This is a genomic window from Agathobacter sp., assembly GCF_977054825.1.
The window spans coordinates 1-57,671 of sequence record NZ_CDRTEH010000016.1 but is presented as its reverse complement, the minus strand read 5'-3'; the positions used below and the strand labels follow the sequence as shown (position 1 = coordinate 57,671).

Annotated in this window: 33 protein-coding genes and 1 pseudogene (1 of these 34 running past the window's edge); 3 read left to right on the top strand and 31 right to left on the bottom strand. The window is 39.3% G+C overall.

From position 1 onward, the window contains the following. The 7 genes from ACW6PM_RS11145 to ACW6PM_RS11115 all read right to left on the bottom strand — a co-directional run. Positions 1-562, bottom strand: partial view of a GyrI-like domain-containing protein gene (locus ACW6PM_RS11145; RefSeq protein WP_456057207.1) — the 5' portion only. It extends 71 nt beyond the left edge of the window; 562 of the gene's 633 nt are visible here — the first part of the coding sequence; it begins with the start codon at positions 560-562; its stop codon lies beyond the left edge, outside the window. A gap of 5 nt (positions 563-567) precedes the next feature. Beyond that, positions 568-1,494 carry a helix-turn-helix transcriptional regulator gene (locus tag ACW6PM_RS11140; protein WP_456057206.1) on the bottom strand — a complete coding sequence of 309 codons (927 nt, stop codon included), beginning with the start codon at positions 1,492-1,494 and terminating at the stop codon, positions 568-570. A 211-nt stretch (positions 1,495-1,705) separates the two neighbouring features. After that, complete coding sequence (locus ACW6PM_RS11135; RefSeq protein WP_456057205.1) at positions 1,706-1,984, bottom strand: helix-turn-helix domain-containing protein; 279 nt, start codon at positions 1,982-1,984, stop codon at positions 1,706-1,708. A 153-nt stretch (positions 1,985-2,137) separates the two neighbouring features. Then, positions 2,138-3,184, bottom strand: a complete 1,047-nt coding sequence (locus tag ACW6PM_RS11130) for an ORF6N domain-containing protein (protein WP_456057204.1) — start codon at positions 3,182-3,184, stop codon at positions 2,138-2,140. Between the two features lie 256 nt (positions 3,185-3,440). Further along, positions 3,441-4,922 carry a 23S rRNA (uracil(1939)-C(5))-methyltransferase RlmD gene (gene rlmD / locus ACW6PM_RS11125; RefSeq protein ID WP_456057203.1) on the bottom strand — a complete coding sequence of 494 codons (1,482 nt, stop codon included), beginning with the start codon at positions 4,920-4,922 and terminating at the stop codon, positions 3,441-3,443. 114 nt (positions 4,923-5,036) lie between these two features. Continuing rightward, positions 5,037-5,981 carry a 3'-5' exoribonuclease YhaM family protein gene (locus tag ACW6PM_RS11120; protein WP_012743669.1) on the bottom strand — a complete coding sequence of 315 codons (945 nt, stop codon included), beginning with the start codon at positions 5,979-5,981 and terminating at the stop codon, positions 5,037-5,039. An 18-nt stretch (positions 5,982-5,999) separates the two neighbouring features. Further along, a complete protein-coding gene (locus ACW6PM_RS11115; RefSeq protein ID WP_456057202.1) occupies positions 6,000-7,268 on the bottom strand; it encodes a S1C family serine protease in 1,269 nt (422 codons plus the stop codon). Between the two features lie 191 nt (positions 7,269-7,459). On the opposite strand from ACW6PM_RS11115, the gene ACW6PM_RS11110 reads away from it, so the two are divergent. The 3 genes from ACW6PM_RS11110 to ACW6PM_RS11100 are packed head-to-tail and all read left to right on the top strand — an operon-like array spanning position 7,460 to position 12,029. Next, positions 7,460-9,838, top strand: a complete 2,379-nt coding sequence (locus ACW6PM_RS11110) for an endonuclease MutS2 (protein ID WP_456057201.1) — start codon at positions 7,460-7,462, stop codon at positions 9,836-9,838. Positions 9,839-9,888: 50 nt separating this feature from the next. After that, entirely contained in the window at positions 9,889-10,590 is a 702-nt protein-coding gene (locus ACW6PM_RS11105) for a response regulator transcription factor (RefSeq protein WP_012743672.1), read from the top strand. Continuing rightward, positions 10,590-12,029: a HAMP domain-containing sensor histidine kinase gene (locus ACW6PM_RS11100; RefSeq protein WP_308651181.1), complete on the top strand. Its 1,440-nt coding sequence runs from the start codon at positions 10,590-10,592 to the stop codon at positions 12,027-12,029. The genes ACW6PM_RS11105 and ACW6PM_RS11100 overlap by 1 nt, the downstream gene beginning before the upstream one ends. Before the next feature lie 101 nt (positions 12,030-12,130). Here the strand turns inward: ACW6PM_RS11100 and ACW6PM_RS11095 are convergent, their stop codons facing one another. From ACW6PM_RS11095 to ACW6PM_RS10980, 24 genes and pseudogenes are all read right to left on the bottom strand, one after another. Continuing rightward, positions 12,131-13,153, bottom strand: coding sequence for a hypothetical protein (locus ACW6PM_RS11095; protein WP_456057200.1), 1,023 nt, complete (start codon positions 13,151-13,153; stop codon positions 12,131-12,133). Between the two features lie 9 nt (positions 13,154-13,162). Beyond that, a complete protein-coding gene (gene aspS, locus ACW6PM_RS11090) occupies positions 13,163-14,959 on the bottom strand; it encodes an aspartate--tRNA ligase (RefSeq protein WP_456057199.1) in 1,797 nt (598 codons plus the stop codon). Between the two features lie 181 nt (positions 14,960-15,140). Then, entirely contained in the window at positions 15,141-16,400 is a 1,260-nt protein-coding gene (hisS, locus tag ACW6PM_RS11085; protein WP_055223236.1) for a histidine--tRNA ligase, read from the bottom strand. Between the two features lie 230 nt (positions 16,401-16,630). Further along, the gene (locus ACW6PM_RS11080) at positions 16,631-17,746 is read right to left on the bottom strand and encodes a DNA/RNA non-specific endonuclease (protein WP_456057198.1); all 1,116 of its coding nucleotides are present in this window, start codon (positions 17,744-17,746) and stop codon (positions 16,631-16,633) included. A gap of 379 nt (positions 17,747-18,125) precedes the next feature. Continuing rightward, complete coding sequence (locus ACW6PM_RS11075; RefSeq protein ID WP_456057197.1) at positions 18,126-19,595, bottom strand: PTS transporter subunit EIIC; 1,470 nt, start codon at positions 19,593-19,595, stop codon at positions 18,126-18,128. 73 nt (positions 19,596-19,668) lie between these two features. After that, positions 19,669-20,148 carry a PTS sugar transporter subunit IIA gene (locus ACW6PM_RS11070; protein ID WP_448755219.1) on the bottom strand — a complete coding sequence of 160 codons (480 nt, stop codon included), beginning with the start codon at positions 20,146-20,148 and terminating at the stop codon, positions 19,669-19,671. Then, positions 20,142-21,296 (bottom strand): N-acetylglucosamine-6-phosphate deacetylase, encoded by a 1,155-nt coding sequence (gene nagA / locus ACW6PM_RS11065; protein WP_456057196.1) that lies wholly within the window; start codon positions 21,294-21,296, stop codon positions 20,142-20,144. The genes ACW6PM_RS11070 and nagA overlap by 7 nt, the downstream gene beginning before the upstream one ends. A gap of 29 nt (positions 21,297-21,325) precedes the next feature. Next, a complete protein-coding gene (gene nagB / locus ACW6PM_RS11060; protein ID WP_456057195.1) occupies positions 21,326-22,051 on the bottom strand; it encodes a glucosamine-6-phosphate deaminase in 726 nt (241 codons plus the stop codon). A 203-nt stretch (positions 22,052-22,254) separates the two neighbouring features. Beyond that, a complete protein-coding gene (locus ACW6PM_RS11055) occupies positions 22,255-23,976 on the bottom strand; it encodes an AAA family ATPase (protein ID WP_456057194.1) in 1,722 nt (573 codons plus the stop codon). A gap of 142 nt (positions 23,977-24,118) precedes the next feature. Beyond that, positions 24,119-24,457, bottom strand: a pseudogene (locus ACW6PM_RS11050) (dCTP deaminase domain-containing protein); the annotation flags it as partial. A gap of 280 nt (positions 24,458-24,737) precedes the next feature. Then, positions 24,738-26,813 carry a hypothetical protein gene (locus tag ACW6PM_RS11045; protein WP_456057193.1) on the bottom strand — a complete coding sequence of 692 codons (2,076 nt, stop codon included), beginning with the start codon at positions 26,811-26,813 and terminating at the stop codon, positions 24,738-24,740. A gap of 28 nt (positions 26,814-26,841) precedes the next feature. Further along, entirely contained in the window at positions 26,842-29,607 is a 2,766-nt protein-coding gene (locus ACW6PM_RS11040) for a leucine-rich repeat protein (protein ID WP_456057192.1), read from the bottom strand. Between the two features lie 15 nt (positions 29,608-29,622). Continuing rightward, positions 29,623-31,014 carry a penicillin-binding transpeptidase domain-containing protein gene (locus tag ACW6PM_RS11035; RefSeq protein ID WP_456057191.1) on the bottom strand — a complete coding sequence of 464 codons (1,392 nt, stop codon included), beginning with the start codon at positions 31,012-31,014 and terminating at the stop codon, positions 29,623-29,625. After that, complete coding sequence (locus tag ACW6PM_RS11030) at positions 31,004-32,698, bottom strand: O-antigen ligase family protein (RefSeq protein WP_456057190.1); 1,695 nt, start codon at positions 32,696-32,698, stop codon at positions 31,004-31,006. Before ACW6PM_RS11030 ends, ACW6PM_RS11035 begins: the two co-directional genes overlap by 11 nt. Before the next feature lie 800 nt (positions 32,699-33,498). Next, positions 33,499-33,801 (bottom strand): helix-turn-helix domain-containing protein, encoded by a 303-nt coding sequence (locus ACW6PM_RS11025; RefSeq protein WP_044952070.1) that lies wholly within the window; start codon positions 33,799-33,801, stop codon positions 33,499-33,501. Next, on the bottom strand, positions 33,788-34,138 hold the full coding sequence (locus ACW6PM_RS11020) for a type II toxin-antitoxin system RelE/ParE family toxin (protein WP_456057189.1): 351 nt from the start codon (positions 34,136-34,138) through the stop codon (positions 33,788-33,790). Before ACW6PM_RS11020 ends, ACW6PM_RS11025 begins: the two co-directional genes overlap by 14 nt. Positions 34,139-34,319: 181 nt before the next feature. Then, complete coding sequence (locus ACW6PM_RS11015; RefSeq protein WP_456057188.1) at positions 34,320-37,580, bottom strand: hypothetical protein; 3,261 nt, start codon at positions 37,578-37,580, stop codon at positions 34,320-34,322. Positions 37,581-37,924: 344 nt separating this feature from the next. Further along, positions 37,925-40,219 (bottom strand): RCC1 domain-containing protein, encoded by a 2,295-nt coding sequence (locus tag ACW6PM_RS11010; protein ID WP_456057187.1) that lies wholly within the window; start codon positions 40,217-40,219, stop codon positions 37,925-37,927. Positions 40,220-40,250: 31 nt separating this feature from the next. Beyond that, positions 40,251-44,741, bottom strand: coding sequence for an RCC1 domain-containing protein (locus tag ACW6PM_RS11005; RefSeq protein ID WP_456057186.1), 4,491 nt, complete (start codon positions 44,739-44,741; stop codon positions 40,251-40,253). 236 nt (positions 44,742-44,977) lie between these two features. Then, positions 44,978-47,587 carry a leucine-rich repeat domain-containing protein gene (locus ACW6PM_RS11000; RefSeq protein ID WP_456057185.1) on the bottom strand — a complete coding sequence of 870 codons (2,610 nt, stop codon included), beginning with the start codon at positions 47,585-47,587 and terminating at the stop codon, positions 44,978-44,980. Positions 47,588-47,971: 384 nt separating this feature from the next. Continuing rightward, the gene (locus ACW6PM_RS10995) at positions 47,972-51,685 is read right to left on the bottom strand and encodes an alpha-amylase family glycosyl hydrolase (RefSeq protein WP_456057184.1); all 3,714 of its coding nucleotides are present in this window, start codon (positions 51,683-51,685) and stop codon (positions 47,972-47,974) included. A gap of 43 nt (positions 51,686-51,728) precedes the next feature. Beyond that, positions 51,729-54,968 (bottom strand): starch-binding protein, encoded by a 3,240-nt coding sequence (locus ACW6PM_RS10990; RefSeq protein ID WP_456057183.1) that lies wholly within the window; start codon positions 54,966-54,968, stop codon positions 51,729-51,731. 259 nt (positions 54,969-55,227) lie between these two features. After that, a complete protein-coding gene (locus ACW6PM_RS10985; RefSeq protein WP_456057182.1) occupies positions 55,228-55,686 on the bottom strand; it encodes an acyltransferase in 459 nt (152 codons plus the stop codon). Between the two features lie 254 nt (positions 55,687-55,940). Beyond that, the gene (locus ACW6PM_RS10980) at positions 55,941-57,371 is read right to left on the bottom strand and encodes a hypothetical protein (protein ID WP_456057181.1); all 1,431 of its coding nucleotides are present in this window, start codon (positions 57,369-57,371) and stop codon (positions 55,941-55,943) included. Positions 57,372-57,671 lie beyond the last annotated feature (300 nt).

Genomic DNA, 57,671 nt, shown 5'->3' with positions numbered 1-57,671 from the left:
GATAAATCTCGTGGTGCATTCTCCGATCCGTTATATCAAGTGTATATCCCTGTTCTTCCATAAACCTGTGCATTGCATCTACCGTAACAGGCTCATCGTCATACGCTCCGATATGCATACATTGTACACATAAGCCTTCCTCATAGGAAAAAAACTCAGCCTTAGAAAAATCCTGCTTTTTCTTTGCCGTAGCTTTCCTGACAGCCCAGTCGAAATCTTCCATGGTAACAAAATCCGGCAATCGAATGACAGAGATCCACTTAAAATCTTCCTTACGAGCATAATCAATTCCGGATACTCCATCTTGCCACCAGAATCCCTCTAATGGCGGCACGACATAATCGAAATATCCGTCAATCTGACGATCTTCCTTTTTGCTCATTTTAATCGTAAATGCAATTCCATACAGAAGTCCGATAGCCTGCTTGTATTCTCCGTCTGCATCATTTGGATTGCCGCTTCCTCTTATCGCTATATAGTTCATTTTCGGAACAGTTACGATAGACGGTGTGCCTTTCGGCATATAAAATTCTTTATATTCCTTCTTGTAGTCAAAAGCCATATCCTTTACACTCCCTCCAAGTCCTTCACTTCATAAGTTTTTAATATTTCCTCTGCATTCCTGCAAATAATGTCCCTCACTTCTTCCGGCTCAAGCACCTCTACTTTTGCTCCAAATGTCATAAGCCATGTCACAAGGTTTTCCATATCCGTATAGTCTGCTGAAAAGAGCAGCCTTTCATCATCCGTTTCTGTAAAGCAGTTCGGTCCAAATTCTTCAACCAGCCGCCACTTCATATTCGGTGTAAAAAGAGCTTTAACCTTTATCCCATCCGTAAAAATCTTCTCCTTTGATAAATCCGGTATTGGTACATCTCTGCGCAGAAATCCTCGGTCTGTTTCAACAACACAATCCATGCGGTTCAATTTGAAAAGTCTGTAATCTTCACGTTCTAAACACCACCCCCATACATACCAGCTCGACCATTTAAAAACCAGATAATATGGTTCTACCCTTCGGTTGCTCTCTCCTGACGGAGCGTAATACTTAAATTGTATGATACGCCTATTTTCTATTGCGCTCTGGATTACCTCAATCTTTGGAGCCAGAGAATCCTTATACCATGAAGATAAGTCAATCAGCATAGAGTCTCTTCCACTGATGAACTCTGATGATCCGGTCTGGATTTTCTCCATTAGCTGACTATAGTACCTGCTCCCGCTCACACTGTCAAGACTACGCAAACCTGCAAGAATCATCTGCATATCTTTGGAACTCAAAATAGTCCTGTCCATACGATATCCATCCATAATACTAATACCACCGCCGGTCCCCTGTGAAGTCCTTATGGGAATCCCTGCTTTGCAAAGGTCTTCAATATCTCGATTTATTGTCCTTCGAGATACCTCAAATCTTTCTGCCAGTTCAGGAGCCGTTGTCTTTTCTTCCTGCAGTAAGATTGACAATATACCGATAAGTCTATCTATTTTCATAGTTTATTACACTCCATACATATCATACCTAATTCAACATGACAGCTATATGTCATGTTTATTATATATATGAAAATTTTTTCTGTAAACAAAAAGCCTACGAACATTAGGTTTTATTCCCAATGTCCGAAGGCTTAATAACATTAACTTCTAAATTTATTCATTTGTTAATTCCCGCATTGAACAATTTTATCGACGTCAGTAAAATGGTCTATTCCTCTTTTTTCTTCATTTTTTCATAATATGCTTTATATCTATAAATCGTCCGCTCACTGACATTGTTTCGCTTCGCAATTTCTACCATCGTCATACCGCTCTCATATCCAATGACAAAATCATTATAAATTGCCATCCACTTGGCGTTATGTTTCTGACGACCGCTTAATTTACGATTTCTGTAATATTCCAATTCCTCCCGAAGGGCTGCATTCTCTTTTTCCAACTCCTCAATTCTTTTTAATGCCTCTTCAAATGTTACAGATTTCTCCATTACCCTGTCCTCCATTCATGTCATTCTCGTTTTGTCTATATTATAAGCATATGTATTTCTTTTGTCAATTCGATTATGTCATATTTCATTTAATATTTTTTCCGCAGCAAAAGTCTGGTTCCACTACATGAGTTTCATTGCGTTCACTTCCGTCTAGTGTGGTAAAATCAAAGTTGAATTTTTCAACAGCGTTGCAATCACCGGAGTATATTTAGATACTCCATAGTCTTCAACAATACTGGTTATTCTAGCTCCTGCATCCTTTGATGAAGCCCCACATAAGAAAACCCTTTCATCAGCAGTTCCATAATCCAACACTATAAATCGATCATGAAATATACCACCGGTCTTTTTCATTGATATTTTTACGGATGGATATTCTTTACAAAAATCTGTAAATTCTATGTTGTGAAGTTTATTGTTTCCAACATTATCACTGAATAAAATAATAGCTACTCCGGCCGGAGAATTCTTAAGGTGTACCAGCGTCCTTAAGCCAATATAATTGTCAACAACATATATTGACGACTTTGCCTGTTTATAAATGGACTCATATACCTCATCTGCACTACTGAATTTTGCATTAAACATGAGCCACTTTTCATCATCATCTGAAACAAAGCTGTTCATCATATCAGCCAGCTCAGATTTTGTCACAACATCCTTCAATCCTTCTGCAACATCTGAAATCTGTTTTTCAAGAGAAATCATATCTGAGTTGATTTTGTTAATTTCTATTCTATTGTTAGCAGTTTCCATACTTAACTGAAGTATTTCACGTTGACCTATTAAATCACGATTTTCTAATATGTAATCTTTCATTCTTTTGAAGGTTCTCACCAATGCAATGCTTTGTCTTACCGCAAGTTCCCCTTTTAGTACAGTCATTAACATGTATACACCTTGTTCCGTAAAAACGTAAGGATTGCTGCGGGATTTGCTGCTTATATTTGCGGTCACAAATTGTGACCGCAAATATTCAACTTCATTATCAGATAATTGAAACATCATATCATTCTGAAATCTTTCTATATTTCTTTTTACCTGCTGATTAAAAGCCTTAAGTTCATATCCATATACTTCAGCCAGATCTGCATCTAATAATACTTTACATCCCCGAAATTCATATAATTTTTGTTTCATAAATTCTTCATTGATCTCAATTACTGCAATTTCATCTTTCTTTTTATCTTCTGCCATAGAACTCCTCCATTCATGCCATTCTCACTTTGTCTATATTATAAACATAGGTGTCTCTTTTGTCAATTCGATTATGTCATATTGTATTATTACAATATGACATAACAATTGAAATACCGCTTATACCGTTTACAGGCTATACTTCTCCCAAAGCAGGCTGCCTTTATCTAGTTTTTATCAAAACTAAAAAAAGCCCATTTTTCGTCCTTGGGAACATATCCTAAAAACGAAATTGGGCTGTTTCTTTTAAACCGGTTCAGTTGCTCACCCGCTCGAGGAGGCAAATACTTTCTACATGCGTCGTATGAGAAAACTGATCAAATGCCTGCCACTTTATGAGCTCATACTTTTCCTCACAGAGTATCTTCAAATCCCTTGCCAATGTTGCCGAATCGCAGCTCACATATACAATCCTCTCCGGTGACATCGCAAGCATTGTGTCAAGGCACTTCTCATCGCAACCCTTTCTTGGCGGGTCAACGACTATCACATCCGGGCGAAGCATATCTGTATGTCCGGTGGATGCTGTATCATCAGTGATTTTCTCAGTTTTCTTTGCATTCTCATAAAACTGTGGCAGCACCTCCTCAGCCTTTCCTACGAAAAACTGTGCATTTGTGATGCCATTGAGCTTCGCATTGTTTTTGGCATCCTCGATTGCCTGAGGCACTATTTCCACTCCGTACACCTGCTTTGCCTTCTGTGATAAAAAGAGCGATATGGTACCGATACCACAGTAGAGATCCCAGACATTTTCATTTCCTGTGAGCCCTGCAAATGCGAGTGCTGTGCTATAGAGCTTTTCGGTCTGCTTCGGGTTTACCTGATAGAACGACTGTGGCGAAATCTGATATGTGATGCCAGTCCCCTGTGGTGTGAAATCTGGGTAAGAAAGCAAATGTATGGTGTCCTCAATATATGGTCTGCCCCATATGCAGACCGTCTTTTTGCCGAGGATGACATTTGTGTTTTCCTTGTTGATATTGTAGGAAATTGATGTCATTCCATCGATTTTTGAGAGACTTTCGCACAGTGCACCTTTAATATCCGCTGCTCTATGTTCAGGATCCAGCTCATCTGCATTTATCACAAGACACACCATAATCTGCTTAGATGTAAATCCATAACGGATAAGCACATGGCGCACGAGCCCCTTGTGGGTATTCTCGTCATACGGCGTAATGCCGCACTCATTCATCCATTCCTTTATGATATCGAGTATCTCTTTGTTTTGCGGCACCCCAAGCCTGCAGTCCTCAACCGGGATGATATTGTGGCTGCGCGATGCATAAAAGCCCGTCACTATATTGCCATCCCTGTCATATCCCACCGGGAACTGCGCCTTGTTGCGATAGCGGTATGCATTATCTGCGCCAACAGGCGGCTGCATTTTACTGTCCAGCTCCGCCTCGGAAAATCCACCTATACGCATGAGATTGTTGCGCACCTTATCATTTTTAAATTCAAGCTGCTTTTCATAGGAGAGCGCCTGTATCTGGCAGCCGCCACACCTCTTGTGCAGCTCACATTCCGGCTCAACGCGAAAAGTGGAAGGGGTCTTAATCTCTTCCACTCTTGCGTAGCCATAGTTCTTCTTTAATTTTGTTGCGCGGGCTGTTATGACGTCACCAATCAGTGCATCCTTTACGAAAAAGGTCATGCCATCGTAGTGTCCTATGCCCTCGCCGTCTGTTCCCATATCTGTTATTTCAAGTTCAAATATGTCATTTTTTTTCATGCTTTTCTCTTCTTTATTATTTATGTATATAATTACTCTTTATAGTGTTTGTATCCGGCGCAAACTTTCACACCCCAAAATCACACCATAGCTATATTTAATATTGTCCGCCTTTTACACGCTTGTTCTGCGGAAATTTGTCTCCATAAATCTGTTGTAGCCCTGCCACTTTGTATCATTTTCAGGCACATTTACAAGCAGCTCCCTGAAGGTCTCCATCTTGGCATCTATGTTGTCTGCAAAGCTAAGTGCAAGCGCCTCTACAAGTGCAGGCTTTTTAGGAGAGCCAAACTCAAGCTCGCCGTGGTGGGCGAGTATACAGTGCTTCAGTTCATTTGCGAGCACTACCGGGAAGCCGTCGATGCTCTTAATCGCATCTCCTACCCACTCTGCACCAATCATGATATGTCCGAGAAGCTGACCTGCATCTGTATAGTCATTCTCCGGGAAGGTAGAGAGCTCCTTTAATTTTCCGATATCATGGAAAATAGCTGCTGTAAGAAGCAGGTCACGATTTAAAACCGGATACATTTTTGCAAAATAATCACAGTTCTTCGTCACACCGAGTGTATGCTCCAAAAGACCCCCTACAAAGCCGTGATGCACACTCTTTGCGGCTGAATGGAACTTGAAACGACGCTCAAACTCCTTGTTGTCAAAAAAGCTGTGTAAAAGCTGTGACAAATACTGATTCTTTACAGAACCGATAAAGCCCATGAGCTCCTTATACATGACCTCGACATCCTTATCACTGACCGGCAGATAATCGGCAGGGTCATATTCTCCCTCGTTTACCTTTCTCGCACGCTTTATGGAGCACTGCAAATTGCCCTGAAAGCTTGTGATATCACCGGTTATGGCTATGTAATCCATTGCGTCAAATTCCTCAATGCCTACTGAGCCGACATCCCATATCTTGGCATCCAGCGTGCCTGTCTTGTCCTGCAGGATGACATTGTCATAAGGCTTTCCGCTTTTTGTCATGGCTGTCTGCTTGCTCTTGCATAAAAAAATCTCATTGATTCTCTCTCCCTCGCGGAGAGTTGAAATATACTTCATATATCCTCCTAATTTCGGCTAATTCATCACTCCGATTTTCACCTGACAGGTAATCTCCGTGTAGCCGTTGCTTCCTTTTCTCTTTACTTTCAGATTGCAGGTATCCTCCGGTTTTTGCAGCATAAGCTGTGTGTTGTACGCGGACACATTCGACACCTCTGTGTTGTTTACCGCCACTATCACATCACCGCTTTGAAGCCCTGAGACAAATGCCGGTGAATCCATGGTAACCTGCTTTATATAAACACCCTTTGGGATGTTATATCTGTTTGCTATTTTTTCCGTAACTGTAGTACATGTGATACCTATGTACGGCACATCTGCGCCGCCTTCGAGCTTTTCAATGACCGATGACAGATTGCTTATGCTGACGGCCGTGAGCGTATTGTTTTCCTCCGCCGGATTGAAATCCTGCAGTGAAAGTCCTATGACCTGACCATCCGTATTGATGAGTATACCACTCTGTGACCTGTTGCTTGCGATATCTGTGGTGAGCACCGAGTAGTTGTTGTCCTGCGCTGACAGCTCGTTGGTTGTTGATGTTACAAGACCTGTGAGAATGGCATAGTTTGCTTCAAGTGCAATGACTGTTGCTCCCCTTGAAACAATATTTGAATTGCCAAGCTCCGCAACCGCTATAGCCGCTGTTGTGGCATCGTCCAAAAGTGATTTATCCACGGAAATAATCGCTATGCCTGTATTGCTGTCGTACTTGACCATCGCAGCGTCAGCCATCATGTCATTCACAAAGGTCACACTAAGCTTATCTGCCTTATCCACTACATTTTTCTCTGTCAGAATGATTAGCTGCTTTCCATTGTCCTTCAGTATCACTCCCACTCCCTGACCCTCGGTCTCATAGGAATTGTTGAAAATGTCAGTGGCATCTGTCACACCCGTGACTCCTACTACAAATTTCGTAGCTGCGGCACCCACTCTGTAGAGCTGGTTCTGCACTGCCTGATAATCTGCGAGTGTAGGCTGATAGGTCTGCGAAGACGGCTCAGAAGAAGTGCCGGACTCTGTGCTTTGTGTACCATTTTCACTATATGCATCGCTGCTGTCATCTATGCCTGACTGCTGTGTGGCGGTCTGCACATCATTATTATTTTTCCCATCTGAAGCTTTTTTTGATTGTCTGTTGATAACCGGCAGAAATATAGCAAAAACAATGCTTGCAGCCACTGCAAATGCTACTCCGCAGAGTGCTGCTGTGCCTGCTTTTTTTGCAAGTCTTTTTTTATTCAGCGGTTTATCCTTTATCTTTTCTCTGATAAATTGCTCCATATCGTCACCCTGATTAGATGTCTTTAGTTACTATCTTACATTATATTCTGAATTATATTGCGTTGCAACCATATTTTTGGTGGTTTTTTAAGGATTTTTCGGCTATAATATGTTAATATGAGTTTAAGCTTCAACTACCTATTAAAGATATTTTCAATAAATATCTGATACAGAAATATAAGGATATAGAAATGAATAAAAAAGTTTACAAAACATTGGAATATAACAAAATCCTCACCATGCTAAGCAGCTACGCAGCATGCGATGAGACGAAAAAGCGGTGTCTTTCGCTCGAGCCAATCACCGATTTATACGAAATCAGACATCTGCAGACCACCACTGCCGATGCACTAAGCCGCCTGTACAAGGACAGCGGAGTGTCCTTCGTGGGCATACACAATGTGCACGCTTCTCTAAAGAGACTCGATATCGGCGGTGCGCTGAATACGACTGAGCTTCTTCGCATCTGCAGTCTGTTGGAGGTTGCAAAGCGCGTGAAGGCTTATGGCAGAAGCGGCATGGACAATGAGAAGCAGGATTCACTCTCTAGTCTGTTTGCAGGGATTGAACCAGTTTCTGCGCTCTGCGATGAGATTAAGAGATGCATTTTATCTGAGGAAGAGATTGCCGATGATGCAAGTCCTGAGCTTTTTAAGATAAGAAAGGGCATACGCGGCATGAACGACAGAATCCATGCGCAGCTCACCAAGCTCATGAACAACAGCACTACGAGGACATATCTGCAGGATGCGGTTGTGACCATGCGTGACGGCAGATATTGTCTGCCTGTAAAGGCTGAAGCAAAGGGCAATGTACCAGGCATGATGCACGACCAGTCCTCTACCGGCTCCACTCTTTTTATCGAGCCTATGGCTGTCGTCAATTTGAATAACGAGCTCAAGGAGCTTTTCATAAAGGAGCAGGAGGAAATTGAGAAAATTCTTGCGGCACTCAGCGACAAGGTTGCCATGAATGCGGCTGCTTTGGAGCAGGACTACGAGGTTCTTTCAGAGCTTGACTTCATTTTTGCAAAGGCAAATCTGGCTAAATCATATAACGGTGTGGCACCGGAGTTCAACACCGAGGGGCATATCAATATCAGAAAGGGACGTCATCCGCTTTTGGATGCTAAAAAGGTGGTTCCTATAGATGTGCGGCTCGGCGAGGACTATAAGCAGCTCATCATCACCGGTCCAAACACAGGCGGTAAGACGGTTTCACTAAAGACTGTCGGACTTTTGACGCTCATGGGGCAGGCAGGCCTTCACATTCCTGCGGCTGACAGGTCAAAGCTCGCCATCTTTGAGGATGTCTTTGCGGACATAGGCGATGAGCAGAGTATTGAGCAAAGTCTCAGTACCTTCTCGTCTCATATGACCAATATCGTAAGGATTCTTGAAAAAGCTGATGACAGAAGCCTCTGCCTGTTCGATGAGCTCTGCTCGGGAACCGACCCGACAGAGGGTGCGGCGCTTGCCATCTCAATACTTAACAGGCTGCACCGGTATGGCGCCATCACAATGGCCACCACACACTACAGTGAGCTGAAGGTATATGCTCTTTCCACAGACGGTGTGGAAAATGCCTGCTGCGAGTTCAACGTGGAAACCCTAAGCCCTACCTACCGCCTGTTAATCGGTATTCCGGGAAAGAGTAATGCTTTTGCAATCTCATCAAAGCTTGGTCTGGATGAAAACATCATCGAGGATGCAAAAAGCAGGATTAATGACAACGACCTCGATTTTGAGGATCTGATTGCAAGTCTCGAGTCACAGCGACAGACTATCGAAAAGGAGCAGCTTGAAATCAACAGCTACAAGGCCGAGATTGAAAAGCTCAAGAAACAGCTCGAGGAGAAAAACGAGCGCATAGATAAGAGCAAGGACAAGATTCTGCGCGAGGCAAATGAGGAAGCCTACAAGATACTGCAGGATGCCAAGGAGCTCGCCGACAAAACCATCCGCAATTTCAACAAATACGGACAGGGACAGGCTCCTATGAGCCAGATGGAAAAGGAGCGCTCTGCCCTTCGTGACAAGATGAATGACAAGGAAAAGAAGCTGTCAGACATCAAGAAAAATACTGCCAAGGCTAATCACAAGGCGCCTAAGAAGCTGCGCATCGGTGATTCTGTGCTTGTGCTCTCCCTCAATCTGAAGGGAACCGTCCACACTCTGCCAAACGCCAAGGGCGATTTGTACGTGCAGATGGGTATACTGCGCTCGCTGGTTAATATTAATGACCTCGTGCTCTTAAACGACGATGTCTCACCTGCCAAGAAGTACGGTGGCAGCGGAAGCAAGATAAAGATGAGCAAATCGCTGTCAGTTTCATCAGAAATCAACCTGATTGGAAAAACTACGGACGAGGCACTTGCTCTCTTGGATAAATACCTAGACGATGCATATATCGCCCATCTTTCATCTGTGCGCATTGTTCACGGAAAAGGCACCGGCGCACTGAGAAAGGCTGTGCACGGACTTCTGAAGAGGACAAAAACTATTGCAGAATACCATCTCGGTGAGTTTGGTGAGGGCGATGCCGGAGTGACCATCGCAACCTTTAAATAACGACAATGTAATTTTACGGAATATAAATATTTTTAAGAAGGAGATTAGAAATGGCTGTTAAACAGAAAATACTGATAGTAGACGACGACAACAATATAGCAGAGCTTATATCTCTATATCTGACAAAGGAATGCTATGACACCAAAATCGTAAATGACGGTGAGCAGGCGCTTATCGCGTTTGAGCATTACAAGCCAAACATGCTTCTTTTGGACCTCATGCTTCCGGGCATAGACGGCTATCAGGTGTGCCGTGAGATACGTGCAAAGTCCGATGTGCCGATTATCATGCTCTCCGCAAAGGGTGAGGTATTTGACAAGGTTTTAGGCCTGGAGCTTGGCGCCGACGACTATATACTAAAGCCCTTTGACTCAAAGGAGCTTGTGGCAAGGGTCAAGGCCGTGCTCAGACGCTTCCAGCCTGCAAAGCCTGAGGCCTATGCTTCCGTAGATATCAAGTGTGTGGAGTATCCGGGGCTTATTGTAAATCTGTCCAACTACTCTGTCACCTATGACGGACAGCAGATTGATATGCCGCCAAAGGAGCTTGAGCTTTTATATTTCCTTGCATCATCTCCAAATCAGGTGTTTACAAGAGAGCAGCTTCTTGACAATATATGGGGCTATGAATATGTCGGTGACACCCGCACTGTCGATGTACACGTGAAGCGTCTCCGCGAGAAAATCAAGGACAAGCCAACCTGGCGCATCGCAACTGTCTGGGGCATCGGATACAAGTTTGAGGTAAAATAATGAAGCACACCATCTACACTAAGCTGTTAATCAGCTATCTGATTTACGGTGTCATCGCTTTTTTAATCATATGCACCTTTACACAGCATCTCACCACAGACCATATCAAAAGGCAGGAGGCTTCCAATCTCTATAGGGAGGCCTCCATCATAGCAGGTGACTATGCCAGTGAATACTTTGGCTCATCCATGTCGCTTAGCGATTTCCAGAATCACATGAAAATCGTAGCCGACTATATGGATGCCGAGGTTTGGGTGGTCAGCCCTGCCGGCGAGCTGCTCATGGACTCAGATGATCCGTCAATTGGCATCGATATTCAAAATGACAGCTCAGATCCTGTCGTGATAAACGGCTTTGATGTCGCCGACTTTGGCAGCAGCAATTACATGATTGGTAATTTTTACGGTTTCTTCAAGCATCAGATGCTGTCCGTATTTTCACCGGTAAATGTCTCCTACCAGAATATCGGCTATATAGTCATTCACAAGAGGATGAGCCATATCACGGCAGGTGTAAACGGATTTATGAATATCTCCTTTTACACTGTCGCTCTAATTATTGCGGTGGCATTTGTTCTGCTTGTCATGCTGAGCCGCTCCATTTACCGGCCTATCTCCAAAATCACAAAGACCGCAAAGAAGTACGCAAAGGGTGATTTCACTGCCCAGATTGATGTACATTCCAATGACGAAATCGGATATCTGGCAAATACACTCAACTACATGGCGACAGAGCTCGATACTCTTGAGGAGGATCAACGCAAGTTTGTTTCCAACGTATCACACGACTTCCGCTCTCCTCTTACCTCGATAAAGGGCTATGTGGAGGCCATGCTGGACGGAACCATACCTGTTGAGATGCAGGATAAATATTTAAATATCATACTTTTCGAGACCGAGAGACTTAATAAGCTCACCAAGAGTCTTATCGATTTGAACCAGTTCGGTCATCATGGCATCCATCTGGATATTGCAGATTTTGACATCAATACAATGATCCGCACGACAATCCTCACCTTCGAGGGTAAATGCAGCGAAAAGGGCTTAAGCTTTGACCTGGTGCTCACCGGAAAAGAGCTTTTCGTGCGCGGTGATATGGTCAAAATCCAGCAGATTCTTTACAACCTGATTGACAACGCTGTGAAGTTTTCAAATAATGATTCGAGTATCAAGATTGAGACGAGTATCAGAAATGAAAAGGTGTTTATATCCGTAAAGGACCACGGTATCGGTATACCGAAGGACAGCCTTTCAAAGATCTGGGAGCGCTTCTACAAGAGTGATTTGTCCCGTGGAAAGGATAAGCGCGGTACAGGACTTGGCCTGTCTATCGTTAAAGAAATCGTGCAGGCGCACGGTGAGAATATAAATGTGATAAGTACTGAGGGTGTGGGAACGGAGTTTATATTTACTCTGCCGCTCAGCAAAAAAGAAGGGTGAGGCGCAGTATATTCCTCAGAAAAAAAGAAGGGTGAGGCGCAGTATATTCCTCAGAAAAAAGCTCATTTCACTGATGCGAAATGAGCTTTTTTATCATATTCTTATGGTTCGTATTTACTGCCTGCCGGGTCGGTTACTGTGTAGTCGCCGCCGGATATATCGGCTGTGGTTTCAAAGTCTGTGATGTCCTGATTTACAGTACCCTCAAACAGGTCATATGTGAAGGTGTAGCCCTGTGCCGATACCGCTTTGACATATATTTTGATATTGCTTGCGGCTGTTACCGGGATTAAGTCTTCGATTTTTACTGTGCCTTCGAGACTATGGAGCTTGCCGTCATCCTCTGCCAAGGTATCACTTTCCGTATCCTTCTTTGAGCCATCTTTTTTGGTGTCATCCTTACGGCTTAAGGCGGATGTGACAGAGTCTGTGTCTGCACCTTCTGTGCCGTTTTCTGCCAACAGCTGTCTGATATCGTATGTCTTTAGCTCTGTATCCGAGCTTGCGACCACGAGCTGCACACTGCTAAAGTCAAAGTAATCATTTCCCATGACTGCTACATCTACATCTGTGCCAAGCTTTATGCTGCCATTGTCAAAGGTTGGTTTATCGGCAAGTATACCGGATGCTACATTTTTGAACACTGATGTCACACCCTCAAACTCATCGAGCACCTCTGTGCTTCTTTTATTTCCGTCAACAAACAGAAATGTCACATTGCCTGCATAGTCCTCAGACAGAGGAAGTGTAGCCTCTCCTGTATACTTTATACCGTTTAGCTCGAGTGGTATCTCGTTTGTACCGAAAAATACACTGGTTTTTGTGTCCTCTGTGTACTCCTTTGGCACTACAGAGACAGAGACTGTATAGGTCATATCGGTAAAGTCTGCACTTTTTAAGGAAATGTCCCAGTCTGTTATGAGGCTGGCCTCCTCCTCAAGAGTGGACTTGATATCATCCTGCATGGTCTGCACATCTGAAAGTATCACTGATGTGTTGTCTGATGTGTATGCCATCTGTGTCTCGAGCTTTTTTATTCTGTTATTAAGCAATACTGCCCCCGCAATAAGTGCGGCGAGCAGTATTATGGTAATCGCATTGAAAATATTCTTTTTCAAATTCATATTATAATGTTATTCCTCATCTTCCTCTGCAGCTATAGCTATTCCAAGCTCCTCAAGCTGCTTTGGATCTACAGTTCCGGGTGCCTCTGACATGAGGTCCGAAGCGTCCTTTACCTTAGGGAATGCAATAACCTCCTTGATATTGTCTGTATGTAACATATGCATGCAGATACGGTCAACACCAAAGGCAAGTCCTGCGTGTGGCGGTACACCATATGAGAATGCGTCAAGCAGGAATCCAAACTGCTCATGCGCACGCTCCTTTGTGAAGCCAAGCACCTCAAACATCTTCTCCTGGATGTCATCCTGATGGATACGCACTGAGCCTCCACCGAGCTCTGTACCATTGAGTACGATATCATATGCCTTTGCACGAACTGCGCCAGGATCTGAATCTATCTTGTCCCAATCCTCCTCCATAGGCATGGTGAATGGATGATGCATTGCCATAAATCTGTTTTCCTCATCAGACCACTCAAGGAGTGGGAACTCTGTTACCCAGAGGAAATTGTACTTGTTCTCATCAATCAGACCAAGCTCAGCTCCGAGCATGAGACGAAGCGCTCCGAGTACATTCCATACGATTTTATTCTTGTCAGCTGCGAAAAGGAGTAAATCTCCCGGCTTTCCGTTCATCCTTGCAACAAGTGCATCAAGCTCCGCCTCTGTCATAAACTTGGCAAATGATGACTTGTATGTGCCATCCTCATTGATGCACAGATAAGCAAGTCCCTTTGCTCCACAGCCCTTTGCATGCTCTACAAGCTTGTCAATCTTCTTACGAGGCATCTTTGCCTGTCCCTCTACATTGATACCTCGGACAGAGCCACCGTTTTCAAGAGCTCCTGTGAATACTCCAAAGCCACAGTCCTTTACCACATCCGAAACGTCGCAAAGCTCCATACCAAAACGAGTATCAGGCTTATCAGAACCAAATCTGTCCATAGCCTCCTGCCAAGGCATACGCTTAAACGGAATCTCAACATCCACATTGATAACCTCTTTGAAAAGGTGCTTTAACAGTCTCTCATTTACCTCGATTACATCATCGATATCTACGAATGAAAGCTCCATATCGGCCTGTGTAAACTCAGGCTGTCTGTCTGCACGCAGATCCTCATCACGGAAGCATCGTGCAATCTGGAAATATCTGTCATAGCCTGAAGCCATCAGAAGCTGCTTAAAGAGCTGTGGTGACTGAGGAAGCGCATAAAAATGTCCGTGGTGTATACGGCTTGGCACGAGATAATCCCTGGCTCCCTCCGGTGTAGACTTGCAAAGGATTGGTGTCTCTATCTCCAAAAAGCCCTCGTTTGCCATAAAGTCACGCATCACGCGAAGCACATTGCTTCTGAGCATAAGGTTTCTCTGGATATCAGGACGGCGAAGATCCAGATAACGGTATTTAAGTCTGATGTCCTCGCTTGTCTTTGAATTCTCCTCGATCTGGAATGGAGGTGTCTGTGCCTCTGAAAGCACTCTGATTGATGTAGCGATAACCTCGATATCACCTGTCTTTAAGTTCTCATTGACAGCGGCTGTTCTCTTCTGGACAGTTCCCTCAACTGCGATGACGAACTCACTTCTTAAGGTGCCTGCCTTTTCAAAGCCCTCTGCACCTACATTCTCCTCACCGAACACTATCTGAAGTATTCCGCTTCTGTCTCTTAAATCTACGAAAATGAGACTTCCTAAATTTCTTCTCTTCTGTACCCAGCCCATCACAGTGACCTTCTCACCGATATTGGCATTTGATACCTCTGTACATCTATGGCTTCTATGTAAGCCCTGCATTGATTCTGCCATTTTATGCTCCTTATATTTCTACTTTTATATATTTATTCGTAACTATTAAAAATTACCCCATGCACATTCGCAAAACCGCACGATACTCGTGCTTTGTCTACACTCCGTTCCGGTCCACGCAACAAAGCTAATCTGCTCACATGTGCAGGGAAGCTCAATTCAAACGACCTTGAAAACAAGACTACCTGTTGAAGAACTCCACAAACTCCTCATAGCCCTCTTTCATGAGCTGCTCCTTCTGGAATTTCTTGTTCTTGTTCATGCGCACAACAAGCACCTGCTGTCCGTTTGCTCTTGCATCTTTTGCCTGATTCATGACATCAACAAGCTTGTCTGCCGGATATTTTTTCTCAACCAGATAAGCTACCTTCTTCGGACTCTCAGGAATCTTGAAGCCGCTCTCCATGAGAAGCAGGATAATTCTCTCAAAACCGATTGAAAAACCACAGGCCGGTACATCATTTCCGGTGAACTTTCCAATCATCTTGTCATATCGTCCACCGCCACCGCAGGCTGCGCCAAGCTCCGGCATTGATATCTCAAAAATAGTTCCTGTATAGTAGCTCATTCCACGAACGAGTGTAGGGTCAAATACGAGCTCAAACTTTGCTCCCTTTGTGGCATTGACAGCCGTAGCTATCTCTGTCATATTTGTAACCACTTCTTCGTCTAAATATTCACCGAGCTTTTCTGAAAGTATTTTTACGCCCTCAGTGACATCCCTTGTCTGCTCCAAAAGCTTGAACAAATCAAGATACTTGTCAATATTTTCCTGTGGATAGCCGTCCTGTGCAAGCTCACTTGCTACGCCTTCCACTCCTATCTTGTCCATCTTATCTAGTGTGATAAATACGCTGTCGTAGTCCTCCTCAGCGAAACCACTGTAGGCTGCCATTGCCTTTAGGATTCTTCTCTCATTGATCCTTATCTCAAAGTTCTCAAAGCCGAGTCTGCCGATTGTGGTAGTGGTTGCTGTAATCAGCTCTATCTCTGCCAGATTGCTTGGCTCTCCGAGTATATCTATATCACACTGTGTAAACTGTCTGTAGCGGCCTCTCTGAGGTCTGTCTGCTCTCCACACACTGCCCATCTGGAGTGCCTTGAACGGCGATGGCAGGTTGTTGGCATTGTTTGAATAATATCTTGAAAGCGGCACTGTAAGGTCATAGCGCATTCCAAAGTCTACTACATCCGACTCTTCCTTTGCTGTCTCCAGATTCAGCTTCTCGCCTCTCTTCATTACCTTGAAGATCAGCTTCTCATTTTCTCCGCCCTGCTTGCTTGTGAGATTTGCTATATTCTCCATGCAGGGTGTCTCTATCGGTGTAAATCCGAAGCTTCTGTATGTATCCTTGATCACACTTGTCACATAATCACGGATTTCCATCTCTGCAGGTAGTATATCCTTCATGCCGTTGACCGGCTTTTTGCTCAGTGCCATTTGGTTTCCTCCATCTATATTAAAATATTGAATTCATTAGCTATTCTATTATACTTTTCGGTTTTGCAATCGTCAAGGGTTTATGGCAATTATACGGGCTGCAAAGATAACGTGTATCTACTGTGACGGGTTACAAATGCTAATGCACATCTACTGTAGATGGCTGCAAACACTAATATGCATCTAATGTGATTGATTGCAGCTACTGATGTGCAACTATTAATGTACCTCTACTGTGGAGGATTACAGATGCCACACGGAGACAAGCCCATGGATTTTGCTTCATCAAGCGTCACCTCTGTGTCACTCTTTTTCAAGGTTCGACAGCCCGCACGGTGATATTTCTTGCCTGTTGCAGTGATATGAACCATTGTCTCACTGTTTGAGGAATCTGCAGCGCTATTTTCTGCTGCTGAGCTGTCTGAGCCTGATGATGAACTTCCTGTTGTACTGCTTGAAGAGCCGGATTCTCCCGCCGTAGCTCCTGCCACGCTTCCAGCGCTGTTCTGCGAGCCTTCATTCTGTGGGTTGGTGCCATCCAGCCAGCTGTCACCATTCTCGTAGTTTATTCCGATGCCAGGCTGCACATTATAGCAATAGACATTAAAAAGTATGCCGCCACCATTGTCCTCAACCGACTTTGCCTCTATGAGAACACCGTTTGCAACAAGATTGCTGCCCGAGAACATCGGAGTCACCCTGTAGAGCACATGATTTCCTGTATTGTTTACATAATCCGCTACCAGGTTCTCAAACGGCAGCATCCCCTCCACATTCAGGTATCTCGTACCGGTAATAAGGTTCTTTGGGTTGGCATTCTCTCCGGCAAGCTGATAGCCAATAAGATGACAGCGATTGTATAAATATCTGTCCTTTATCACATCATACTTCACCGTGTGCCAGCCCGATGGCTTTATCATACCTATCTTGCCACGCTTCTCAGTCGGCATGATTTCCTTACAGATATTGGCATAAGCCACGCCGCATCTGCCAAGTGAATCCAAATCACTGTAGTCTTCAAAAGCAGTGGTAGTCATATCGCTGTCCGTAAAAAAAGGCTCATTATTGTTGACGGCCACGTATGCCTTGCCATCATATGCCGGAATCGCATCGAGAGAAACATAAGAATTGTTGTTTACAAGATCCTCCTGTGGCCCATCCGCTTTATCCTTGCTGCCTAAAGCACCAGCAGAATCCTCACCTGCTACAGTAGCTCCTGCGACATGCCCGGCAGCTTCAGTGCCTGATAAATCAGTAGAGGCACAGCCTGTAAAAATTGTAGCAATTGCAAGTATCTCACATAGTGCAATTGCTACTGTTTTCCTTAACTTAAGCCATATGTTCATATAAAATCACGCTTTCTATCAATCGATTGATATTGGATTTTCCCTAATTACCATAAACTAAATGAATACTTAAATTACTAAATCTGATATACTTTTATTTCCTAACTTCATTTATTATAACAAACAATTGTTCGTTTTTCAAGTATTCACGACGGTTTCGTCAAGCCTAGAAAAACCCAAAAGCATAATCCGTACAGCATCTTAACAGCGCAGCGTAGCGAAAACGAGAGTCCGTGTGCACCACGCCCGGGCGGAGCTTACGGCCCGAACTCAAAAAAAGCCACCCCAGGCATAACACCCGGTGTGGCTTTTAATCATGTATTATGAAATTATGTGAATCATCTGTCGTGAATCAGCACTACTATATCGCAGAACAAATCTACTCGCAAAGCTTAGAAAACTCATCCGCAACAAACTGAACCTTGGTTCCGATAATAACCTGAACAGAATTCTTGCCAGGCTTCATAACGCCTGCAACACCTGCAGATTTAATCTTCTTGTCATCAACCTGAGTGATATCCTTAACCTCAAGTCTGAGTCTTGTGATGCAATTGTCAATGCTTGCAATATTGTCTTTGCCACCGCAGCCCTCAAGAATAGTCTTTGCAACTGCTGTGTAGTCATTGTTAGAAAGCACTGCCTTCTTCTCTGCCTCAACATCATCGTCCTCTCTACCAGGGGTCTTAAGATCCCATTTCTTGATAGCGAAATAGAATACAATGTAGAATACGATAAAAGCTGCGATTCCAAGAGGAATGATGAGCCATGTCTTTGCTGCAGCCGGAAGTGAAGATGAGAATAATAAATCCATCGCGCCGGCTGAGAATGAGAAGCCTGCTCTAAATCCAAGAGCTACTGTAACCATTGTGAAAATACCATAAAGTAAAGCATAAATCACATAGAGACCAGGAGCAAGGAACATAAATGCAAACTCGAAAGGCTCTGTAACACCACAGATAAATGCACAGATAGCTGCAGAAGCAAGGATACCGATGGCAGCCTTTTTCTTAGCAGTCTTTGCACACTTAACCATAGCAAGTGCTGCACCAGGAATACCAAACATCATACATGGGAAGAAACCTGACATGTACATTCCGAGGCTCCATGAAACATCCTTTGATGTCTCGCCTGCCCAGAAATGTTTGAGGTCTCCAAGTCCGATAGTATCGAACCAGAATACATTGTTTAATGCGTGGTGTAATCCTGTAGGGATTAACAGACGGTTCAGGAATGCATAGATACCTGCGCCGACTACATCAAGACCAACGATTGCTTTACCGATAGATACAAGAGCACCGAAAAGTAATGGCCATACAAACAGTAATACTACAGATGCAAGGATTGAAACAACACCTGCGATAATTGCTACGCAACGCTTGCCACTGAAGAATGACAGCCAGTCAGGAAGCTTTGTATCCTTAAATCTGTTGTAACACAAAGCACCAATAATACCGGCTAAGATACCGATAAATGGGTTTTCAATCTTGTCGAATGCAAGTGTCTTTGTAGCGCTGTCAGCGATAGATGGCATGATTGTGGTAACAAAGCCTGTAGACAGGAGTGTTTTCATCATCAGCCATGAAGCTAAAGCTGCAATACCGCCGGTACCGTCGTTCTTTTCCGACATACCGACACCAACGCCGATTACAAAAAGGATGGCCATGTTGTCAATCAAAGCGCCCCCGGCTTTAACTAAAAACAGACCTATTAAATTACGCACTCCCTCGATGTCACCACCCTGCATGGTTGCAGGACATAAAAAATATCCAATACCCATGAGGATACCACAGATAGGAAGTACTGCTACGGGAAGCATTAAAGCTTTACCCAGTTTTTGAAGAAATTTCATAAATTTCCCCTCCTTTACATTATATATACTAAACTGGAGATACTCCAATTAAGTTCGTTGTTATTATACAAATCTACGCGAGACTTAAAATCTCATCACCGGCGGATACATCACCCTCCTTGAGCATCTTTATCTCACTATAATCAGCAGTGTTGCCAATTAAAACCGGAGTGATTGTATTAAGATCTGCTGCCTTAATCTGCTCCAGGTCAGCCTCCATCAAAAGGTCGCCCTTCTTCACCTGATCACCAACAGAAATATGTGACGTAAAAGGATCACCCTTTAGCATCACTGTATCCAAACCAATGTGCAAAAGCAGCTCAACTCCCTGAGTAGTCGTCATGGTAAAAGCATGCAGCGTGTCAAATACAGCTGTCACCTCACCATCCGCCGGAGCATAAAACCTGCCCTCAGAAGGAATCACGGCTACGCCGTCTCCCAATATCTTCTCAGAAAAAGTAGGATCCGGAACCTCTGTAATAGGAACCACTCTGCCGTTGCACGGAGAACAGATTACCTTTTCCTTTGACTTATTCTTAAAAAAACCTAACATGATATCTCCTTTCCGTCGATATACACACTCACAATATCCAAATCATCATTGAGAAGCACAAAATCTGCTCTCTTTCCTGCAGAAATGCTTCCTGCTTCATCATAGATGCCAATCTCCTTAGCCGGATTGGCTGTAGCACACATAATTGCCTCCTCAAGCGGAATGCCTGCCTGCCTTACCGTAAAACGCATACAATCCATCAGATTGGTTGCCGAGCCTGCAATTGTCCCATCATGGAGTGTGGCAAGCGGACCTCTGACCGTCACGGCCTGTCCACCGAGTGTATACTCACCATCCTCAAGCCCTGTGGCTCTCATGCTGTCACTTATTAAAATCATGCGCTTCGCGCCAAACATGGCAAATGTCGCCCTGATAACCGACGGATGAATATGCACTCCGTCACAAATGAGCTCCGCATGACATTTTTTTGAATCTCTCACAGCCCCGATAACTCCGGGATCCCTGTGGTGAAGCGGTGGCATCGCATTATACAAATGTGTGGCATGGCTTGCACCATGCTCAATAGCCTCTACCGCGGTGTCATAATCAGCCGCCGTGTGTGCTATTGAAACCACAACACTTCCTCTTACCCTGTCTATAAAATCAATCGCGCCCGGCTCCTCCGGAGCGATATCTACAAGCTTTATCAAGCCATGGGCCGCATCCTGAAGCTCACAGAAATAATCATAATCACATCGCATGATATTCTCTGCCGCCTGTGCTCCCTTTTTAGAAGGACTGATAAAAGGTCCCTCCATATTGATACCTACAAGATGTGCACCACCATGATAATTATAATCACCGGCATTTTTCATGACACTCAAAAGCTCATCCCTTTGAATGGTCATAGTAGCCGGACACACGCTCGTCACTCCTACAGAAGCCTCGTATGCTGTAATCACATCAAGCGCCTCTTTGGTGCCGTCACACATGTCAGCTCCCTTGCATCCATGAAAATGAATATCCACAAGTCCCGGTATCATGGTAAGTCCCGATGCATCTATAATCTCCTGCTGTGTGCTGTCAGCAGCTGCGTCCGTGTCAGCTGTTCTCTCCAAAACGCTGTCAAAACGGCCATCCTTAACGACAACATCACCATGCACAAAGCTGCCATCCTCTATAAATACCCTTGCATTTTTTATTATCATATACATGCACCTTCTCAACTAAAAAACATCTACAGCCTGCTCAGTGCAGCCTCATCAGCTACAAGCGTAACATCATTGTGCAGCTGCAATACAGAAGCCGGCACCTGTGGTGTAATCGGTCCAAAGAAAGCCTTGTGCACAATCTCTGCCTTATCCTCACCACTTGCAATAATAAGGATCTTCTTAGCCTGCATGATGGTCTTGATGCCCATTGTATAAGCCTGCTTCGGAACATCATCAGCCGATGCAAAGAAGCGCTTATTAGCCTCAATAGTAGACTCTGTCAGATCCACACAGTGTACCTGCTTGTCAAAAGACTCACCCGGCTCATTAAAACCGATATGACCATTGTGCCCGATACCAAGAAGCTGTAAATCAACCCCGCCAAGAGACTGAATCAGCTCTGTATAGCGCTTGCACTCCTTCTGTGGATCCGGCTCCATGCCGTTTGGCAGGTGAGTATTCTCAACCGGAATATTCACATGATCAAACAAATTCTGATGCATAAAATAATAGTAGCTCTGGTCATTCTCACGGCTAAGTCCCTTGTACTCATCAAGGTTCACCGTCATAACCTCTGAGAAGTCCAAATCCCCTTTATTGAACCACTCAACGAGCTGCTTATACATCCCAACAGGTGTAGAGCCTGTAGCCAGTCCCAATACACAATTAGGCTTCATAATCACCTGTGCCGATACGATATTTGCAGCCTTTCTACTCATATCTGTATAATCCTTAGCCTGATATATTCTCATGAAAAATCCCTCCAATTCGTAAAATATACCCAATACTATCTGCACAACCTTCAAATGTGCTGTTCGATTGCATATATGCATTTTACCCCATATAGTACATTTTGTCCAGTAGTTTTTGTCACATTTTGCATATTTTATAAAAAAAACATTAAATTTTAATGCGGTGAAGTGGTAAAATTGCATAAAAACCATTCTCAAAAAATCTATATTTTCTCGCCAACCACCCTACATCTCTTTCTACAAAAAGCAATGCCGTAGGCTAAAATATCACACCTGCCCTCCTCACGCAAAGCCTCGTCGTACCTCTTATCCTTAATCTGCGCCATCGCAGCCTCACATGCTGCATCAAGCCCTTTAATCTCCTTTGCATACTTCACTTCAATAACGATGCCTGCATCCGGATCCTCCGGTTTGATTAAAATATCGCTAAAACCATCGCCTGACTCACGATTTGACTTGATAAACCAATCCGGATTGCTACCACGCAAAAGGCCGAGAAGAAGTCCGTGATAGAAATTCTCCTTCATATCGTCCGATGCCTTTGTGTCAAGTATGCTTATCATACGGCTCATCACAATATTCAGCTGCCTTGCAATCTGTATCTCATCCTTATCAAGGATGGCCTTGGATAAAACTCTCATCGTATCATTGTCACTCGCGACAGCATCCTTGAACCACTCTTTAATCTGTAATACAAAAATCTCCCTCACCTCTTTATTAGGGATGACAAGCTTATAGGCATAGCCCTCGCTGTCCGGCAGCTTTACTTCACCTACTTTTGTAAGATAGCCTGTTGTAAAAAGCACACTCCAAATATTGTCAATGCTATTTTCAATTTCATCATAGGTCAGATCAAGGCGGATAGTTTTCTCGATTGCCTCGCCTGCAATCAGACGCTCAATCTCCTCCTTTGTCGATGAATCAGCTCTGTTGATAAGACGCCTCACCAAGCTATTTCCACTGCTGTTTATCCAATATGTCTGAGGCTTTGCCTCACTGTCATCGCGCAAGTGATCCACGTGATTAATCACATCCCATGGACAGTAAACATCAGCCCTGCCGAAATGATAGCCGTCATACCATTCCTTTATCTCATCAAAGTGCGAATCCATACCATAGTCAGACAGCAGCTTTTTCACTTCACAATCAGTGAAACCGAACTGCTCGTCAAATCTTGAATCAGTAATTGACAGGACTTTGAAATTATTAAGCCCTGTAAAAATACTCTCCTTGGAAATACGAAGACAGCCTGTAAGTACGGCAAACTGTAAAAACTCATTGGTCTTAAGAGCCTGTCCAAAAAGGCCTCTGATGAGAGAAACCATCTCATTGTAATAACCATTCTGAAAGGCCTTATCCAGCGGAACATCATACTCGTCTATAAGGATAATGGTCTTCTGTCCATAGTGTGTACACAATAACTGTGACAGACTCTGAAGACTCGATACAAGAAGCTGCGCGTCCATCGTATATTTTCCATCGCACTGCGAAATGATAGCCCTATACCTATACTTATCGTTTTCAGAAAGTGCCTCACTACGCTCCAAAAACCTGAATCTTTCTGCTTCTTTCCCAATGAGCTCAGTAATCATGTATCTTGCATCATCAAAGGAGCTCCCTTCAACACTTTTCAATGACAAGAAAATGACCGGGTACCTTCCCATATACTCATCACATAGCTCTTTATTATCAGAAATATATAAGCCTTCAAACAAAGACTTATCTGTATCTATCTCAAAAAAGCTCCTTAGCATGCTCATATTTAAGCTCTTACCAAACCGGCGTGGGCGCGTAAAAAGAGTCACCTTGCCCCATCCCTGTAAAAGCTGTTCTATAAGCCTTGTCTTGTCAATATAATAGAAACCCAGTTTTCGGATTTCCTCAAAGTTCTCAATTCCAACAGGTAACTTCAATGTACTCACCATAAAAGCCTCCAACTAAAATAATCCGCTACACTTATATCTAGTATAGCGGATTACCCTGTAAAATACAATTATTTATAATCTTGAGTGTTTCAATCGGATATTTATCAATAACAACATGCTACTATTCAATTTTATACTTATCTCAGGTATCATCTTCGTCCAGCTTATGCTTCATCTGATTCTCATATTCCTGCTTATAATTTCCCAGTCCTTTATACTCCACTTCGTTTTGAAATGAAGCATTTGTCTGGGCACTATACGGCACATCAGGTCTTCCGGTAAGCTGTTCAAATATGATCTGTGCAATCTTATTTCCCCTGGAAATAGTAATAAGATCCTCAGATATATTCATCACTCTCAAAAAAGCATATGTCTGATGTCCCGGCTGATAATGAGGTCCACTGACAACTAAGCCCTGTCTCATTCTAGAATTTTTCTCGCCTATTCTTCCCAAAATACTATCCGGAATACATAATTCTTCCTGAGTCTTGACCTATTGATTAAATCCTTGCTTTTCACAGACTGCTTTTCTGTAATTACAGCTCTTTGTACACTAAGCGAATCAATTTTAATATTTCTCAATTTTCTGATATTTTTCACACAAAGTATAGATATATATATAAATAATACTACAAATAATATATCCCAAATTATATCTACGGAAATACTATTCATAAACTCTTTTGTCAATATAACGTTACCAAACAAAGAAATTTTCAAGGTACAAACCGTTTTTTTTAGAGGTGGTTTTGACCCTCATATCATTTAATTTTTTGATATTCAAACCAATACATTGCATCAAGCAACGTCTTCAATTCAGAGGTTAGCTTTGAACTGCCATATGCTTTTGCAATGTAGTTCATCGGCTGATAGTCCAATATAGTTTCTGTATTTCCATTCGATACTATCGTCCTCATGCCAGAAAAGAAATTTCTGTTTGTACAAGTTACTTCTATATAATACATGTCTTTATCTTTCGAACGACATGGTGTAGCATAGCCTATCATATCTCCGCCCACATACGTTGCAAACGAATAATTTGATATATCTCTGCCAGGATCAAGCTTAAAATAGTGTCTGAGCTTTACATCATCTCCCACCACAAGGCTCGATCCGTAATAGTGTATTCCACTCATTGAAAATTGGCGGATACTTGAATTGGCAGCATACTGCTTCACCGTTGCCTGTGGAATTTGTTGTATCGCCTTATCGGCATTCGTAAGGCTTCTGTTGGCTAATGCATATGTCATAAATCCAAAATACTGCTGTGATGCAGCGCCATAATTCAGCATCGCTTTTACCACCGGCTTATATGCTGCATATTCTTTTGTATTGCTTGTCAATAAGCTCTTGGCATAATCCTCTACTGATGTTGAAAATGTATCCAGCACTTTTCCACTATTAGAGAGTAACTGTAAATTTACTTTTTCGGTCATCTCAACTGCGCTTATATCAATTCTTGAGCAATATGATTCGCCATCACCAACCGGACTCCGGTTCAATGCCACATAGTGTGGTGTTCCGCTGTCACATTCATATGTGTACTTGACCATGCAGTCTCCTATGTCATACGTAGAGCCGGTCATTTTCCAGTAGATATTTAGACCGATATTATGATTCTCCAATAAGGATATACTCTGTCTCTTCGATACACTTACCTTTTCGCTTCCTGTGTTTGTATTTTGACTTCCGGATGAGGTATTTCCCGGATTTGCAGTTTCTGATGAATCTCCATGATCTCCGTCTGCCTGTCCATCTGTTACCAGATACCATATTGATTCTTCTTCAAAATAAACATTACCGGAAGCATCAAGTGCTCTTATTCCTATACAAAAAGCTCCTGATTCCGAGGCATTTGCCGGTGTTATTTTAAGCTTATTCTGTGCAGTTTGTTCTATGTTTACCGCAACATTTTCTTCTTTTTCACTTATATACCATTCGTATGCAATATTATCTACATATTTACTTACAGCCTTGCCACTCTTATCATAGATTGTCTGCTTTGTTCTAAGATTGCATGTATATGTGGCGCCGCGGTTTATAAGCATACCAGAGCTGTCACGTTCTTCATCGAGTGTATATGTGGCAGGAACCACTTCATACTCAGCAGTTTTCTCACCGGTACATTTTTCCTTGCCATAATAGTAGTGATAGCGTACTGTGAGTTTTGTCTTTCCAGGCTTCATTCCGGTATATTTCCACTCATTACCGGCATTGAATATTTTTATGATGCTTTCATCCTGAGAAATTACTGAGTCAACTACATATATGTATTTTTTCCCGCCAGCCTTCGACCGCGCATCCTGTGTCAGTTCGCCTTGTCCGTTAGTTCTGATATTTTCTGTCTGATTGACACACACTGTTCCGGCTGCAAGGTCTATATCAAAGCCATCCTCAGAAACAAGCTTAGCATTTGTCTTAGATACCTCAGCAGTTCCATTGTAAGCAATCGCAGCAATATCAATATCCTGAGGGCTGTACCGGCTCAGCCAATTCGTGGATAAAGTAAAATATACCGCATCCCCAAGAACTCTGATTGTATATGAGTTCCGGTCAATTGCTTTCTCACTTCCGTCCGATATATAAAACAGCTTATATGAATCACAAGCCACAGAAAGATTGCTTTTTGATACACATACTGTCAAATCAGCGCCTTTTCTATAAGCGTAGCTGCTCTTAGTGAATACAAATCCTGATTTATATTCTGTCTGTGCAGTCTGAACATTTATCGATGCACTGTCTGAATTGGTGTCTGCATATGTGATTGCGTGAATCGGTGTTAGGGCGAGAGTGAATGCTATTCCTAACGCAATTGGTTTTGTCTTATTAAATTCCATGTAACCTTATTCCTTAATTTCCAGTTAATTACTTTGATACAGTACCTAATTCATAAATCGCAGTCACTAAATCGGACAATTTATTACTACTGTTTTTTGAATTTAGCACTTTATTACAATAATCATTTACGCTACATGTAACAAACGCTTTTCCATTTACATTTATAGTAAATGATTTAGAATAATTGGCTGGTAATATTCCTGTTAAATCAATATAATATTTACCATCTTTCTTAACCGGTTTTAAAATCTGATTTCCTACTGTAAACTTATAGTCAGATATATTTTTACTGCTATCAATGGTGAAATAGCATCTAAGTGTAGTTTTAGACTTCAACAACAAGGAGCTTCCCAGGCAAGTAATTCCTGAAACTTTATTAACCTGATATGTTGATTTTAATGCTTTCAGTTCTTCATAACATGTTAGCGCCTTATCATTTGTTGTCAAAAGATCATTTACAAGATTGCTTTTTTTATAATCGAAATAATTCTGGCTATATGCACCATAATTGAGCAGTTTTTTTACAATTGCCACTGCACTAGCGTCAAACTTTTCTTTATTATCAATTACATACTTACAATACTCTTTTACAGAATATGTAATTTCCTTGCTCTTTACTTCGCTTCCGTTATTTTGTGGAACTATAAATTGCGCAGCAATCGTATCTCCCATCTGAGCAGCCGGCATATCACATGTAAATACACAGATATTTTTACCACTACCAATTGTTCTTGCATCAGATATTTTAACATCTTTAATAGTACCATCCTCTAATGTAAAGCGCATATATGCGCTTTTATTATTCAGATCTTCATTAGACAATTTTGTATAGAAATTTACTCCAATATTATCTTTTATCGAGAGTGAAACCCCTTCATATTTCACATTTATTCCCGGTCCTTTGGATGTAACTGTACATGATGCTGTAAGACCGTTAACTGTCTTTGCCGTAATAACAGCCGTTCCATACCCATTAGCAGTTACCAGACCGCCATCAGTCACTGATGCCACCCCGGAATCGGATGTACTCCAGTATACTTTTTTATTATGTGCAGCATCAGAAGCTGTTACAGATGCATTAAGCTGTACTGATTCTCCTCCGCGTAATGAAACTGCCACCTTATCCACCGAAATTGCAGTAGGAGAAATATCTATAAATGAAAAACCATTTTCCTTAGCATATCTTTCTGAAGCCGTTCCCGAATAACCTTTGATAGTAAAATTATCACATTTTATTTTTTTATTCCATAAACCATAAGCCGGATCATAATACTGAATATGTTCTCCACTTCCTGTTTGAGAATACTGATATACTTTATAACCTAATGAATATTTGCCTATCTCATCAACTCCATATGGAATCTCTATCTCATTCAATTCTGAACAATTAGCGAATGCCAAGTCGCCAATATATGTTACCGAATTTGGAATATTAACCTCCACTACCGGCTGATTTAGGAAACCTGCTTCAGCAATTGCAGTCGTCCCATCTTTTAAGCTAAGCGTATAGTTATCCGGCATATTACTTTTGTAATTATATGCAATGGTACCTAAATACACTACTCCATCCGGTTGGCTTAAATACCATTTACTATTATCACTGAATGCAAATGCTGACAACTTTTTCAAGTTTTTTGGACAATTTACCACTTCTAAGGTACCCGTATAAAATGCATGGTACTGAATTTCTGTCACACTATCGGGAAGTGTCAATTTCTTTATGCCACTCCTTACAAAAGCCATACGTTCTACTACCTCGGAACCTTGAGACAGTTCAACATTTTCTAATAATGGGCAATCTCTAAATGCAGAATCTCCAATATTATTTAAGTTTTTTCCCGTTTTTACATATTTAAGATTATCACAACCTTCAAATGCTTCAACACCTATTTCCTTTACACTATCAGGTATTACAACATTCTCCAAACTATGACAGTATTCAAATGCTCTATATTTTATGTTTTCCAAGCTATTAGATAGCTGCAGTTTAACAACTCCGCTAGATGCACATGCCAAATCTGCTATTTCAGTAACACTATCAGGTATAATCAATTCTTTAAGACTTTTACATGCGAAGAAACTGTATTCACCAATTCTTTTAATGCCATAATTCAATTCCACTTTTTCTAAACTAGCACAATTATCAAAAACACCATTCTCTATCTCCGTTACGCCTTTTGGGATGGTGGCTGATTTTATATCAGAGTAAAAAAAAGCAAAACTTCCTATTGTATCTACGGTACCCGGTATATCAATAGTATTGATTCCAGAACAACTAAATGCCTGCTCAGAAATTGCACGCAGTTTACTTCCATCTTTAAATGTTACACTCTTTAAATTCTTAGTATCGCTAAAAGCACAATACTGAATCTTTGTTACCGTATTGGGTATATCTACCGATTCGATAGTATTATCTTTGTAAAACGCTTTTTCTCCAATCTCGGTAACAGTATTACCACCCAGCTTCTGCGGTATTACAAGAGTTGTATCAGGGCCATTATATCCATCAACAATAGCATTCCCTGCCTCATCCAGATGATAAATATATCCTTCTGTCTCCAATTGTTCCGGCTTGGTCTGGTCAACTGTCTTTTCACCCGTAAAGATTTCCTGTGTATTGATTTCAGTCGACTCAACATCTGTTTTAGATATTTGTGCCAGCTCCGACATATCAACCATCTGAATATCATCCGCTGCCTTGACCGATACCATTGAATCAATCCCGACAATAGCAGATACTATCATTGCAATTGCCAATAATTTTGCTATCATTTGTTTTTCAAACTTTGTCATTTTGCATCCTCCTTCTTATTCCTCGCATATATCTAATTTAGTGCCCGATAAAAAATATCCTATCATTGTATCCTTACAATTTTCTCCGGCAATTTTTCCACTTTTTGCACATATACATTTTTCCTCGACATTATCAGCTTTTTTAAACTCATCCCCTTTATTTTCTATTTCTTTAATAATATCATCACACAGCTGAAACATATCTGTTTTATCATTTAGAATATTTTTATCGTCTTTTCCTTTCCATATTGAACAAATATAGTTCGATGTGCATGCAATAAACCAGTTATCCTTATCGCTGGTACCGGTTTTTCCAACAATATCATATCCATCCATATATGCACCGGAAGCGGTTCCTCCTTCATCGAGAACTCTCTTCATCATTCTATTAAGAATATATGCCGTCTGGCTTGTAAATACCTGTGACTTTGCTTCATTATTTTGATAATAATTATGCCGGTCTTTGTCAATAGAAATAACTGCATGTGATTTGGTATAGCTGCCACCGTTTGAAAATACCTGATAATATCCTGTCATCTCTTTAACAGTTGTTCCGTTTCGCAAGTATCCCAACGCTATATTTCCAAGTATCTCATCTTCCCCATCTGCCGCCATTGATTCCTTTTCTGCAGCAACATCCATCCCAAATTTGTTTTCCAAAAAACCACAGCTGTTTTCTACCCCACTTTGTTTCAAAGTCCGCACAGCTATTGTATTAAGTGACATCTTCAATCCGTCTGCAACCGTATAATCTTTATATGTGTATGATTCGACATTTACAGGCCATTCACGCGCATTACCTGAATCATCTGTTATTGTCTTGTACGGTGCATCTGGAACCATTGATGCCCAGTTTATTGTTCCATTTTCAATAGCCGGACCATAAACACTTAATGGTTTTATTACAGAACCTGCATATGTCCTATTTAATACATAGTCATTATCATCACCACTTGATACACAGGCTAACACTCTACCATTAATATCATTTATTTCTGCAGCAAATCCATTTTCCTTATTAATTGGTTTATTCTGAACCATATCATACAATTTCTTTTGTAAGTCTGTATCAATAGTAGTATTAATAATCCAATTACTTTGTTTTATAACCTCATATGCTTTTTGCCTTGTAATATTTTCTTTATTACAAATGCAATCCAAGACCTCATCAAAAACAACATCTGCATACGTCATATAATTTTCTTCACAATCATAACTGGCCGATAAATCCTCGGAATTCACTAAAATTCCTGCAATATGTTTTCCATTAGAATCCACAATACTTATTTTACCGGCATCGGATTTTTTAAGCCTTCTATCAGATATAATTCCTATGACAATAATCATGCATGCTGCTATGAAAACTATGATGTAAAATATTATCTTGTTTCTGCTATTATTTTTCATTAAGAGCCTCTTCCATTGATTTAACCAGTTCATTATACTCATCCGGCATAGTAAGATCAGGCTTATCCTTTATTTTCCATGCAATATCACTGGTCTGCTTTTCAACTTTACTCAATATATCGGGTACTTCCTTCATTCTGTCAAGACAAATCTTTGCACTTTCGACATCATTATTATTAATATACTCTGTTCCTGCTTTTGCCAGTGAATTTACATAATCAATATATTCATTTATCTCATATGGCTGCAGCTTAATAGCCTTCAACTCATATATAATATAGTTTTGAATATTGCCCTCTGAATAATATTTCTTAGCTAACGTACTATATGTCGCAGGAACATGCTTATTTCGCTTAAGTATGCTATTTGCAATAGATACCGATTTTTCAAGTTCACTCTCCGATTCCATTTGTCGTATCTGAGCCATTGTGTTCATTTTTCCATAAGCATATGCCTTTTCATATGCACCTCTAACGTAAAACAGATTAGATATTCCACATATACCAGCCAATGATATGCTTACAATCGCAAATATAATGGCCGTGCTATATGTCAATGAACTTACCCTAAACGTTTGCTGCTTGCCGTAATCCCAAAAGAGCAGCATTACAAATAATATTCCTATAAACTGGAAATCATAATCAAATAGAGAATGAATTGCTATAATGCTTAAAATCACTCTATTTCTAGATAACTGTTTTTTCAAAAAAACTGATCTGAGTATCATTCCCTCAAATAGAACCGCAGGAATAATTCCTATATCCAATGCCATCTGTAGCAACTCATTGTGAACATTTACAACAGAATATACGCCTGTCTGTATTTCCTGTTCCATAAAATAGTATCCATAATATCCTAATCCAAATGGATGCTTCAATATTAGCTTCATGGCATCCTTTGCATACAACAATCTGCCAAGAAAAGTACTTGATGATAATGATATCGACTTTAGTCGCATGGCAAACCATGAATTCCCTGCAAAAATCAATGCTATTGCAATCGCAACTATTCCTATAATTACTATGCAACATGATAATTTACGATATTTACGATTACAAAGTGCCAATATAAGTAATGTTCCAAATGTAATAATCCAAACTGTACGGCTTCCTGTACATATGATTCCAATCGCTAATCCCAATATGTATACAGCCTTCTGTCTTAAACTATCATTACTATATAGTGCCACTATCAAACAAATCAGCAGAAATAGCGCAAATGTATTGGGATATTGAAAGCTTCCGGACATTCTTCCCGCCACAGACACATACCCTTTTAGAGACTCAAACTGCATCATTATTGCAGAAAATAATACTATCAGTACTCCTATCACCGGTAGAATCCCTATCAGCTTCTCCCTGTCTTTTTCAATACGACACATAATTCCATAAAAGAAAATAACCGGCAAAAACTTAACAAATCCCATAACAGCCATTCCCGAATCAACTGCCCACATCGCTGTTACCAAATACATAATAGTAAATATAAACAGTGCTATCGTATTATAATCCCTTACATAAGAAACTGCCCTTTCTTTAAAAATACAATATACGGTAAAAGCCACTCCCACTATGGCAAGCACTGCAGATGCATATTCAAAATATCCTCCTGCAACAATAATCGAAAATACCATACATGCTGCCGGTATCATATAATTCACTTCTATTTTCTGCTGATTCTTCATAAAGTTTATCCTCGAATATACAAATTTCCGTATTTATAAAAAATGGACACTACTCTTCACCCGAACAGTAGTGTCCTAATGTGAAAGAGTATATAGCCTTCTAAAACTATAGTACTCTTTCTATATGAAATTTACAAGCAAAACTATGCCAATTGCTGTTTCTGATATTCGAACCAGTACAATGAATTCAATAAAGTCTTTGTCTTTGCTCTATCCAAGATTACTCTTCTCTTTCTCCATCCAATACATTGCATTAAGCTGATTCTTAAGCTTTGCATCCATATTGCCTTTTGTATATGCCTTGGCAGTCATATAGCCTACTATATCCCAATGATTCTAAACTGGTTTTCCAGTAATATACTGGCTAAATTTCTCTTGAAGTATTTCTTCATAAATTCTCTCCTTTGCTTTGGTAAACATAAATAGTATCTATTTTTATGTACTTTTCTCATAGTCCCATATCGCTACTTTCCTTTGAACAATGCAGTACAAACCGCATATCTTCGGGCTTTTTTGACTTTTTAATTCATTTAGGTGTAAAATTTACCGGAAGTTAACAAGTAATATTCTAATTAACAATCAAAAATTTTCTTTTTGATTTAAATAAAAATTATACTAATTAATAGGACTTTCACGAAGTCCTTGTTAAAGTGCGTCATTTTCTGAATTGCTTTGTTTTTTAACTTCTATTTGATAACTTTATCTTGCATCAACTTAAGACTTTATCCTTAAGTTGTCGCTATTTTGACCACATTGGTGCCTGCCCCCAACAATTCACAGTTTCTTTTTTCTCATACTCTTTACATTTTATTTTTTGTTGGCATCGGAACAAATTCCAGCTTTAATTGCATCCCTAATCCCTGTGCAAGTTTTTTCACCATACTCAGGCTGGGATTTCTTGTTCCATTCTCGATCCGGCTTATATCCGCCTGCGTAATTCCGGTTTTAGCTGATAAATCTTTCTGTGTCATATTCTGCTGCACTCTTGCATCAATCATCGCCTGGATAATATCATATTCCGGTTGCAATGCATCATATTCTGCCTTTACCTCCGGATTCTGCAATGCTCTTTTTTTATAATCTTTATAGCTACTCATTGCCATACCTCCGTTCATAATCTGCTTTATACTTCTTTGCCAGTTCTTTTTCTGCCTTTGGTGTCTTCTGCGATTTTTTTATAAATCCATTGGTCAGTACCGCCCTCTTGCCTACGATAAAGAAATACAGTACTCTTGTAATATCTGATCCCTGCTTGGTACGAAGCTCAAATATCCCATTCTCCAATGGTTTTGAATATGGCTCACGAAGCAATGGACCGTTCATTTCCAGTAAGTCAATTGTCCGCAATGTTTTTGCCAGCAACTTAGGCTCCAGGGAATCTAATAGTTCCTGCACAGGGCATCTTCCATCTTCTGTATCATATAAAATGATCTCGTACATTAGTATGCTCCTTCCTCTTTATAATTATAATATGTCGTATTCAACATATTGTCAAGATGATTCCAAACACTTTTCATTCGAACAAAACCTCGAACACCTAGCTTAATGGCATTGCCACCACCATATTAGGCGGGAGAGTGCACGGAAAAAGCGTAGGCATAGCGGGCTACGCTGAGGATTTTTACCATATCCACTGATTACGTACCTCGTTTGCCTCATCAGATGATTTACAAATCTCGCGCCATTTTTCCACACCCTTACCGCAATTTACTGTCTTCCAATCAAATAATCTAAAAGCCAGCGCTGCACAAGCCTGTCTAAGCTCAATACAATGTTTAATATCTTTCATAGCAGCATCATCGTAGTTAATTAATTCTGCCAAAAACCACAGTAATCTATCTATTCTTTCAATTCCAATAGTATCAATAACCGTATTCTTCGTATATACCAGATTATGTAATATCCATATAGCTGAAAGCAATCCCGGTTCTTTCCTAAGCTCAATTAATTCGACTATCTTTCCAAGCATTTCACTGGTAGTAATACTATCAGGATAACGTATAATATACTTTTCCATAGTTCTAAGTGAATCTATTGATTGAGATGCATTCATTGAAAAAATATTCTCTTGTACATCACGCTCCCATTGTTCATCCCGCAAAATAAATATATCAAAACACTTTGTATAAATCCCCTTTTCATTCATTTCATGTGCCAATTTAATAAGAATCTCTCGTGCTTCATCGGAAATCATACCATTACAATTTTCCAGCACAGCTGCTATTGCATATACAGCTTTTCTAGAATTATCCTCAAACATAATATTTGCTGTATTCTCTGCGATTTTGTACCAGTATTTACTTATCTTATTTATAATAATAAGCATGTCGTTTTCATTCCAATAGCCTAGCTCCGCATTCGCACATAAAAGTGTCAATTGTTTTAAATATAAATCATTGCTATCCTTAGCAATATCATTTGTAATAAAATAATTCTTAACCGACAATTTGGGAATTGATTCATCAATGTATGGCAGCGTTTCATATACCCATAAGTAATAACCAGTCAATTTAGGCAATTGAGTTTTCTCGTCAATATTTGACCAAAGTAACTTCACATATTCATCATGCTGTTTAGTGTTTAAAAGATGATATTCATCTAAAATCTTTAATCTTACGACTTTTGTCTTCCATTCGTAATCAGACTTCCAATCATCTTTTAATAGCCAATTTATCACATCTTCATCTATCAACACATGATATTCTTCAAACAAAGTATCCAATCCTTGCTTGTTAAAATAACAGTCAAAAATATCTATTCCATTTGAACCGTCAACTCTCGAATGCATTGTTACTTGCTCTACAATCTCAGTTTCCATCATTAGAGGAAGTAGCTTAACCTTCATACGTTCGGATATTTGCCGTAATAGCTTATCAATTAATTGAGTTACTTCAAATCGAGGTGGAATGTTCCTATAACTCATAATTTTCTGAATAAACTGTAATTCCTTTTTTTGCATCCTTTCAGATGCCCGGCTTGAAAATCTTTGCAATAATATAGGAACATTTTCCCTTATATGCCCAGCTAAATATTCCGGGAAACCATTTCCCATTGCAATTATTTCACCGATATTAACCTCAATAGCATTTATTAAAATATCTATAACATCGTCAATATACTCACTCTCTAAATCCATTACAAATTTTCTATTAACAAGTTTTTCTATTGTCCCTGTACTTGAACAACGAACTAACAGTAACAAACCCAGTCTATTATTAATATCGCAAATAGAAGATATCAAAGACAATTCCATATCTGAAATAACAGTAACGCATCCACATTTAAATGGGATTCCAAGTTTCTCTAACACTTTATAAAGCTGGTAGCCTTCCGCATGACCCGAACGACTATATGAGCATATGGTCATTGTGCTCCTGTTTAGTTCAAATGTTTCCTTTTCAAATTGATTATCAACACAATGGTTAAAAAGTTCTTTAGCAACATTATTTTTCCATGATTCCCAGTTAAAAAATTCTTTTTTCCGGTCAATCTCTTCTAATATCTCATCGATTCCCATTTGTTCAAATTCGTATTTTCCTTTATGTAAAGAATATGCCTGCTGACAAATAGAAAGTAATTGTAATACCGATGCCTCTAAACTCTTTAGATAATAATTTTCATTATTCTCATATACTTTACAAATTAAATCTTGTCTGAGCTGCTTTAACTTTTCAAGTGATTCTTCCAATTTTCCACATTCCAAATCGAGCCCTATTACCAACAGTCTCTGTTCATAACACTCCTCCGGAATATCGCACTGATCCAACTCCCTTCTCAAACTCGGTATATCTAATTTAAAATAACATGCCTTAGCTCTTTCTATCATTAAGTCGACTTTACCATTATTTCCACTATCCTGATAGACAGTCAAAATGTCCATAAGACTCTGCCATTCGTTCCAATTCATAGACTCCCTATAATCAGAAAGCAGTATCTGCCCTATATAGAACCACTTTCGTATTTTGTCTGAACCACCGGCATTTTCCTTAATTTTTACATAATACTTGTCCCATATCTGCCTTAAGTGAAATACTTCATACTCGCTATATGGTAGCATTGTTTTTATACGTCTCCAGCACAATTCATAAGCAAAATCCAACATTACGTCAATATCTTCCGTCTCATGCTTTTGTAACAATCCATTCTCGTCAGTATACATACTTAACTCTACAGCCGTATTATATGGAATAATATACCAACCCGGATATTCATCACGTTCCTTTTGCCACGTTTCTGTTAGTTTAATAATATCATCCGTATAGCTATCTTTGTGCGCAAATATACCATCAACTTCCACCCTCTCCAAATGCCATTTATGTAAGGTATATGAACTCTTATCCTGCCAGTCTTCATGTGTAGTTTTATTTTGCTGTTTATCTGCATCATTGCACTGCTTCATTAACTCAGCAATCTTATATAGCATTTCGTTACTATATTTTGCCGATGCCATCAAACTATTAACATTGTCATGGATATCTCCCAGGCAATAAGAACCATACCTTTGCGGAAATAACTTTTTAACTTCATAAATTACTATATCCTCAAAATGTTTCTTGCATCTATCTTTATTTATGCTATCAAGTTCACTTGTAGAAAGTAAATTATCAACACATCTATCCAAATCCTTTAGCCAATCAAAAATATTTTTCTTGCTTATTTCATTAGCTAAAAGCCTCATATTCTTTTCACAGAACAAAATTTTCCTAAGTTCATTCTGCTCTGTGTTATCCTTTTCATATTCAGCAACCGTTTTCCCAGCTGATACGAATATAGCCTCAAACTGTTTCTTATCAAAAACTGATAAACCTATTTTTTTTAAGGCTGACTTAGGATTCCCCAAAAGTAAATCAGTTCCAGCTTCCACTACATCATGCTCATCCATTCTTTACCTCTCCTTTATAGCTCGAAATCACATCGTAATATATAGTTAGACAATATGTAATGAATTATAACACAGTTTACGTAGGAATGGATGTTCACAAAGAAAGTTTTACACTTTGCTCAATAACAATTGAAGATGACCTTAATCCGTGAAGTTGATTTCTTCACAGACTCCTTAAATCCTATAATTTCAAGCTTTTGCGATATTTTGTTGTTCAATATCACACCCACCAGGTGAAGAAAAATCAGAAAAATAATCTAAAAAATCCGCCATACCATCCTCGGTATAGCGAATTTATAATAAGATAGAGGACATCTCTGTCCTCTATCTCCTAGTGCGATTATTCAATTTCCCATCGAATACTGCTTTGCTGCTTCATTGTAAAGATATAACGCCTTTACTACATTATTCAGCTTTGTATTAGAATTTTGTGCATTTAGTGCTTTATACATATATGTCATCACACTATACTTCTGATTTATCTCTTTTCCATTCGCGCTGATTTTAACGTTATATGTATCACCAAGCGATGAAATACTAATATCCGGGACTCTTACACACATGATATTTCCATCATACTCAGGTGAAACATTTTGTCCATTTACACTCACATTTATGTTATTCGCCATATTTTTGTCATCCATGCTATAATACAGCTTCAAATCCGTACCGGAATTCAAGACAAGACTGCCGCCTATGAATGAAACGCCAATATTGTTGTTGAATACAGCATAATTATAGTCTTTTGAAACTGTTGTATTAGTTGTTAATACAGGATCATTGGTCTTATTATGCAATCCCTTATTGGCAAGAGCATCTGTTTTTTCATTAAAGTAAGTCTGAGCATATCCGCCATAGTTCAGCATTGCTTTTATAAGTGGTGCTGATGACTTGTATTCGCTGCTTTCTGGCTCAGCTAGTATTTTACTTGCATAGTCATAAACCGAATATGAATAAGTCTGTCCTGTCCAGTCATTGCAATGAAGCACCGCATTTACCTTTTTGGTCATTTCTGCGGCATTAACCCTGCATTTAAATGAATAACAGTCGGTTCCGTTGTAATTTACCTTGTCTGCATCCTTAAGATATACACGTGTGGATTTTTTGCTTCCTTCAGGTGTAAATTCGACATATGTGTTATCTTTATCTATCAGTAACGCATCTGACAGACGCATAATAAAATTCAATCCGATATCATCACTCAGGCTTAGTGAAAGGCCTTTCAGTTCACCGGAATAATTATCTTCTGTTGGGAATAATACTTTATACGGAGTATACTGTCGCTTGAAGTTACCATTTCCTGTTTGACCTGATGTATTATAGCCCCAACAATATAAATCGCCGTTTGTGGTTATTGCTGCAAATGTATGATAAAAAACCTTAGCTTCTCTTACATTATCCATCACTTTTACTGGAATTGCCTGATAGTCATCATTATCTTCTGAAGGAATATTAGGATTCCCTTTAGCTCCCCAATAATACAAATCACCATTTTCAGTTAACGCTATTGATTTAACATCATCTATGTTCACATCTTTAACATTTTCCAATATTTTTACAGGTTTTTCCACATAATACCCTGTATCGCTTCCTGCTTGCCCCCAACTATTTTTCCCCCAACAATATAAATCTCCATTCTCTGTTATTGCGCCAAATGTATCATCATAAGTATAATACTTTTTTACATTTTCCAATATTTTTGCTGGTAATAGTATATTATTTAGCTCATCATATTCATTATATCCCCATAAGTATAAATCACCATTTAAAGTTATTGCTGCTGTTGTAGATGAGAACTCCCCAAAACATACTTGTTTTACATTATCTAGTATCTTTAACGGAGATAGCTGATTACATGTACTTCCATTTCCAGCTTCTCCGTATTCATTATGCCCCCAACAATATAAATCGCCATTCTCTGTTATTGCGGCTGATGTATTAGCTTTTGTATAAAATTCTTTTACCCCTTCCAATACTTTTTTTGGTGTTAGCTGGTTGGTTGTAGTACCAATTCCCACTGTTCCTGCGCCATTATCGCCCCAGCAGTATAAATCGCCATTCTCTGTTATTGCGGCTGATGTAAGACCATCAATGCAAAATTTACGCACATTACTCAAGACCTTTACCGGTTTTAGCTGATTAACAGTAGAACCATTTCCTATTTGCCCTGCAAAATTGAAGCCCCAGCAATATAAATCGCCATTCTCTGTTATTGCGGCTGCCGTATAAAAGTCTAAATAAACCTCTTTTACATTTTCTAAGACCTTTACCGGGGTTAACTGATTGTCTGTTGCTCCATTTCCAACTTGTCCATATTCATTATACCCCCAACAATATAAATCACCATCTTCTGTTATAGCTGCTGTAGTATCATTTTCCAAAACTGTTTCTTTAACATTTTCTAACACCTTTACCGGGGTATGCTGATCATTCGTAGCACCATTTCCAACACCGCCACATCTGTTAAATCCCCAACAGTATAAATCGCCATTAGACGCAATTGCTGCAGATGTATTCCATAAATTTATTGATTTAATTTCAACCTTATCGTTTTCATTTGCTGTTACTTCAGAAACAGGCATATAAGAAGCGATAAACAATACCAATATCAATATGACAGACATAAATTTCGATTTCATATCCCAATCCTCCAATTCCAAATCTTATATTCTATTTGCTATATATTTCATTTGCATACTGCCCATACCAGTATAGTGATTTCATTAATTCTGACAGTGTTGAATTATCATTTTTCGATAATGCCTTTGCAATGTAATTATAAACAGAATAATCAATTATCGTTTTTTTGCTACTATCCTTACCATTATAAATCGTAACTTTAAAATCTTTTTTTAGAGAATATGCCGGAATACTGTCAATATCAACGTAGTAGTAAGTGCCCTTTTTCTTCAAATCAAGCTTACGTTCAGATGATGTTCCCTCGTTCACATAGCATGACATATTTCCAGTCTTACTATCGTCAATTTTAAAATAATGCCTTATAACGCAGCCTGATTCCAATAATAAAGACGTTCCAATATACTCTATTCCGTTGCTGTTTACAATACTATTTTTTCCATACTGCTCAATAAATGCCTTACTATTTTGAATTTCCGGCACATTTTTTTCATTGTCAGTAAGATTTTTGTTAACAAAATCTGTCGTTTCATATTTAAAATACTTTTGAGCATATGCACCATAATTCAGTAATGAAATAACAAGATTTTTTTCAGTTTCGTTTTCTCCGGCTTTATATGCATCAAGATAGTCATAGCAATAATCCTTTATACTATATGAAGAGCTGCTGATTAATTTTCCATTTGAAGAGAATAAATCAGTTGTTACGGTTTGTCCAATCTGTGCAGGCGCTAAATCATATATAAAGTTTATATAGCCATTCTTATTGACAGCATCCTTAACATATATTTTTTTATCGTTTTTACTAAGGGCATTGCTTACACTAGAGTTTATAGACATAACCACGTAAGCCCCAGAATTTTTGACAAAATCATCTGTCATCTTCCAATAGGAATTAACAGCAATCAGCCCATTATTTTTCAATGATATACTGTGCCCATATAATGACGGCTGCTGCTCGTTTGAAAATTCAACTGTTCCAATCAACCGGTTATTATCCGTATTATAAATGTCAATTGAACTTACGTTATCTACATTCTCAGCATCAATCATAAATCTATTATCTTCATCTGCACTTATGGAAAACTTTTTTTCATCTATGGAGCTGTTAGTATGTTTTTTCAGTGATACATTTAATTTATCTATCTTTGATTCTCCAATCATACTAATTAATATATTGTCAGTTCCATCTTCATTCTTGTAAACGATGAAGTTTGTTGATGCTTTATATGAATCTGCAATTTTTACTACAGCAGCTGTATCTCTTACGGTATCTTTGACAAATTTTGCCTCTATATCAACGTTTTCTCTCGCAGTAAATCTATATACAGATGATAAATCACGTAATTCGCCATCCATATACCATCCAGCAAACTTATATCCATTTTCAGGATAAGCAGTTAATGAAACCGGATCACCAAGTGGATATATACCTGTTCCTACTACTGTACCACCATCTGTTTCAGCACTTTCGACAGTTATATTAGCATCATCTGATACACTAAGATACTCAGAAGGAGTGATTGTTGAATCCTTAGAAATAACCGCATCGTTAGAGTCTGCAGTGATATCATCTCCATCAAGACTTTGTGTATATTCTTTATCTGTTTTTAATGGAATATCATAGTAATTTAACCTTCCAACCGGATTGCCGTCAACATTTTGTTCTATTACATAATTCATTGTGCCATCATCGGTGCCTGTAAATTTAAGTTTAACTTTTAAATCGGATGGTATTATAATTGTCTTCACATCTCCATCAACATCAATATATATATCATCTTTATATGTATACTCCGTTCCATTTGTACTACCGAGAACATTTCCATTTTCATCATCAATTTCGACATCAACAGGGCACTGCACAAACAATTTTTGAAAATTCTGCCATTTTTTTGTTATCCAGCTTTTCTTTCCAGCATCGCCTTTATAAAGATAATTTTCAAAATCTGTCTGTAAAGTTTCCTTGGCCTTAACGAGTTTATCCATTGCAGCCTTCACTATGGAATTGCTGACTGACTTATCTGAATAATCTATTTTCTTTAATTTTTTATATATTGTATCAGCATTTTGCATTACATCCGATAACTTTTTGGATTTCTTTGCTGTCACAATATCCGAAACTAAATCATAACCATCTTTCATTTTTTGAAAATTCTTCAGAGTATTACCATATCCTCTGCTCTGTAAAGTTGCAACCTTATCAGAAAATAATTCACTAATCTCACTATATGTGAAACCTGAAATACATGTGACCTGTGCAAATTCTCCGACTACAGAGTTAAGGCAAGAATATAGAGCATCCTCAGTCCAGTCAGAAAGAGTGTTAATATATTCATTAAGAACCTTCGCTGTGCCTTTGGCACTTGAAATAATCGTTCCGGTATACGATTCGTTTAAACCTTTACTAACAGAAACACTTCCAAAATAAGCCCATAAAAAATGCGTAACACTAAACTTCACAGTATAACCATTAATAGTTCTCTCAAAATTGAGTCCATCAAGATTATTTCTTATTTCATTAACAATACTTGCGCTTACTTGTACCAAACTTGCTGATGTGTCAATTTTTCCAAGAGTCTTTCCCTCATCAACATACATATCTAAATACTGCGCAAGAGCCTCATAAACACTATCCAATGCAGTATCAGATATATTTGAATCCATTGTAATTATTTTATCCTTTGAAGCAGCATCTCTGTCTTTCAACATTTTTGCTTTTGTACTTTTATTTTTCTTAATGGCTTTTGCATCAGTATCACAAGCTGTTTTTAATGCCATAAGATAATTGTTCATTGCTTTTATAAAAGCATCCGTATCATCATATACATCTCCTGTAGAAGTATTTACATATGTAGGAGCACCATATTGTCTCACATCACATTTTATTTGTGTAAGCTCGGTAATTGAATCATTATTCTCATCCGTTGGAAATGTAACTTTATATGGTGTTAACTGATTTTTAGTAGAGCCATTTCCTACTTCACCATATTCATTATCCCCCCAGCAATATAAATCACCATTTGTTGTTACCGCTGATGATGTAAAATCACCGCTATAAAATTCTTTAACATTTTCTAATACTTTTACTGGTGTATGCTGATTACCAGTAGAGCCGTTTCCTACTGTACCATAATAATTATATCCCCAGCAATATAAATCACCATTTGTTGTTACCGCTGATGATAAATGGTAACAAGAATAAAAGTCTTTAACATTTTCTAATACTTTTACCGGTGTATACTGGGCATCAGTAGAGCCATTTCCTACTAAGCCATCATAATTATCTCCCCAGCAATATAAATCACCATTTGTTGTTACCGCTGATGATCTAAGCGCATTGATATAAAATTCTTTAACATTTTCTAATACTTTTACTGGTGTATACTGGGCAACAGTAGAGCCGTTTCCTACTGCACCACTAGTATTATGTCCCCAGCAATATAAATCTCCATTTGTAGTTATCGCTGCTGGTGTAAAACCATCGCTATAAAATTCTTTAACATTTTCTAATACTTTTACCGGTGTATGCTGGGAATAAGTAGAGCCGTTTCCTACTGCACCACTAGTATTATATCCCCAGCGATATAAATCACCATTTGTTGTTACCGCTGATGATAAATAAAAATAAGAATAAAAGTCTTTAACATTTTCTAAAACTTTTGCTGGTGTATGCTGGTCATCAGTAGAACCGTTTCCTACTGTTCCATACCAATTATATCCCCAGCAATATAAATCACCATTTGTTGTTACCGCTGATGATAAATGGTGACAAGAATAAAAGTCTTTAACATTTTCTAATACTTTTACCGGTGTATACTGGGCATCAGTAGAGCCGTTTCCTACTGCACCACTCCCATTATCTCCCCAGCAATATAAATCACCATTTGTTGCCACAGCTGCTGATGCTTCATTATAGTAATTAAATTTTTTAACATTTTCTAATACTTTTACTGGTGTATACTGGTCAACAGTAGAGCCGTTTCCTACTGTTCCATACCGATTATATCCCCAACAATATAAATCACCATTTGTTGCCACAGCTGCTGATGCTTCATTATAGTAATTAAATTTTTTAACATTTTCTAATACTTTTACTGGTGTATACTGATATTCAGTAGAGCCGTTTCCCACTTGTCCACAACCATTTTTTCCCCAGCAATATAAATCTCCATTTGTAGTTATCGCTGCTAATGTAAAACCATCGCTATAAAATTCTTTAACATTTTCTAATACTTTTACTGGTGTATGCTGGTCAGCAGTAGAGCCGTTTCCCACTTGACCACAATCATTTTTTCCCCAACAATATAAATCACCATTTACAGTTAGAGCTGCAGACACAGAGCCACCGGGATAAAATGTTTTTATCTTTACATCATTATTAATGATTTCTTTATTTTCTAAATAATCCATCGCACACGAATCTACATTGCCTATTTCCGAAGCTCGTACCACCGAAGCTGGCATGTAAGATGTAATAAATAATACCATCACCAATATAACAGATAAAATCTTAGATTTCATAAATTAATCCTCCAATTTAAATTCAAATCTCGTCATAAACAATAGCCCTTTAGCACTAATAATAGAATACCACCATTTTCCTCAAGATAAAAGAAAAATCTAAAATAAATCTAAAAATCCGCCATACCGTACCCGGTATAGCGGATTTTCTCATCCAATAGTAACTTTCACTTATTTACAACTGCTGTATCTGATATAAAACCAATATAAAGCATCCGAACTATCAATTAACCATATTATTGAACCGTTGTTCCAAGCTCATACATAGAAACACTCAGATTCTTTAATTTACCATCCGTAGTGTTTGAGCTTACTGCACTCCTGCAATAATCATATACACTGGATGAAACAAAATTCTTGCCTGATACTGTAACCGTAAAAACTTTGCCGTACTCTGCCGGTGTTATATCTGTGATATCCACGTAATATATGCTGCCGTTTTGGACTGGTTTTAATACCTTTCCGTCACATTTGAATGCGTAATCAGTAATTTTCTTAGTGCTGTCTGTAAGCTCAAAATAAATTCTCATGTCTGTTTTCGATTTAAGTATCAGAGATTTTCCATAATATTTGATACCATTTACATTATCCGCATGAAATGTTGAGCTTGCTTTCATAAGATCTGCCTGCTTTGTAAGAGTTTTCTCCTTATCTTCAAGCATATCATTTGCGAGATTTGCCATGTTGTAGCCGAAATACTGCTGGCTGTATGAACCATAATTCAATATCTTCTTAATGACTGCTATAGTATTTGCATCATATGAATCAGAATTATTTAAAATATGCTGACAGTACTTCTTTACTGAATATGTAATTGTATCACTTGCTTTTTCTGTACCATCTGCCTCCGGAATGATTAGCTGTGCCTTTATGATATCAGACATCTCTGCAGCCGGCATACTGCAAGTAAATACTCTTGTGTTTTTATCTTCTGAATACTGTTTTGTGTCAGTTATGCTTACTTTCTTGACTGTTCCATCAGCCAGCTGGAATTTCATATAAGCTTTGCTGTTCTTTACATCAGCTGCAGTCATCTTCACGTAGAAATTGAGCCCGATAGTATCTGCTAATGTGACAGAAGCACCATCAAACTTCACCTCCGCATTCTCGCTTTCTGTAAAACTAATACCATTTTCATCGGCAAAAGTCTTCGCTGTAGAATCTCCATAACCTATTATATTTACAAAGTCGTCATTTCCAAAATGATTATAATCGGATTCATAAGAGTCCAAATGGAAATTCATATCAGGATTCTGTACTGTTACTTTCTCTAACAGAGTACAGTTCGCAAAAGCTCCATTTCCCAGAGTTTCCACATTGACCGGAATAGTTACTTCTTCAAGGCTTTTACATCCATTAAATGCATCTCTTCCTATAACTGTCACATTCTCCGGTATGGTAATCTGATTCAAAGACGAACAACCCTCGAATGCACTGCTTGATATCTCTTTTATGGTACTTGGAAGCTCAACACTCTGAATGTATTGCGAATCCCTGAACATACTAGACGGTATACTTTCCAGCTTACCTGTCATTCTTACTTTTTCAAGACTTATGCAGTCCCCAAAGATTGATGTAGAACCAGATATACCTATCTTCGTTAAATTATCACTCTTAATCTCCACATCTCTAAGATTATCACAATGACCAAATGCGTAATAGCCGATGCTTTCTACCTTTGAAGGAATAACCAAAGTCTCTAAAGATGTACAGTTTTCAAATGCATTCTCCTCTATTGATGTCACTGCTTCCGGAATTGTAATCTGCTGCAATGAGGTACAACCACTAAATGCAGATTTCGATATGGTGGTTACAGTGCTTGGGATTTTAAGTGTTTCAAGATATTCTGCACCTTCGAACATATCGGCCGGAATAGATTTTAAATCACCCGTAAGCGATACAGTCTTCAATTTGATGCAGTCATTAAATAGATAGCCATCCCCATAATACCCTGTATTTTCCAATATGCCACTTTTTATTTCCAGATTTGAAAGAGATGTACAGCCACTAAATGCATCGCAGCCTATACTCTTCACTCTTGATGGAATGACCAGATTGTTCAAAGCTGTACAGCCTGAAAAAACCCAATTTCCTAATGTTGTCAAATTCTCAGGCAACGAAATCGACTGTAATGCTGTACAATCTTTGAACGCATATTCGCCAATTGAAGTAACAGATTTTGGTATGCTGACCTGCTTCAAAGACTTGCAGTCCCTGAATGCTTTATCTTTTATTGATGTCACCGAACTTGGAATCACTATAGACTCCAGATAGTCTGCACCATCAAACATGGTATCAGGAATATATTTCATTTTTCCAGTCAGCTTTACAGTTTTGAGATTTTTACATCCCGTAAATATATTTCCATCACCATACTGACCTGTATGCTGTAACACGCTGCTCTTTATTTCGAAGCTGCTCAATTCCGTACAATCTATAAACGCACCGTATCCTATAGTATCAACTCGTGATGGTATAACTATACTTGTAATGCCTGTACATCCCTGAAAAGCATATCTTCCAATGGATGTGACCTTGTCCGGAATAGTCACTGACTTTAAGCCGGTGCAATTTTTGAACGCCGAATCCCCTATCGCTGTGGTTCTTGAAGGAAGCACAACATTGGCACTTGCTCCGTTATACTTTGTGATTTTATTTCCATCCCATGTAAAATCAGACTCCGGAGTAGGTGTTTCTGCTCCATAAAGCTCCTGCGAATCATCGACTGTTTCCACTTCCTGTACAGCTGCAGTATCATCAAATGTTGTCGCAAATACAGAGGATGTAGGACACAATGTAACAACCATTTGTGCTGCCAGTAAAGCAGCCACTACCTTTTTCTTCATATGTTAAATCTCCTAACTTAAAATATTCAACTAATCTTCTTAGTCCTATAGCACTAATATATTTTACCACTTTTAATGAAAAAAAGATATACTATTTGTGAACTTCCAGAAATTTTGCAACTAAATGAATATTCTCGTGCGGTAACTCCACAAATCCGGCAGGTAGCTAACAAAATATACAATAAACAACATCAAACCATGTGATTGATAGTATATTTATCAATGCTCTTTCTTCTTAAGTTAATGCTATCTAAAGTAAAAGGTAGTGCTTTCATTAGCACTACCCCTTGCTATTGCATAAATGTTTTTCATTCACGATGCCAAATATCATCTTTTTATATTTACAATACTCCTTATATTTTCCCAATATAAGAATATTACAATTTATTGAACATTTACAGACAAAAGATTTCTCCAATAATTTCCATTACCATCTACTGTATCCACATACAGCATTGTCTTTCCTACCATTTTTGGAGTCCAGAAACATGAGTTATCTTTCTCATATCCTCGAATTCTATACCAATTATTATCCGGATTACATACTACAAACTGATAAAAATAATTTCCAGTTCCGCCTGTCGCCTGTGCTGTTAGTTTCACTTTATCTCCCAATTTCACAGTATCATCGGACTTAGATGTAAATTTAACCCTCAATTTTTCAGTCTTTTTTGTAATCTCAATTGGAAGTTCCACTCTTTTATAAGTTCCTTCACTATCCTTTACATCTACATACAATGTTTTGTTACCCACAGCTCCCGGAATCCATGTACCTGTATTATCCTTGGAATAGTCTTTTATCTTATACCAATTACCTTTATTATCAGTAAGAATGAATTTATATGTATAATCTCCACTTCCACCACTTGCCTGTGCTGTTAATTTTACTTCACTTCCAACTTCTGCTGTCTTCTCAGGTGATACAGTAAAATTGACATTGAGTGTTGTGACCTTCATTGAAAGCCCGACTCTCACATATGCGCCTTTACTATCTTTTACGTCCACATATAATGTTTTGTCGCCCACAGCTCCCGGAGTCCATGTACTTGTATTATCTTTTGAATAATCCTTAATCTTGTACCAATTACCTTTATTATCAGTGAGAATGAATTTATACGTATAATCCCCACTTCCTCCGCTTGCCTGTGCTGTTAATTTGACTTTCTTTCCAACTTTCGCTGTTTCTATCACATCTGTATTAAATTTAACATCTAATTTAGTTACTATTTTGTCTGATGGAACTATTGTTTCACAATATCCATTCTGATCATATAAAGCATATGATTTAATATCAAAGCCTCCACTTGCCGGTGCCTGAGCTCCATTTGAATTGAAAAGAACCTTGCCACTTTTAGCAGTTGCTTCGTCCAGCACACATCTATATACTCCATTTGGAAGCTTTTCCATAGCTGTACCAGGCCATTCCCCTGTAAGCTTATTATTAGTTCCATTTGTAGTATTATATGCATAACAGTTAACAGAACTTCCCCATCCAGATGGTTTCTTAAAATAAATAGCTAATTTTCCATCTGCAACTTTCTCATAATCATATGGCACTTCTTTTACAGTTACTTTTACTGATGCTTCTACTCCATTTCTCGCTTGCGCTTTAATCACAGCTGTTCCCGCTCCTTCAGCTGTAATAATTCCTTTTTCTACAGTTGCAACATCCTTATTCGAAGAACTCCATGACAAGCCTTTATACTTTGCATTTTCCGGAGCAACAGTTGCTTTAACCGTCTTCTTTTCTCCAGTGTTCATATTAATTTCTTTCTGGTCTAACGTTACGGACTGTACCTGAATTATATCCCCTTCATACTGTCCTTTATAACCAGATGTATCATAATATCCACCATCTTTGAATTCAGCCTTTACACTTGAGCCTGAGCCATTCGTAAATACAACTTTAAGTCCTGTTTTATTTCCTGTGTATGTACATGCATATACTCCATCCTTTACTTTTGACATTGGAATACTCTGCACCAAAGCACCATTATCATCATATAAATTAGCTGTTACATTATTCCAGTTTTGTGTATTATTAAAATAAACGCTCTGCTCCTGTGCATCTTCAACAGATGTTGCATTGTAAAGATATTTACCATCTGTACCAACCTTACCCGGTGCCTGTGTCTTAGCAGTATTCAATACATATACTCTTAAATTGCCCTTTCCCGAACACTCAGCTGTAAGGCTTCCATTAGTAACATTTTTTGTATCTCCGGTAATGCAATCCACATATGTACCATTCGGAATATTATTAAACGTTGCAGAATTGCTTATTGTGACAAGTGCAAAGCTGTCCGTTTTATCATCTGTGTATCTTCTCTTAAATGCCATATTTCCATCAATATTTGATGTTGAATACTGACCCTTTCTAAGAGCCGGTACTGCCTGACGTATACGGTTTAATCTCTGAATATGCTTAGATAACGGATAATTCAAAGATTTTTTCATAGTTCCTGTTGCACCAAAATACTCACCAAAGTCAGTTGTTGTTACTTCACCTTCAATATTATCTCCAAAATACGCACGACCGGTATTACTTAATGCATCGTTAGGACCTACATCTATCATCTTTCCTTTTTGGAATTCCACTTCTGATCCGTAATAAATACAAGGAATACCACGAAATGTAAACATAAGACTCAAGTTTTCCGCCCATGTATCCTGTGAGCCGGCAAAACGTTGATCTGATGGTGCCTGATCAGGTGCATAATCATGCGAATCAACATATGTCACATTCCATGTTGCATCGTTATACCACTTGTCTCCACTTAACGCAATGCCGTACGCACTTCCTGCATTTTCAAAATTCCAATGCATTGGAAAATCAATAACGCCAAATTTAGAATTTTTACTATAATCCGGTGTATGATAATCATTACCGTTCAAGAATGCATTATCACTTGTAGGCTGGGCTTCTATATCTTTATTATCATTAAAGTTGTCTAAAGTTGACTGTTCATTTACAGTTCTATCTGTATCACTCCATGCGTAATCCTTAGATTCTTTCCATGTATAGAATGGAGCCGAAAGAGGAGGTACACCTTTGTTCCATACATCACGATCGCGAGTACACACTTCTCCAAACATATAGAAACTATCATTTCCATTCTTCTCTGCCTCATCATAAAATGGCTGTATAAGTGCATTATTAAATGTTAATCTTGAAATATGCTTTGCAGTATCAACACGGAATGCATCTACTCCCATATCAATATAACTGTTATATGCATCCTGTAAGTACTTATACACCTTTGGATTCTCCGTATTCAAATCCACACAATCTCCGGCAATCTGAGCTGTCTGGCAGCTATATTCCTCCCAGCCGAGACTTTTCTCATGATGATAAATATGTTCAGGATCACCTGTCTCACTTTTCATTTTCTCTATACGCGCATCATACTGCCTTGCCGGAAGCAATTGATTATAATCTGTTGGAAGCCCACTATTAGGAAGCAGCTTCATACAATCTGAACTACTTAAATCTCCCTGTTTCTCAATCATAGGAAAAAGATTTGTTTCTCCAAAATTTCCGGTATGGTTAAATACTACATCCTGAATTACCTTTAATCCTTTTGCATGTGCTGCATTAATAAAATCCTGATATGTAAAGTCGCTTGATTCATATCTTGGATCCACTTTAGAGAAATTCAGAGCATGGTATCCATGATAATCATATCCACTACAATTTTCTACAACAGGTGTAATCCATATTGCTGTAAATCCAAGTGCTTTAATATAATCCAATTTCTCTGCAAGGCCCTTGAAATCACCTCTCCATTCCGGATCGTCAGGATCATCATACTGTGTACCATCCCAACATTGAACATTATTCTCTGAATCTCCATCATAAAAACGTGTTGTCATCACGAAATAAATTGATTCATCTCTAAAATCATCACGGCTATTTGCATAAATAACGCCAGCCGGACTTGTCGGATTCTGAGTTGCTACCTTTTTAACAGCTACTTTGCTTTCTTTACTTTCACTGCCTGATACTGTCTCTGCTTTAACAACAGGAGCTTGCCAAAATGTCATTTCTCCTGTCATAAGCGAAGCACACAATATCAAAGCAAATATTCTTTTCTTCATACTATGAACATCCTCACTTTGTGTATTAATATATTTATTTCACCTATTTTGTTACCAATATAGATAAAGATTCACGCCTATAATTTCCCTCGCTATCTACAGCATCTACATATAACATTGTATTACCCACCGTCTTTGGCACCCATAGATAAGTACCGGTTTTCTCATAATCACGGAGCCTATACCAATTATTATCCGGACTGCAAACTAGAAAATCATATAAATAGCTTCCACTTCCTCCGGTTGCCTGCGCTGTTAACTTAACTTCACTTCCAACTTTTACAGTTTTCGATGGTGATGCGGTTAACTTAACACTTAATTTTTCAGCCTGTTTTGTAACCTGTATTGGAAGCTCTACTCTCTGATATGCACCTGCACTATCTTTTACATCAACATATAACGTCTTATTTCCTGCCGCTCCCGGTATCCATGTACTTGTATTAGCTTTTGCGTAATCTCTTATTTTATACCAATTTCCGTTATTGTCACTTACAATGAACTTATAAGTATAATTACCACTTCCTCCACTTGCCTGCGCTGTTAGCTTAACTTCACTTCCAACTTTTACTGTTCCCGATGGTGATGCAGCAAGCTTTACACTTAATTTTTCAGTCTGTTTTGTAACCTGTATTGGAAGTTCTACTCTCTGATATGCTCCTTCACTATCTTTTACATCAACATACAAGGTTTTACTTCCTGCTGCTCCCGGTATCCATGTACAGGTATTACTTTTTGCGTAATCTCTTATTTTATACCAATTTCCGTTATTGTCACTTAAAATAAACTTATAAGTGTAATTACCGCTTCCTCCACTTGCCTGCGCTGTTAGCTTAACTTCACTTCCAACTTTTGCTGTTCCCGATGGTGATACAGCAAGCTTTACACTTAATTTTTCATTGACTTTTTTTACTTCTATTGGTAATGCTGCTCGTTGATATGCACCTGCACTATCTTTTACATCAACATACAAGGTTTTATTTCCCGCTGCCCCTGGTCTCCATGTACATGTATTACTTCTTGCGTAATCTCTTATTTTATACCAATTTCCACTATTGTCACTTATAATGAACTTATAAGTATAATTACCACTTCCTCCACTTGCCTGCGCTGTTAGCTTAACTTCACTTCCAACCTTTGCCGAAACCGAATCGGCTGAAAAAGTAATCTTGATATCATCTGCCTTCTTCTCTACCTTTGTCCATCTGCCATTGATATATGCCATCGACTGACCCTTTGTGAACTCCAGTCCCGCCTGCTGTGCTGCCGGATACTGTGAAGCGCCATCATTAAAAATAATGCTTGCGGTCTTGAAATCATCCGGTAAATTGTATGCATACACGCCCTCACCCAGATATTTCATCTCTAAGCCCGGCCATTTTCCGTTATTTGTATCCTTGTCAACATATGCATAGCAGTTTATCTTGTCTCCCCATCCGTCAGGCTTCTTGATGTATACATCATAGCTTCCATCAATATACTTAAGATATGGGTCTTTCTCTGTCTTTTTGAACTCAGCGCTGTCAGTGACCTCACCCTTTGTTCCTGTACCCTTTACTGTTACAGTGATTGTATCACCAATCTGACTCTTTGCACCAACTGCGATAATGTCTCCGTCTGTATAGCTTCCTGAAGCTCCCTCAGATGTGGTATATGTAGCGTTCTGCACATTTTTAGCCGAAAGCTTTACATCAAGTGTATCTGTTGAAAAGCTGTTTGAGCCTGTTGTAGAAGAAATACCAACGCTTTCCTGATCCTTGTTGTAAATAACAGCAACCTTTCTCTTGTCAAGAGTACCTGAAATCTTGCCGTTTGATACTGTAAAGGTTCTGCCTGAGACCTGATCCTTATAGGTTCCGTCCTTCATCTTTGTATCGGAATTAATATTTACACTTTCTTCTTTTAAGTTGATGATAACAGTTCCCTCAGTACCACGGTCAATCTGAAGAATCTGTGAATCTTTACCAGGATTGCGTAAATACTCCGACTTGCCGGCCATGGCATTACGGAAGAGATTTACTTCCCTTACTTCAGTAGATTTAAACTCATTATTTCCCTTGGCACCGAGTACATTGTTGCCCCAACGGTTGCCGCTGGCTCCATTTGATCCATCCGGACGGCTGTAGAATAATGGAGTTCCATCCTTTCTTGCTGCAATGACAGCCCATGCCAGACGAAGCTGCTCATCTGTCATCCTTGATGAAACACCTGCATTACAGTATGTATCATGAGACTCTACCCATGTAACCAGTCTGCCCGGTGAAGCATGTCTCCAGTTTGAAATAGTATCTACATCAAAGGAATTACCGGTAACGGCTCCTCTTAAGGTCTCACCGTAGCTGCTGGCTGTCATACGCATATACTTGGCATATTCTGACTCAGGTACATTGTCGCCCTGTAATACCTCACCATATGTAAACACATTTTTATCACTCAGTGTAACACCATTTGCTGACTCCTCACCTGTCACAACAGGCCAGAAATTGTTTCTGGTGCTCTTTTTATCAAGCGGATCTGAAGGCACACCGATATGCTTAGCTGTATCATAACGGAAGCCGTCAGCACCACATGCAATCAGGTCATTTAAATACTTAAGGAAATATGCCTGAAAATCCGGATTCTCTGTATTTACATCCGGAAGTCCGCCCATCTGTCCTGTGGTACACTCATAACGATTGCCCCACTGTGTAATCTCCTTAAAACCATTTGCATGATACAGATTGTCCTTGCCACCCACTGCATTGTAAAGATTATCAGATACCTTTGCCAGATCAGGTGTGGTATGGTTTGGAATTACATCAACAATAACCTTGATTCCATACTTATCAGCCTCGGCACACATCGCCTTAAAATCATCTCTTGTGCCCAGCTGATAGTTACCAATCTTCCAGTCAGTCGGCTGATACTGCCACCACCAGCAGCCGTCTGTACCATTTACCTCATCACTTCCCATAAGCTTCATATTTGAATAAGTGTCCTTGCACTCATTCGCCGGAGAGGTCTGGACAGTTGTAAAGCCTGCCGCTGCTATGTCCTTCATATTCTCCTTGATTGTGTTGAAGCTCCAACACCAGGCGTGCAGAATAGCACCATCCTGAATGTCATCTGCCAGTCCATACTTCGCAGCCTGTGAAGCTGTAGCTAAAGTACTTTCTGACGCTGTTTCTGCTGCCTGCACCTGTGTAATCGGGTACAGACTGCTTGCCGGCATCCCTGTAAAAGCGACTCCGAAGGCCAAGCACGCGGCTGCCAATCGCTTAAGCAGATATGTTGTACGTTTTTTCATACTTCTCTTTCCTTTCCCTTTGATTTTTCTTTAAACTAACATTTTATATATTCATTATAACGACTTTAAAGCGATTTACAATATCATTATTTTTAGATTCATGTTGTATTTTTATATTTTTCGCACTCTTTCGATAATTTTATACTAAAGAAACGCCAAAACCGACATTTGCCGGATTTGGCGTTTCTTAATTAATCACTGCTTAACAATACTCTAAATTTTCTACGTTGTTGTTTTGTATATTAATTATCTAATTATGTTATTTCCATCCTACACATTCATTAATCCTCTTTGCAATTCTTCCAGTTGCAATAGAATTCTTTTCAATTTCTCCAACAACCACTGATTCAGCACCAATAACACAGTTGTCATTTATTAAACTCCCTTTTAAAACAGTTGTATTTAAACCAATTAATACTTTATTGCCAATTTTTATTTCTTTGCTCCTTAACTCTCCATTTATTTCATGAAAATTACTATCTATTATAGTAACGTTATTTGATATTGCACATTGTTTTCCTATCTCGCACTTATCCGCTATTGAGATAAGTGAATTCTCATTAATAAACGTCCCATCTTCAATTCTTAACACGCCACCTTTGCCAATGTGTATATTAAATCCCGTATAGAGAGAAACTGTACCATTAATTATCAGTACCCCCCCCTCATCAATTCTCAATTTTGATGATTCTTTTCTATTAACTGCATTCGGATTCAACAACAAAATCCCCTCACCTTGAATGGAATTTTTACAAATCCTGATATATGTAGTTGCACTATCTCTTATTTTAACATTCGATATTCCATTAGCTCTTGATATTTTATATCCATTTTAGAAATCTTATTATTTTGCTTATAATCATATTCTCTTCCTTGGACTACTTCTATTTAACATAATTTTTGAAATGGGTATCGAAACTATTTCTATATAGCATCGATACCCATTTCATTCATTGTTCTATTGTAACAATACTACATAATAGGAAGTTCCCAATCTTCCTGTTGTATAGTCACATTACAATTCACTGCACTGCTTCGCACTACTTTTCCTGTACTATCCTTTACCTCTACAAAAAACTCTCTGTTTCCAACACTTCCTGCTGTCCATGTGTAGCTTGCGCTATTTATAAACTGTGGTGTAAGACGTGACCAGCTGTCTGTATCCTTATTATGTAACAGATAGCTGTATGTATATGGTGCGGTTCCTCCTGCTGCTGTTCCTGTTACAGTCACCTTGTCTCCAACATTCACTTTGTTTGAACCTGCTTTTACACTGATTGTCAGAGGCTGGGCTTTTACTGCCGATACTGCTACTGCACTGCTTCGCACTACTTTTCCTGTACTATCCTTTACCTCTACAAAAAACTCTCTGTTTCCAACACTTCCTGCTGTCCATGTGTAGCTTGCACTATTTACAAACTGTGGTGTAAGGCGTGACCAGCTGTCTGTATCCTTATTATGTAACAGATAGCTGTATGTATATGGTGCGGTTCCTCCTGCTGCTGTTCCCGTTACAGTCACCTTGTCCCCAACATTCACTTTGTTTGAACCTGCTTTTGCACTAATTGTCAGAGGCTGGGCTTTTACTGCCGATACTGCTACTACACTGCTTCGCACTACTTTACCTGTACTGTCCTTTACCTCTACAAAAAACTCTCTGTTTCCAACACTTCCTGCTGTCCATGTGTAGCTTGCACTATTTACAAACTGTGGTGTAAGACGTGACCAACTGTCTGTATCCTTATTATGTAACAGATAGCTGTATGTATATGGTGCAGTTCCTCCTGCTGCTGTTCCTGTTACAGTCACCTTGTCTCCAACATTCACTTTGTTTGAACCTGCTTTTGCACTGATTGTCAGATCCTGGGCTTTTACTGCCGATACTGCTACTGCACTGCTTCGCACTACTTTACCTGTACTGTCCTTTACTTCTACAAAAAACTCTCTGTTTCCAACACTTCCTGCTGTCCATGTGTAGCTTGCACTATTTACAAACTGTGGTGTAAGACGTGACCAGCTGTCTGTATCCTTATTATGTAACAGATAGCTGTATGTATATGGTGCTGTTCCTCCTGCTGCTGTTCCTGTTACAGTCACCTTGTCTCCAACATTCACTTTGTTTGAACCTGCTTTTGCACTGATTGTCAGATCCTGAGCCTTTACTGCCGATACTGCTACTGCACTGCTTCGCACTACTTTACCTGTACTGTCCTTTACTTCTACAAAAAACTCTCTGTTTCCAACACTTCCTGCTGTCCATGTGTAGCTTGCACTATTTACAAACTGTGGTGTAAGACGTGACCAGCTGTCTGTATCCTTATTATGTAACAGATAGCTGTATGTATATGGTGCTGTTCCTCCTGCTGCTGTTCCTGTTACAGTCACCTTGTCTCCAACATTCACTTTGTTTGAACCTGCTTTTGCAGAAATATTTAAATTTTGTCTAGCTTCATAACAAACAGCATTTTGTTCAGAAGCATATACCCCTGTTATACTAGTTTGAATAACAAAAACTCCACATATAACCCCTGCAATCAACAATTTACATTTTTTCATACTACATCCTTTCCTGCATATCGTAAATATGCATTTAAATTAATTTATTCTAGAGCCTACACTCCTAGAATTGCTAATACTTTTCTCCCGCATTATAGCACATTAATTACTAATAGGGCAAGTATTTACACACTTTAAACAATGAAT

Coding starts and splice junctions, on each gene's coding strand:
- ACW6PM_RS11045 (WP_456057193.1), bottom strand. CDS start 26,813: ATGGAATTTAATAAGACAAAACCAATTGCGTTAGGAATAGCATTCACT.
- ACW6PM_RS11075 (WP_456057197.1), bottom strand. CDS start 19,595: ATGAAATTTCTTCAAAAACTGGGTAAAGCTTTAATGCTTCCCGTAGCA.
- ACW6PM_RS11110 (WP_456057201.1), top strand. CDS start 7,460: ATGAATAAAAAAGTTTACAAAACATTGGAATATAACAAAATCCTCACC.
- nagB (WP_456057195.1), bottom strand. CDS start 22,051: ATGAGAATATATCAGGCTAAGGATTATACAGATATGAGTAGAAAGGCT.
- ACW6PM_RS11015 (WP_456057188.1), bottom strand. CDS start 37,580: ATGGATGAGCATGATGTAGTGGAAGCTGGAACTGATTTACTTTTGGGG.
- ACW6PM_RS11040 (WP_456057192.1), bottom strand. CDS start 29,607: ATGACAAAGTTTGAAAAACAAATGATAGCAAAATTATTGGCAATTGCA.
- ACW6PM_RS11030 (WP_456057190.1), bottom strand. CDS start 32,698: ATGAAGAATCAGCAGAAAATAGAAGTGAATTATATGATACCGGCAGCA.
- ACW6PM_RS11120 (WP_012743669.1), bottom strand. CDS start 5,981: ATGAAGTATATTTCAACTCTCCGCGAGGGAGAGAGAATCAATGAGATT.
- ACW6PM_RS11100 (WP_308651181.1), top strand. CDS start 10,590: ATGAAGCACACCATCTACACTAAGCTGTTAATCAGCTATCTGATTTAC.
- ACW6PM_RS10995 (WP_456057184.1), bottom strand. CDS start 51,685: ATGAAGAAAAGAATATTTGCTTTGATATTGTGTGCTTCGCTTATGACA.
- ACW6PM_RS11095 (WP_456057200.1), bottom strand. CDS start 13,153: ATGAATTTGAAAAAGAATATTTTCAATGCGATTACCATAATACTGCTC.
- ACW6PM_RS11005 (WP_456057186.1), bottom strand. CDS start 44,741: ATGAAATCTAAGATTTTATCTGTTATATTGGTGATGGTATTATTTATT.
- ACW6PM_RS11035 (WP_456057191.1), bottom strand. CDS start 31,014: ATGAAAAATAATAGCAGAAACAAGATAATATTTTACATCATAGTTTTC.
- ACW6PM_RS11020 (WP_456057189.1), bottom strand. CDS start 34,138: ATGTACGAGATCATTTTATATGATACAGAAGATGGAAGATGCCCTGTG.
- nagA (WP_456057196.1), bottom strand. CDS start 21,296: ATGATAATAAAAAATGCAAGGGTATTTATAGAGGATGGCAGCTTTGTG.
- ACW6PM_RS11140 (WP_456057206.1), bottom strand. CDS start 1,494: ATGAAAATAGATAGACTTATCGGTATATTGTCAATCTTACTGCAGGAA.
- ACW6PM_RS10990 (WP_456057183.1), bottom strand. CDS start 54,968: ATGAAAAAACGTACAACATATCTGCTTAAGCGATTGGCAGCCGCGTGC.
- ACW6PM_RS11000 (WP_456057185.1), bottom strand. CDS start 47,587: ATGAAGAAAAAGGTAGTGGCTGCTTTACTGGCAGCACAAATGGTTGTT.
- ACW6PM_RS11070 (WP_448755219.1), bottom strand. CDS start 20,148: ATGTTAGGTTTTTTTAAGAATAAGTCAAAGGAAAAGGTAATCTGTTCT.
- aspS (WP_456057199.1), bottom strand. CDS start 14,959: ATGGCAGAATCAATGCAGGGCTTACATAGAAGCCATAGATGTACAGAG.
- ACW6PM_RS11135 (WP_456057205.1), bottom strand. CDS start 1,984: ATGGAGAAATCTGTAACATTTGAAGAGGCATTAAAAAGAATTGAGGAG.
- hisS (WP_055223236.1), bottom strand. CDS start 16,400: ATGGCACTGAGCAAAAAGCCGGTCAACGGCATGAAGGATATACTACCT.
- ACW6PM_RS11130 (WP_456057204.1), bottom strand. CDS start 3,184: ATGGCAGAAGATAAAAAGAAAGATGAAATTGCAGTAATTGAGATCAAT.
- rlmD (WP_456057203.1), bottom strand. CDS start 4,922: ATGAAAAAAAATGACATATTTGAACTTGAAATAACAGATATGGGAACA.
- ACW6PM_RS11105 (WP_012743672.1), top strand. CDS start 9,889: ATGGCTGTTAAACAGAAAATACTGATAGTAGACGACGACAACAATATA.
- ACW6PM_RS11080 (WP_456057198.1), bottom strand. CDS start 17,746: ATGAACATATGGCTTAAGTTAAGGAAAACAGTAGCAATTGCACTATGT.
- ACW6PM_RS11025 (WP_044952070.1), bottom strand. CDS start 33,801: ATGGCAATGAGTAGCTATAAAGATTATAAAAAAAGAGCATTGCAGAAT.
- ACW6PM_RS11010 (WP_456057187.1), bottom strand. CDS start 40,219: ATGAAATCGAAATTTATGTCTGTCATATTGATATTGGTATTGTTTATC.
- ACW6PM_RS11055 (WP_456057194.1), bottom strand. CDS start 23,976: ATGGTGAGTACATTGAAGTTACCTGTTGGAATTGAGAACTTTGAGGAA.
- ACW6PM_RS11115 (WP_456057202.1), bottom strand. CDS start 7,268: ATGGAGCAATTTATCAGAGAAAAGATAAAGGATAAACCGCTGAATAAA.